This window comes from Methylobacterium platani (assembly GCF_001653715.1).
GTDB lineage: Bacteria > Pseudomonadota > Alphaproteobacteria > Rhizobiales > Beijerinckiaceae > Methylobacterium > Methylobacterium platani.
In genome coordinates this window covers 122,068-176,527 of the sequence record NZ_LWHQ01000034.1, presented here as the reverse complement: position 1 = coordinate 176,527, position 54,460 = coordinate 122,068, and the positions used below count along the sequence as shown (strand labels likewise).

Genomic DNA, 54,460 nt, shown 5'->3' with positions numbered 1-54,460 from the left:
GAGGAGCTGCGACGCCCCGCCGACCGACAGGACCGCCTTGCCGGTCATGCCCGCCGCCTCGACGAGCGCCATCAGGGCGGTGAGCGCCAGCAGCACGCCGAGCGCGGCGTAGATCGCGTGCTCGGTGTGCAGGAAGACGAAGGCGGAGAGCCGCGTCAGGCGCCCGCCCTCCGCCTCGGCCTTCTCCAGTTTCGCGTGCTCGACCATCATCGTCTCCGAGGGACTGGCCAGGTGATTGACGAACGGGGCGGCCGTCGCGGCTCGGTCGGCCCGCGCTCAGGGCAGGTCGCGCGGCATGCGGAACGGCAGCATCGCGCGCACCAGGGGGTTCCTGAATCGGTCGAGGTCGAGCGCCTCGTGCACCGGCTCCACCGCCTCGCCGCAGATCCGCGCCGCGAGGAGCGAGCGGGAATAGAACGGCGCGTCCTCGAACCGGCGCAGCACCCGGGCCTGCCCGTCGTCGCTGCGGGTCGCCCGCGGCAGGCGCCAGAGCGTGCGCGGCAGGGCGGCGGGCAGGGGCGGCGCGATGGGGCGCGGCGTGCCGTCGGGGTCGAAGCGCAGGGACAGGTCCTGCCGGCTGCCGTCGCGGCGCAGCACGTCGTAGAGGATCGCCGCGCCGTGCCTCAGGGTCGAGCGCGACCAGGTCCAGCTCCGGAACGAGTCCTCGAGGGCGACGTCGCCGTCGTTGGTGTCGAAATAGGCGTGGCCGTTCCAGCGCAGGGACGGCCGGTCGAGCGCCACCTCGATCCGCGAGGACGGCGCGAGCGGCCACCAGCGGTGGCGCCCCTCCGCGTCGAGGGTGAAGGGGCCGGGCGTGATCCCGGAGGGCCGTACCCGGATCGTGCCGGAGAGCCGCGAGGGCAGGGGGCTCGTCACCTCGTCGACCCGGATGGTCAGCACCGTGCCGTCCCAGTCCAGCGCGCTCGGGCCGATGGCGAGCGAGGTCGCGGTCCGGCTCACCCGGGCGCGGCGGCGCTCGGTCATCGCCCAGGCCTTCGGCCTGCCGTAGAGCACCACGTTGACCGCCGAATGGTCGATCGGGTCCTTGTCCCGGCTCCAGGCGTAGTAGGGCGAGAACACGCTGCCGAGGAACGCGATGACCGTGATCCCGTGCCGCCCGTCGTCGCTCACCCCGTCGACGTACCACCAGGCATAGCCGCCCGCCGGCACGCTCAGGTCGAACCGAGGTCCTGCAGCACGCTCGCCGCCGCGAGCCGGCCCGACTGCGCCGCCATCGGCACGCCCGGCCCCGGATGGACGCTCCCCCCCGCGAGGTAGAGGCCCGGCAGCCGCGTGCGCGCCCCCGGCCGGCGGAACGACGCCATCCAGCCGTGCGAGGCCCGGCCGTAGAGCGCGCCCCCCGTCGCCGGAAACAGCCGCTCGAACCCCGCCGGGTCCGTCACCGTCCGGGCCGTCGGCGCGATCGTCAGGCCGCAGGCGGAGAGCCGCCGGCTCATCGTGTCGTGGCATCGGGCGAACTCCTCGGGCGGCAGGGCGGCGCCCCGCGCGGGGGCGTTGACGAGGCAGAGCAGGGCCTCGGGCGTCTCGCCCGACAGGCCGTCGGGAAGGCCGTGGTCGTGGCGGTCCTGGGCGCAGACGTAGACGGTGGGGTCGCGCGGCAGGCGGCCGGCGCGCAGGTCGGCGAACTCGGCCGCGTAGTCGGGCGAGAAGAACACGTTGTGGCGCACCAGGGGAAAACCCTGCGGCCGGCCCGCCACCGCGACGGTGACGGCCGAGAGCGAGCGCTCGCCCGGCGGGACCCGCGCGACCGCCCGGGCGGGCTCCCGCCCGAACAGGCCCTCGGCGAGGGCGGCCGCATCGGCGTTCGCCACCACCCGGGTCGCGGCAATGTGCTCGCCGGTCGTCAGCGCGATGCCGGCCACGCGCCCGCCCTCGACGAGGATGCGCTCGACGCCGGTGCCGTAGCGCAGCTCCGCCCCGTGCGCGTCGGCGAGATCGGCCACCGCGGCGGCGAGCCGCGACAGCCCGCCCGCCACGGTCCAGACGCCCTCCAGCTCGACATGGGCGACGAGCATCAGGGTCGCGGGCGCGGCGAAGGGGGAGGCGCCGCAATAGGTGGCGTAGCGGCCGAAGAGCTGGCGCAGGCGGGGATCGCGAAAATGCTCGCCGAGCGCGCTCCAGAGCGTGGTGAAGGGCCGGATGCGCCACAGGTCGCCGAGACCCGCGGGGCCGACCCGCCGCGCGAGGCCGACCGGGCCCGGCCGCTGGCCGCGGATGAACGGCCCTTCCAGGGTGCGGTAGATCTCCGCCGCCCGGGCGCGGAAGCGCCGGAAGCCGTCCGCTTCGCCCGCGCCGGCGAAATCGGCGATGGCGGCCTCGGAGCGGGCGGGATCGGCGAAGAGGTCGAGACGCTCCCCCTCGCTCCAGGCGTGGCGGGCCAGCACGGCGGCGGGGGTCAGGGCGACGCGGGACGCGAGATCGGCGCCGCACTCCGAAAAGATCTCGTCGAACACCCACCGCATGGTGAAGACCGTCGGGCCGGCCTCGACCGCCCGCGGCCCCGCCGCGACCCGGCGCATCTTGCCGCCCGGGGCGGCCTCCTTCTCGACCAGCGTCACCGGCAGGCCGCGGGCGGCGAGCGTCAGCGCGGCGACGAGCCCGCCGATCCCCGCCCCGATCACCACGACCTGCTCCTGCGCCACGCCGTTGATCTCCCGCCCCAACAATGTCAATCTAAGTTGACAGTCTGAGATGTTCAAACGAAATGACATCCGGGAGAGACGTCATGGTGGCGGGACTCACGAACGACGGCCGGCCGTGCGACGGGCAGGCCGACGACGGGCGGCGCATCGAGCGGGCCCTGGACGTGGCCGTGTCCTTCGCGGAGGCGCCGGGCGCGCCGCCGCGCCTGGCGGAGGCGATCCGCTACGCGGTCTTCCCCGGCGGGCACCGGATCCGGCCGCGGCTCTGCCTCGCCGTCGCCCGCGCCTGCGGCGACGACGACCCGGCGACCTCGGACGCCGCCGCCGCGGCGATCGAGCTTCTGCACTGCGCGTCGCTGGTCCACGACGACCTGCCCTGCTTCGACGACGCCGCGCTGCGGCGCCAGAAGCCGACCGTCCACGTCGCCTACGGCGAGCCGGTCGCCCTGCTCACCGGCGACGCCTTGATCGTGCTCGCCTTCGAGACGCTCGCCCGCGGCGCGGCGCGCTCGCCGACGCGGCTCGCGGCGCTCGTCGGGCTGGTGGCGCGGGCGGTGGGCTCGCCCGCCGGCATCGTGGCGGGGCAGGCCTGGGAATCCGAGCCGCATGTCGGGCTGTCGGTCTACCAGCAGGCCAAGACCGGCGCGCTCTTCGCCGCCGCCACCGTGACGGGCGCCGCCGCCGCCGGCACCGAGCCGATGGCCTGGCGGCTGCTCGGCGAATATCTCGGCGAGGCCTATCAGGTCGCCGACGACCTTCGCGACGTCGCCTGCCGCCAGGAGGAGATCGGCAAGCCGGTCGGGCGCGACGTGACCCTCGGGCGGCCCAACGCGGCGGCGCTGCTCGGCATGGACGGGGCCCTGCGCCGCCTCTCCGACCTCGCCCACGAGGCGATGGCGGTGATCCCCGACTGCCCCGGCATCGCGGCGTTGCGCGCCGAGATCCTGGCCCAGACGCGGCTGTTCCTGCCGGCGCGGCTGGCCCAGAGCCTGGTGGCGTGAAATGGCCGGGGTGGCTCGCCGCCAAACCCTCCCCCTTCGGCACAGGACTGTCCGGGGACAGGAAAAGGCGCGGGTTTCCCCTCGCCCCGCGGGCGGGGAGAGGGTTGCTGGGGATCGGAACGATCCCGCCCCCTTGTCGGGTTCGCAGCGAGCCCGCAGGGCGAGGGTGAGGGGGTGTTTCCGGATGAGACTCTTCCGGCACCCCCTCACCCTCGCCCTCGCTCCGGCTGCGCCTGCGCTTGCCGACTACACGACAAGGCGTAGTCGGCCCTCTCCCCGCCCGCGGGGAGAGGAGATTGCCCGCGACAGACCTTTCCACGGACAGCCCTGCGCCGAGGGGGGAGGGTCATGAAACCCGCCCCGCACGCCCTTCCGGCAGCCGCCGTCGCCTCCTCCTGGCGCGACCGCCTCCTCGCCTGGCGCCATCGCCTGATCGCGGACCCGCGCTTCCAGCTTTTCGCTGCCGCCTTCCCGCCCACCCGGCCGATCGCGCGGCGCAACGCCCGGGCGCTGTTCGATCTCTGCGCCGGCTTCGTCTACGCGCAGGTGCTCGCCGCCTCGTTGCGCCTCGACCTGTTCCGGATCCTCGCCGACGGCCCGATGACCGCGGCGGACCTGGCCCGCCGCCTCGACCTGCCGCCCGACCGGGCCCTGTGCCTGCTGCGCGCCGCGGCCTCGCTCGGCCTCCTGACGGTACTCAAGGACGGCCGCTTCGCCCTCGGCGACCTCGGAGCGGCGCTCATCGGCAACCCCTCCGTCGCCGCGATGGTCGCCCATCACGCCATGCTGTACGACGACCTGCGCGATCCGGTGGCGCTCCTGCGCGGCGGGTCCGGACCGACCCGGCTCTCCGGCTACTGGGCCTACGCGGCGGCCGACGACCCCGCGGGCGTCGACGAGGCGGCTGTGGCGCCCTACGGCGCGCTGATGGGGGCCTCGCAGGCACTCGTCGCCCGCGACATCCTCGACGCCTATCCGCTCGCCCGCCACGCCCACCTCCTCGAGATCGGCGGCGGCGAGGGCGCCTTCGCGGTCGAGGCGGCGCGGAGCAACCCGGCCCTGCGCGTCACCCTGTTCGACCTGCCGCCGGTGGCGGCCCGCGCCGCGCGCCGTTTCGCGCAGGCGGGCCTCGCCGACCGCACGGCCACGATCGGCGGCAGCTTTCACGACGGGCTGCCGCGGGGCGCCGACCTCGCCTCCCTGGTGCGCGTGGTGCACGACCACGACGACGACCCCGCCCTCGCGCTCCTGACGCGCGTCCGCGCGGCGCTGTCACCCGGCGGCACGCTGCTCCTCGCCGAGCCGATGGCCGGCACGCCGGGGGCCGAGCCGATCGGCGACGCCTATTTCGGATTCTACCTTCTCGCCATGGGCAGCGGTCGGCCCCGCACCGCCGACGAGCTCGCCGGCATGCTCCGGAAGGCCGGCTTCACGGGGGTGCGCGAGCGCCGGACCCGGCGCCCGATGCTGGTGCGCCTGCTCACTGCCACGGCCTCGTGACCGGCTCGGCAACGGCAAAAGTGTAAAGCAAACTTGACGCACAACAATGTCCATCTAAGATGACGTATGCCGCCTCCAACGGCATTCATCGGCACCAAGCGGGGGGCCGTACCGCATGCACGCGCAGGCCGTGATCCTCGACCGTCCCGAACGGCTCGGCCTCGCCGACCTCGCTCTCGACGCACCCGGGCCCGCCGACGCGACCGTCGAGGTCGCCTGGAGCGGCATCAGCACCGGCACCGAGCGCCTGCTGTGGTCGGGCCGCATGCCCGACTTCCCCGGCATGGGCTACCCGCTGGTACCGGGCTACGAATCCGTCGGGCTCGTGGTCGAGGCCGGACCCGAATCCGGCCGCCGCGTCGGCGAGACGGTGTTCGTGCCGGGCGCCCGCTGCTTCGGGCCCGTCCGCGGGCTGTTCGGCGGCGCGGCCTCGCACCTCGTCGCCGCGGGAAGTCGGTTGCGGCCGATCCCCGAATCCCTGAGCGAGCGCGGCATCCTGCTGGCGCTCGCCGCCACCGCGCACCACGCCCTGGCGGGGAGCGCGGCGCGGGGGCGCCAGCTCGTCGTCGGCCACGGCGTCCTCGGGCGGCTCATCGCGCGCATCGCGCGGGTCGACGGGCTCGACCCCGTGGTCTGGGAGCGCGACCCCGCCCGCCGCGGCGGGGCCGCGGGCTATCCGGTGATCGACCCGGGCGAGGACGAGACTACTTACGCCCGCATCATCGACGCAAGCGGCGATGCCGGCCTCCTCGACGGCCTGATCGCCCGGCTCGCACCCGGCGGCGAGGTGGTGCTCGCCGGCTTCTACGAGGCGCCGCTCTCCTTCGCCTTCCCGCCTGCCTTCCTGCGCGAGGCGCGCATTCGCGTCGCGGCGCAGTGGCAGCCCGGCGACCTCGACGCCGTCGCGGCGCTCGCCGGCAGCGGCGCCCTGTCCCTCGACGGCCTCGTCACCCATCGCCGCCCGGCGGCGGAGGCGGCCGAGGCGTACCGCACCGCCTTCGGCGATCCCGACTGCCTCAAGATGGTCCTCGACTGGAGAGCCCAGCCATGAACGCTTCGCTGAACGGCGCCGCCCTCCGGCAGGCCACGCTCCTGCGCGCCGAGGCCGCGATTCCCCAGGACCCGGTCCCGACCGCGGCGACCCGCGAGACGCAGATCATCGCGATCTACGGCAAGGGCGGCATCGGCAAGAGCTTCACGCTGGCCAACCTGTCCTACATGCTGGCGCAGCAGGGCAAGCGGGTGCTGCTGATCGGCTGCGACCCGAAGAGCGACACCACCTCGCTGCTGTTCGGCGGCCGGGCCTGCCCGACGATCATCGAGACCTCGACCAAGCGCAAGCTCGCCGGCGAGGCGGTGGCGATCGGCGACGTCTGCTTCAAGCGCGACGGGGTGTTCGCGATGGAGCTCGGCGGGCCGGAGGTCGGCCGCGGCTGCGGCGGGCGCGGCATCATCCACGGCTTCGAGCTGCTCGAGAAGCTCGGCTTCCACGAATGGGGCTTCGACTACGTCCTGCTCGACTTCCTCGGCGACGTGGTCTGCGGCGGCTTCGGCCTGCCGATCGCCCGCGACATGTGCCAGAAGGTCATCGTCGTCGGCTCGAACGACCTGCAATCGCTCTACGTCGCCAACAACGTCTGCTCGGCGGTGGAGTATTTCCGCAAGCTCGGCGGCAATGTCGGCGTCGGCGGCCTCGTCATCAACAAGGACGACGGCACCGGCGAGGCGCAGGCCTTCGCCGAGGCCGCCGGCATCCCGGTCCTCGCCTCGATCCCCGCCGACGACGACATCCGCAGGAAGAGCGCCAATTACGAGATCATCGGCCGGCCGGACGGCCGCTGGGGGCCGCTCTTCGCCGAGCTCGCCGCGAACGTCGCCGGGGCCAAGCCCCACCAGCCGGCGCCGCTCTCCCAGGACGCGCTGCTCGGCCTGTTCAAGGGCGAGGCGGTCGGGCGCGGCGTGGTGCTCGATCCGGCAAGCGACGCCGACATGCGCGGCCGCGCGATCGAGGTCCGGCCCTCCCTCGAAGTCGTCTACGAGGCGGTCTGACCATGGGCGCCTCCCTCGACCTCGCCGCCCTGCGGGCCCGGACACCGGTCGACGCCCCGGTCAACCTCGCGGCGACGCGCCAGGACGGGCTCGGCTGCCATTCCGGCAAGGAGACGATGCAGCAGGCGGCGCAGGCCGCCGGCATGGGCGAGACCCTGGACGCGCTGAAGCGCGACTACCCGGTCGGCCCGCACGACCAGCCGCAAAGCATGTGCCCGGCCTTCGGCTCGCTGCGGGTGGGCCTGCGCATGCGCCGCACCGCCACGATCCTGTCGGGCTCGGCCTGCTGCGTCTACGGCCTCACCTTCACGTCGCATTTCTACGGCGCGCGCCGGACCGTCGGCTACGTTCCGTTCAACTCCGAGACGCTGGTCACCGGCAAGCTGTTCGAGGACATCCGCGACGCCGTCCACGCCACCGCCGATCCGGCTTTGCACGACGCGGTCGTGGTCATCAACCTGTGCGTTCCCACCGCCTCCGGCGTGCCGCTGCGGCTCCTCCCGCGCGAGATCGACGGGGTGCGGATCATCGGCATCGACGTGCCGGGCTTCGGCGTGCCGACGCACGCCGAGGCCAAGGACGTGCTCGCCGGTGCGATGCTGAAGGTCGCGCGCGCGGAAGCCGAGCACGGCCCCGTCGCGGCGCCGCGCCAGCCTCGCGACGGGCGCCCGACCGTGGCCTTGCTCGGCGAGATGTTCCCGGCCGATCCGATGCAGGTCGGCGCGCTCCTCGAACCGCTCGGCTTGAGCGCCGGGCCGGTCGTGCCGACGCGGGAATGGCGCGAACTCTACGCGGCGCTCGACTGCACGGCGGTGGCGGCGATCCACCCGTTCTACACCGCGTCCATGCGCGAGTTCGAGGCGGCGGGCCGGCCGGCGGTCGCCTCGGGCCCGGTCGGTCACGACGGCACCGCCGCCTGGCTCGACGCGATCGGCGAGGCCTGCGGCGTCGCCCCCTCCGCCGTGGCGGCGGCCAAGAACCGGTTCCTGCCGGCGATCCGGGGCGCGCTCGCCGCCAACCCGATCCGCGGCCGGATCACGGTGACCGGCTACGAGGGCTCGGAGCTGCTGGTCGCCCGCCTCCTCGTCGAGAGCGGCGCCGAGGTGCCTTACGTCGGCACCGCCTGCCCGCGCACGGCGATGTCGGAGGTCGACCGCGACTGGCTCGAGGCCAAGGGCTGCCGGGTGCAGTTCCGCGCCTCCCTCGAACAGGATCTCGCGGCGGTCGAGGAGTTCGGGCCCGACCTCGCCATCGGCACCACGCCGGTGGTGCAGAAGGCCAAGGAGCGGGCGATTCCCGCCCTCTACTTCACCAACCTGATCTCGGCCCGCCCGCTGATGGGCGCCGCCGGGGCCGGCTCGCTCGCGCAGGTGATCAACGGCGCCATGGCGCAACGCGATCGCTTCGACGCCATGCGGTCGTTCTTCGCCGGCGTCGGCGAGGGCCACGCCGCCGGCATCTGGGAGGACGTGCCGAGGAAGCGCGCCGCCGTGAAGCGGGCAGGTCCTGAGAAACCGGTCGGGGAGATGGCCTGATGCTCGTCCTCGATCACGACCGCGCCGGCGGCTACTGGGGCGCCGTCTACGTCTTCACCGCGGTGAAGGGCCTGCAGGTGGTCATCGACGGTCCCGTCGGCTGCGAGAACCTGCCGGTGACCTCGGTCCTGCACTACACCGACGCGCTGCCGCCGCACGAATTGCCGATCGTCGTCACCGGCCTCGCAGAGGAGGAGCTCGGCCGCCACGGCACCGAGGGCGCGATGCGCCGCGCCCACGCGACCCTCGACCCGGCGCAGCCGAGCGTCGTCGTCACCGGCTCGATCGCCGAGATGATCGGCGGCGGGGTCACGCCGGAGGGGACCAACCTCCAGCGCTTCCTGCCCCGCACCATCGACGAGGACCAGTGGCAGGCCGCCGACCGCGCCCTGTCCTGGCTCTGGGCCGAGTACGGCGCCAAGAAAGCGGCGAAGAAAGGGGTGATCCCGCCCCGGCCGGAGCGGGCACCGGGAACGAAGCCGCGGGTCAACCTGATCGGCCCGGCCTACGGCACCTTCAACATGCCCTCCGACCTCGCCGAGATCCGGCGCCTCGTCGAGGGCATCGGGGCCGAGGTGAACCTGGTCTTCCCGCTCGGCACCCACCTCTCCGACATCCCGCGCCTCGTCGAGGCCGACGCCAACATCTGCCTCTACCGCGAGTTCGGGCGCATCCTCTGCGAGGCCCTCGACCGGCCCTACCTCCAGGCGCCGATCGGCGTCCACAGCACGACGAAGTTCCTGCGCGCGCTCGGCGAGATTCTGGGGCTCGATCCCGAGCCGTTCATCGAGCGCGAGAAGCACACGACGCTGAAGCCCCTGTGGGACCTGTGGCGCTCGGTGACGCAGGACTTCTTCGCCTCGGCGAGCTTCGGCGTCGTCGCGACCGACACCTATGCCAGGGGGATGCGCCACTTCCTCGAGGACGAGATGGGCCTGCCCTGCCGGTTCGCGGTCTCGCGCAAGGCCGGCGCCAAGCCCGACAATGCGGCGGTCCGGAAAGCCATCCGCGAGACGCCGCCGCTCGTCCTGTTCGGCTCCTACAACGAGCGCCTCTACCTCGCCGAGTGCGGGGGGAGGGCGGTGTTCATCCCGGCCTCCTTCCCGGGCGCCGTGGTGCGCCGCCACACCGGCACGCCGTTCATGGGCTACTCGGGCGCGACCTACCTGGTGCAGGAGGTCTGCAACGCGCTGTTCGACGCGCTCTTCCACATCCTTCCGCTGTCGCGCGACATGGACGCCGTCGAGGCGACGCCGGCCCGCATGCAGCGCGCCCTGCCCTGGGACGACGAGGCCCGCCGGCGCCTCGACGCCTCGGTCGAGGAGAGCCCCGTCCTGGTGCGGATCTCCTTCGCCAAGCGCCTGCGCGACGCCGCCGAGCGCGAGGCGACCCGGGCCGGATCGGAATCCGTGACCGCCCCTTGCGTCGAGCGCGCCCGCGCCGCGCTCGCCGCGGCGGCCTGAGGGCCGGACGCCTTCCGGCGCGGCACCCGCCGCGCCGGTCTCGTGGAAAACGCTCGCGCGCATCCGCGCGCGAGAAGGGAGGAGAGCCGAGACCATGTCCCGTTCGTTCGTCACGGTTTCGCGGTCCCGTTCGGAAGCGGTCCAGTTCCGGGCCATCCTGGCGGCGACCTACCCGGTCTTCCTGGTCGCCGCGGCGCTGCAGCGCCTGCGCCCGGGCGCCGCCGCCGGCCCCCGCCGCTCGGTGTTCGGCGAGGCGCGGGCGATGGCCCTCTCGGCGATCCCCTTCGCCTTCATGGGGTGAGGCCTCCTCGGGGTGAGGCCTCCTCGGGGCGAGGCCTCCTCGGGGCGAGGCCCCGATCGGGGGCCTCCCGGGCTCGATCCCCCCTTGGGCCGAGTTTCCGCCGCCGTCCCCGGCGGTGGAGAGACCGCCCGTCCGTCGCGGCCGGGCAACCCCGCGCGGGAGCCCCCGCGCGGATCCGCATCCGGAGGTTCGGCAATGGCCAACGGCATGGACAAACCCAGCGTACTGTCAGGACTCACCGAAGAGGAGGCGAAGGAGTTCCACGGCATCTTCGTCACCAGCTTCATCATCTTCACGGCGATCGCGGTCGTCGCGCACTTCCTCGTCTGGCTGTGGCGGCCCTGGCTGCCGGGGCCGAACGGCTATTCGGCGCTGGAGAGCGGCGTGAAGGTCGCTGCCAACAGCATCCTGCCCTTCATCTCGTAGGCAAGGACCCCACGCCATGCACAAGGTCTGGCTTCTCTTCGATCCGCGCCGCACGCTGGTGGCCCTGGCCACCTTCCTGTTCGTGCTCGCGATCCTGATCCACTTCATCCTGCTCAGCACCAACCGGTTCAACTGGCTGGAAGGTCCGGCGGTGAAGAAGGCGGAGATCCCCCACAGCCTCGTCCTGCCGACCTAAGCAGATTTCGCCGAAGTGGTTACCGGTTCGGCGCCAAAAATCTGCGACAGAACAAGGACCTAAGCGGGCGAAGCGTTGGCCTGCCAACGCAAGTCCTGCCAACGCAAGTCTGCTTAGGCCGGCGGACCGGACGCTCACTCGCCGGGCATCGTTGCCCCGGGCGTCCTCGCACCGCGGACGGGCGTCGCGCCCCGCCCGCGGCCACCACGCTTCCACCGCGGACGGGGAGGGCCGCGCCATGGCCATGCTGAACTTCGAGCGCAAATACCGGGTCCGCGGCGGCACGCTGCTCGGCGGCGACCTGTTCGATTTCTGGGTCGGGCCGTTCTACGTCGGGTTCTTCGGGGTCACCGGCCTGTTCTTCACCCTGCTCGGCACCGGCCTGATCGTCTGGGGCGCCGCCCTCGGCCCGACCTGGAACGTCTGGCAGATCAACATCGCGCCGCCCGACCTCAAGTACGGGCTGGCGCTGGCACCCCTGCGCGAGGGCGGCCTGTGGCAGATCATCACCTTCTGCGCCGTCGGCTCGTTCGGCTCCTGGGCGCTGCGCGAGGTCGAGATCTGCCGCAAGCTCGGCATCGGCTACCACGTGCCGTTCGCCTTCTCGGTGGCGATCTTCGCCTACGTCACCCTGGTGGTGATCAGGCCCATGCTGATGGGGGCCTGGGGCCACGGCTTTCCCTACGGGATCCTGAGCCACCTCGATTGGGTGTCGAACGTCGGCTACCAGTATCTCCACTTCCATTACAACCCGGCGCACATGCTCGGCGTGACGTTCTTCTTCACGACGACCTTCGCCCTGTCGCTGCACGGCTCGCTGATCCTGTCCTCGACGAACCCGCCGAAGGGTGAGGTGGTCAAGACCCCCGAGCACGAGGACAGTTTCTTCCGCGACACGATCGGCTACTCGATCGGCACGATCGGCATCCACCGTCTCGGCCTGTTCCTCGCCCTGTCGGCCGGGTTCTGGAGCGCGGTCTGCATCGTCATCAGCGGCCCGTTCTGGACCCGCGGCTGGCCCGAATGGTGGGGCTGGTGGTTGAGCCTGCCGATCTGGCGCTGAGCCGCGCTCCGGTTTCCCGCCGCGTTCGCCCGACACCCTTCAGAAGGCATCCGCCGCCATGGGGTACTACCAGAACATCTACACCCAGGTGCAGGTCCACCCGCTCCACCCGGAGGCCGGCGTCGAGATCCCCGAGATCGAGAACCGCGTCGGCAAGGGCGGCTTCAACTACCTCGCCGGCCTCGTCGGCAACGCCCAGATCGGGCCGTTCTACCTCGGCACCCTCGGGACCCTGTCGCTGGCGAGCGGGTTCATCGCCTTCGAGATCATCGGCCTCAACATGTGGGCCTCGGTGAACTGGGACCCGGTCCAGTTCCTGCGCCAGCTGCCCTGGCTCGCCCTCGAGCCGCCGCGACCCGAATACGGGCTCACGATCCTGCCGCCCCTCGCCGAGGGCGGCTGGTGGCTGCTCGCCGGCTTCTTCCTCACCGCCTCGATCCTCTTGTGGTGGGTGCGGCTGTTCCGGCGCGCCCGGGCGCTCGGCCTCGGCTACCACGTGCCCTGGGCCTTCGCCTCGGCGATCTGGCTCTACCTGGTGCTCGGCTTCATCCGGCCGATCCTGATGGGGAGCTGGAGCGAGGCGGTGCCGTTCGGCATCTTCCCGCACCTCGACTGGACCGCCGCGTTCTCGCTGCGCTACGGCAACCTGTTCTACAATCCGTTCCACATGCTCTCGATCGTCTTCCTGTACGGGTCGACGATGCTGTTCGCCATGCACGGCGCCACCATCCTGGCGGTGAGCCGCTACGGCGGCGAGCGCGAGATCGAGCAGATCGTCGACCGCGGCACCGCGACCGAGCGCGCCGCCCTGTTCTGGCGCTGGACCATGGGCTTCAACGCCACGATGGAATCGGTCCATCGCTGGCTGTGGTGGTTCGCGTTCCTGACGACGCTGACCGGCGGCATCGGCATCCTGCTCACCGGCACCGTCGTCGACAACTGGTACCTCTGGGCGGTCAAGCACGGCGTCGCGCCGCATTACCCGCAGATCTACGGCCCGGTGGTGGATCCGCTCGCCAACCCGGGAGGCACGCCATGAAGCTCGCCCTGCAGATCCTCGGCGTCGTGGTGGCGGTGCTGCTCACCGGCGCGATGTTCGGCACCGCGGGCTGGACCCGGCCCCCGGTCCGCTCCGAGCAGACGGGGTTCCGCGGCACCGGCATGGTGCAGGTGCAGAACCCCCGCACCCTCGCCGTCAAGCTCGAGGAGAACGCCGCGCCGGCGCCCCAGGATCCCGTCCCGCCCGGCGGCGAACCCGCGACGCAGACCTACCAGAACGTCAAGGTGCTGACCGACCTCTCGACCGACCAGTTCAACCGCGTGATGGCCTCGATCACCGAGTGGGTGGCGCCCGAGCAGGGCTGCGCCTATTGCCACAACGTCGAGAACATGGCCGACGACACGGTCTACGCCAAGACGGTGGCGCGCTCGATGCTCCGCATGGTCCGCCACATCAACGCGGACTGGCAGAACCACGTCGGGCAGACCGGCGTGACCTGCTACACCTGCCACCGCGGCAACCCGGTGCCGAAGGCGGTCTGGCACGACAATCCCGGCCCGCCCCACGCCCTCGGCTTCGCCGCCCGCGACAACGGCCAGAACCATCCGGCGCCGGAGGCCGGCCTCAGCTCGCTCAACTACGACCCCTTCCAGGGACTCCTCGACGACAAGGACGTCGACCAGAACGCCATCCGGGTCGCGTCCCGGACGGCCCTGCCGACGAGCCCGTCGAAGCCGATCCAGACCGCGGAGAAGACCTACGCCCTGATGATCCACATGGCGGAGGGCCTGGGGGTCAACTGCACCTACTGCCACAACAGCCGCGCCTTCTCCTCGTGGGAGGAGAGCACCCCGAAGCGCGTCACCGCCTGGCACGGCATCCGGATGGTGCGCGACATCAACGGCAACTTCATCGCGCCGCTGACCCCGGTCCTGCCCGAGGCGCGCCTCGGCCCGGAAGGCGACCCGCCGAAGGCCAACTGCACCACCTGCCACCAGGGATTGGCCAAGCCCCTCAACGGCGCCCAGATGCTCAAGGACTATCCCGAGCTCGCCGGAGGGCCGATGCCGAAGGCGCCGTAACCCCGCCACCCACGATCCACCACCGCAACTGGACCCCGGTTCCGAGAGGAGCCGGGGCCTTTTCGCTTCCTGGGAGCGATGACGCACAATCGATTGCCTGCGACCGAACCGGTTTTCAGCCTGATGTCGGCGCCGAAGATCGGTGTATCATCTCACGACGATTTGCCGCATCGGCACGATGGCAGGTTCGAGGAGTTGGATTGACACGTGCGACGGCGGTCCGCTGCCCGTGCGCCCGTCAACCCACGCCCCATGCGGCTCCACGCCATTGCGGGCGTTCTTCACGGAGGCAACGGCCATGGGCGATTCCGGCCTGATCTACATGCTCGCCTTCACGACCTTCGCGCTGGTCATCCTGTTCCTGATCTGGCAGCGCATGCGCGTCCAGCGCGCCAAGGAGACGGGTGAGCGCTCGAGCTTCACCGACCACCACGGCGGCGCGCCGCGGCCGCACCAGGGGGTGGATCCGCGCTGAAGCGGGCAGCCGGCGCGACGCACCGAATCGAATGGCGCGGCGCGCGTCGTCCGCGTGAGCCCGCTCCCCGATGCGGGCAGGGCCACCGCAATCCGCCGCCGCTCCGGCAAGCCGCATGCGGTGCGGGAAGCCTTCCGCGTCCGCGGTGGGGACGGCTCTCGCGCCGCCGTTCGGGGACGATCCTGCAAACGAAAGGACCGCGCGGCTCGCGCCGCACCCCCGTTCACGGCTCGCCCCGGAGCTCGGAACCGGTCGGTGAAGCTGCGCTTCATCGCGTGATCCTCAAGCCCACCCGGCCGGCCGACGACACGCCGGTCGTCGTCGCCGACAGCCGCAGGCCGACACCCGTCGAGGCGATCGGCGCGTCGCTGGTGACCGAGATCCCCGCCGTCACAGCGCTCCGGGCTCGCCCCGAAGGCCGGGAGCACCATCGGGCCACGTCCCCGACGCCGCCGCTACGCCGCAAGGCGCCGCCAGGATGCTCTGCATCCGGCTCGACGCCTGGGCCTACAGGCTCGGTAGGTCGATCGCGGTGCCGCTGGCGGCCGGGTCGTCGATCGAGAGCGGGTTGGTGAAGGCTCTCGTCAGGCCGTCGTTCGCCGGCGCCCGGCCGCCGACGCAAGGGTGCCGGCGGCCGAGCCGCGCAGGGTCTCGTCGCCGATGGCGATCTGCCGGCGCAGGGCCGCGGTGCCGCCCCGCGCGGCGGCGCGGGAGCGGCTCACCCGAGCCCCGCGCATTTTTCCCCGCCGCCCCCTCCTTGAAACCGCCGCGCCGACCCCGCATGTAAATGTCGTTCACATTCACATCCTGCGGGAGATCGTGACGTGTCGTATTCCTCTGCCCCCTGGTCGAGCGGCCGCGCCTGCCGCAGCGGCCCGTTCCCGCGCCGCTCCATCGAGATCGGCGCGATCGTCATCGGTTTCATCTATGCGTGGCCGTTGGCCGCGGCCTACGTGGTGTGGAAGCTCATGGGATACCCGGCCTTGAACGAGATGAAGTCCTTCGCCGAGCGGTCCTTCCGCAACGGGTTCTCGGGCTTCTCCGGCTTCGGCGCCGCGCGCCACGACAGCGGCAACTGGGCCTTCGAGGAGTACCGCCGCAAGGAGATCGAGCGCCTCGAAGAGGAGCGCCGCCGCCTCGAGGAGGAGAGCCGCGCCTTCACCGAGTTCGTGGACGAGCTGAAGCGCGCCCGCGACCGCGAGCAGTTCGACGCCTTCATGGCCCGCCGCCGCGCCGGCTCGAACTTCTGATCCGACGGGGAGGGCCCTGCCGCCCGGATAGGCGTCCGGCGCCTCAGGCTTGAGCTTGACGGGCCGAATCGCCCAGGGCTACCCTCGTCCAGGTCAAGCACTCGACAGGCTCCTCGCGGCCCCCGCGGGGAGCCTTCTCCGTTGAAGGACGGCGCGTCCGCATGACCAGTTCCAACCGCTCGTCGCATATCCGGCTCACCTCGCATCCGGAGCCGGGCGCCGCCCGCTGGCCGATCCGCTGGGGCGCCGCCGACCCGCGCGAGCGGGGGCCGATCATCGGCACCGTCACCAACCCGGCCGACCGCAACGTCATCGGGGCCAATGGCGGTGCCTACTCGCTCTACCGGGCGCTCGCCATCGCCGGCCGGGCGATGAACCCGCTCGCGCGGCCGGACCTCACCAACACCCATCCGGTGGTCGAGATCGGCCCGCACCCGCAATGGGCCGATCCCGAAAAGATCGTCTCCCTCGATCCCTGGGGGCATAAGCCCGGCGAGGTGTTTCGCGAGGCGATCACCTCCGGCACCGACATCCGGCCGACCATCGCGGTCACCAAGGCGCGGCTCAGCCTGCCCGAGATCCTGGCGGCGATGGGCGCCCACCGCCTCGCCGCCGACGGGACCGTGCTGCACGCCACCGGCGACATCTCGGTCACCAAGATCGCGGTCGATCCGGTCTGGTACCTGCCCGGCGTCGCCGCCCGCTTCGGCACCAGCGAGACCGCTCTGCGCCGCACCCTGTTCGAGCAGACCGGCGGCATGTTCCCGGAACTCGTCACCCGGCCCGATCTCCAGGTGTTCCTGCCGCCGATCGGCGGCTGCACCGTCTACGTGATGGGCGAGGTGGCGGGCCTGACCGATCCGCGCCGGCGCATCGCCTGCCGCGTCCACGACGAGTGCAACGGCTCGGACGTGTTCGGCTCCGACATCTGCACCTGCCGGCCCTACCTCACCCACGGCATCGAGGAATGCGTGCGCGAGGCGCAAGCGGGCGGCACCGGCGTCATCGTCTACAACCGCAAGGAGGGGCGGGCGCTCGGCGAGGTGACCAAGTTCCTCGTCTACAACGCCCGCAAGCGCCAGGAGGGGGGCGATTCCGCCGCCACCTACTTCGAGCGCACCGAGTGCGTCGCCGGCGTCCAGGATGCCCGCTTCCAGCAGCTGATGCCCGACGTGCTGCACTGGCTCGGCATCCGCCGCATCGACCGGCTGATGTCGATGTCGAACATGAAGTACGACGCCATCACGGGCTCGGGGATCGAGGTCGGCGAGCGGGTGCCGATCCCGCCGGAGCTGATCCCGCCGGACGCCTCGGTCGAGATGGAAGCCAAGAAGGCGGCGGGCTACTACGCGCCCGACGGCACCGCCGAACACCTCGACGCCGTGAAGGGCCGCGACCTCGAGCGGTTCTGAGCCGAGGCTCGGCCGCCCCCGCGACCACGACCCTGGAGATGCCCGTGCCTGAGTTTTCGACCGCCCGCAGCCTGCTCTCGGCCCGGGCGGTGCGCGCCCGCGCCGAGACCCTGCTCCAGGCCGGGCTCGACGGGCGGCTCGATCATTTCGTGGTCGATCTCGGCCGCTTGGGCGCTTGCGCCGACGCGGTGGTCGAGACCATCCGCGAGGCCTATCCGGACCTCGCCATCCCGTATCACGCCCGCTGGCGTCACTTCTCGGTCGGCGGGTTCGAGCGCTGGGGCTCCCTCGTCCACGCCGCGCCCTTCGACGACCCGGCCGAGCAGGCCCGCGCCGCCTTCGACCTCGTGGTGGTAAGCGTGCTGCTGGATGCCGGCGCCGGCCCGACCTGGCGCTACGAGGAGGGCCGCACCGGCGAGACCTATGCCCGCTCCGAGGGGCTGGCGGTGGCGAGCTTCGACATGTTCGTGTCGGGCCTGTTCTCCTCCGCGCCCGAGGACCCGTTCCGCGCCGATGCCCGGGCGCTGGCGACCCTGACGGAGGCCGAGCTCGCCGACGGCTTCCAGGCCTCGCCGACCAACCCGCTCGTCGGCCTGTCGGGCCGCACCGCGCTCCTCAACCGCCTCGGCCAGGTCGCAGCGGCCGACCCCGAGGGTTTCGGGCCGGATGCCCGGCCCGGCTTCCTGTTCGACCGCATCAAGGCCAGGTCCCGCGACGGCGAGGTCGCGGCGGAGACGGTGCTGGAGGTGCTGCTGACCCATCTCGGGCCGATCTGGCCCGGCCGCATCGTCCTCGATCGCGTCGATCTCGGCGATACCTGGCGCCATCCGCTCGCCGGCGGCACCGGGCCGACGGAGGGGCTGGTGCCGTTCCACAAGCTGTCGCAGTGGCTGGCCTACTCGCTGCTGGAACCGCTGGAGGAGGCGGGCCTCACCGTGACCGGCCTCGACGCCCTGACCGGCCTGCCCGAGTACCGCAACGGCGGCCTGTTCCTCGATACCGGGGTGCTGGCGCTGCGCCGGCCCGAGGAGGCCAAGCAGGCGCACCCGGTCGACTCGCGCCTCGTCGTCGAGTGGCGGGCGCTCACCGTGGCGCTCCTCGACCGGCTGGCGCCGCTGGTGCGCGAGCGGCTGGAGATCGCCGATCCGGCCGAATTGCCGCTCGCCAAGGTGCTGGAGGGCGGCACCTGGGCCACCGGCCGGCGCCTGGCGAAATCCTTGCGGCCGGAAGGGGCGCCGCCGCTGGCCATCGCGAGCGACGGCACCGTATTCTGATGGAGTGATACCCCAGCACCTTCGAACGGATGCGTTCGAAGGTGCTGGGCAAGCCCGAACGGGCGTCGGCGCCGATGCGCCGGACGTCTTGCCATCGACGTGTCGATGGCAAGACGTGATGGTATGAGCGTGATCGTGACGGGAGAGACGGCGATGCAGGGTGCGGGTGCGCGCGGGGAGACGGGGGTGGCGCCGGTCACGGTGGTCGACCACCCGCTGGTGCAGCACAAGCTGACCCTGATGCGGGACAAGGCCCGCTCCACCAAGGGTTTCCGCCAGCTCCTGAACGAGGTCGGGATGCTGCTGGCCTACGAGGTCACCCGCGACCTGCCGCTGGAGCCGGTCGAGATCGAGACGCCCATGGTCACGATGCAGGGCGCGCAGATCGCCGGCAAGAAGCTCGTCCTGGCGCCGATCCTGCGCGCCGGCGTCGGCTTCCTCGACGGCATGCTGTCGCTGCTGCCCTCGGCCCGCGTCGCCCATATCGGGCTCTACCGCGACCCGGATTCGCTGGAGGCGGTCGAGTACTACTTCAAGGCCCCGTCGGACCTCGCCGACCGCACCGTGCTGGTCCTCGACCCGATGCTGGCGACGGCGAACTCGGCCGTCGCCGCGGTCGACCGGCTCAAGGAGCGCGGCGCCCGCGACCTGCGCTTCGTCTGCCTGCTCGCGGCGCCTGAGGGACTCGCCAAGTTCCAGGGCTCCCACCCGGACGTGCCGGTCTGGACCGCCTCGATCGACAGCCACCTCAACGAGCACGGCTACATCCTGCCGGGTCTCGGCGATGCGGGCGACCGGATGTACGGGACGCGGTAGGCTGCATCCGACGGAGGTAATTCGTCGGATGCGTCGCAAGGCGTTGCGAAATTCCCCGGGGCAGCGGCCACGGGGGATGCGTCGAAGCGTTGGGCGTCCTATGTTTGTACCAGCATGGAGCACGCAATGTTCGGTTCGCGCAAAGGCAACGTCTACGCTGGCAAGACCACCGGGCGCTCTGCCGCGACGGGCGTGTTCAGCGAGGTGAAAGGCCCCGGCTTGGGTCGGGCCAGCACCATGGATCGGCGTGTCTTCGACAAAGCCGTGAAGTCGGCCAACGATGTGTTGCGTGGAGACTCGTCGAGCGCGCGTGGCACCGATGGCCGCCGGCGTTGACGAAAAGCAGCCCCGCTACAATCCGATCTTCGAACGCTTCGTCCCGCCCGACAGGGCGGACGAGAACGTACGAGGCTTGATCGCCTACGGGCTCTACAAGATCGCCAAGCGGGAATGGGCGCAAGGCCTCCAGGAGCGCCTGGGGCGTCAGCCGACCCCGGAGGAGCAGGACGCTTATATCGCAACCTGGACGGACTCGCGTCTGCGCGGCCTGGAGCAGCAGGCCGACGCAACCTTGGCGGCCTTCGCCGAAACCGTGGTCACGGAAGCGACGCCGGCCATTCGCGAGGATGCACTACGCGGCACTTCCGGAAAGTCGATCGGATTGTCCATCGCTGCCAATGCGATCTACACGCTGATCTTGATTGCACTCGCTCTGGTGCTCGCCTGGGGCGGGATCGACCTCATTGGTCTGCTTCAGAAGGCTCGGCCTTCGGGCTGAATGCGACTGACTGAACGCGACGCGGGCCGCTGACGGAGTCTCATCGCGCCCTCTTGCCGCTGGCGCACCCGCGCGGCAGGTAAGGGCGCACATCCCGTCAACGTGGAGCGTCCCATGCCGTCGATCCCCGCCACCATGCGCCAGGTCCGCTTCAACGGGGCCGGCGGTCCGGAGGTGATCGGGATCGAGACCGTGCCGGTGCCGCGCCCGGGGCCGAACCAGGTCCTGGTCGAGGTCGTGGCGGCCGGCGTCAACCGGCCCGATTGCCAGCAGCGTGCCGGCAAGTACCCGCCGCCGCCCGGCGCCACCGAGGTCCCGGGCCTCGAGATCGCCGGCCGCATCGTCGCGGTGGGGGAGGGCGTCACCGGTCTCGCCGAGGGCCAGGAGGTCTGCGCCCTGACGATCAGCGGCGGCTACGCCGAGTACTGCGTCGCCGACGCATCGCTCTGCCTGCCGAAGCCCGGCCCGCTCTCGCTCGTCGAGGCTGCCGGCCTGCCGGAGAATTACTGGACGGTCTGGACCAACGTGTTCGAGCGCGGGCGCCTGCAACGGGGCGAGCGCTTCCTGGTCCATGGCGGGTCGAGCGGCATCGGCTCGACGGCGATCCAGCTCGCCAAGCGGTTCGGCGCCACGGTCTACGCCACCGCCGGCTCGGCCGAGAAATGCGCCTTCTGCGAGTCGCTGGGCGCCGACCACGCCATCAACTACCGCGAGGCCGATTTCGCCGCCGAGGTGAAGCGCCTGACCGACGGCAAGGGCGTCGACGTGATCCTCGACATGGTGGGCGCGGCCTATCTCGAGCGCAACCTGAAGTCCCTCGCCCTCGAGGGCCGGCTCGTCATCATCGCCTTCCTGCAGGGCTTCCTGGCGGAGAACGTCAACCTGACCCCGGTGATGATCCGGCGCCTCACCGTGACGGGCTCGACCTTGCGCCCGCGCACCGTCGCCCAGAAGGCTGCCATCGCCGAGGGCCTGCGCCGGGAGGTCTGGCCGCTGCTGGAGGCCGGCACGGTCAAGCCGGTGATCCACGCGACCTTCCCGCTCGCGGAAGCGCGGGCGGCGCACGAGCTGATGGAATCGAGCGCCCATCTCGGCAAGATCATGCTGCTGACGGGCAAGTAGAGAAGGCTGCATCCGGGCGCGTCCCGGGCTGCGTCCAGGAATTTCGGCAGGAACCTCGGCCGATCGGTAACGTTGGCTGCACGAGACCGATCATCGCCCGGCGCGCCACGCCGCCGGGCCGCAAGCCGAGGTTCCCATGGATCCCAACCGCACCGTCGAGACCCCGACCGATGCCCGCCAGGGCGCCAAGGGCCGTCCCGTCCTCTACGTCCTCATCGGCAGCCTCGCCCTCCTGGCGATCGCCATGGTCGGCCTGCTGAGCTGGAACGGCGCCAACGCGCCGAAGGACTACGCCAGCCAGAGCCAGGACGCCTCGCGCCGGGAGATCACCGGCTCGGCCAACGGCAGCGGCGGTACCTCGTCGGCGAACAGCGCCGGCGTTCCGGCCGGCAACCCGGCCTACCCGGCGCCGGCCGAGCCGAAGTCGACCGGCTCGACCAACAGCAAGTAAGCCTCCCGACGCACGATGCTCGAAGGACCGTTTCCCGGGAGGGCAGCGGTCCTTCGTCGTTCCGGAGCGTCGGCACGGGAATGTGATCCCCGCCGGCGCCGCCCCGTCCGTAGGGTATCGGCGGTTGGCGAGGTGGGGCCGTCGCGATGCGGCGCTTGATGAAGTTCCTGCACACGATGGGGGCGATCGGCCTGATGGGCGCGATGGCGTCCCTCGTCGTGATGCTGGGCGTGGTGCCGCCGCCCTCCTCGGCGCTCGCCGGCTACGCCCTGATGCGCGGCGCGATGGCGGCGGTGGCGACGTGGGTGTTCCTGCCGTCGCTGGCGCTTATGCTGGTCGCCGGCCTGCTGGCGATCGCGCTCAACCGGGCGTTCCAGAACGCCGGCTGGGCCTGGGTGAAGCTCGCGACCGGCGTGCTGATGTTCGAGTACGGCTTCGTCGGCGTCCAGGGGCCGATGCAGATTGAGGCCGACCGCGCCGCGCAGGCCCTGCTGGGCCGCGTCGATCCGGCGACCCTGGCCCTCTCGCTCGGCGCCGAGCGCGGAACCCTGTGGGTGCTGCTGGCGATCGCGACGCTGAACGTGGTCCTCGGCGTCTGGCGGCCGCGCATCATGCGCCGGCCCCAGACGCGGGAATCGCCTCAGCGGGTCGGCACCGGCTCCGCGCCGCGGTAATCGTAGAAGCCGCGCTTGGTCTTGCGGCCGAGCCAGCCCGCCTCGACGTACTTCACCAGGAGCGGGCAGGGGCGGTACTTCGAATCGGCCAGTCCCTCGTACAGCACCTGCATGATCGACAGGCAGGTATCGAGGCCGATGAAGTCGGCGAGCTGGAGCGGGCCCATCGGGTGGTTGGCGCCAAGCCGCATCGCGGTGTCGATCGAATCGACCGAGCCGACGCCCTCGTAGAGGGTGTAGATCGCCTCGTTGATCATCGGCAGCAGAATGCGGTTGACGATGAAGGCCGGAAAATCCTCCGACACCGTCACGATCTTGCCGAGGCGCTTCACGAACGCCTTGGCCGATTCGTAGGTCGGGTCCTCGGTGGCGATGCCGCGGATCAGCTCGACGAGCTGCATCACCGGCACCGGGTTCATGAAGTGGATGCCGATGAAGCGCTCGGGCCGGTCGGTCGAGGCGGCGAGCCGCGTGATCGAGATCGACGAGGTGTTGGTCGCCACCATCGTCTCGGGCCGCAGGGACGGACACAGCGCGCTGAAGATGCTGCGCTTGATCGCCTCGTCCTCGGTGGCCGCCTCGATCACCAGGTCGCAGGGGCCGAAATCGTCGAACGAATCGACCGCGATGATGTGCTCGATCGCGTCGCGGCGCTGCGCCTCCGTGATCGCGCCCTTCGAGACCTGGCGCTGCAGGTTGCCGTTGACGGTCGCCAGCCCGTTCTTCAGGCGCTCGGGATCGCGGTCGTTCATCCGCACGTCGAGCCCGGCCAGGGAGCAGACATGGGCGATGCCGCTGCCCATCTGACCGGCCCCGATGATGCCGACCGTCTTGATCTCGATGCCCATCACACCCTGCCTTCCCGCCGCGCCGATCCCCGAGCGTTCTATCATCGCGGCTTCGCAGATGCGAAGGGCTCCCGCGAAGCCCGGCCGTCCGTGCCCCCTCGCGCCGGACTGGCGCGAGGGGGCTGTTCCTCAGCCCTTGGCCTTGGCGATTTCCTGCTGCAGGTCCGGCACGACGCTGAACAGGTCGCCGACCAGGCCGTAATCGGCGACCTGGAAGATCGGGGCTTCCTCGTCCTTGTTGATGGCGACGATGACCTTCGAGTCCTTCATGCCGGCGAGGTGCTGGATCGCCCCCGAGATGCCGACCGCGACGTAGAGGTCCGGCGCCACGACCTTGCCGGTCTGGCCGACCTGCCAGTCGTTCGGCGCGTAGCCGGCATCCACCGCCGCGCGCGAGGCGCCGACCGCGGCGCCGAGAGAATCGGCCAGCGGCTCGATCAGCTCCTTGAACTTGTCGGCCGAGCCGAGCGAGCGGCCGCCCGACACGATGATGCGGGCGCCGGCGAGCTCCGGGCGGTCGGACTTGGCGATCTCCTCGCCCTTGAACGACGACTTCGCTTCGGGGGACGCGCCCGCCGACGCGGCCTCGACCGGGGCGGCCGCGCCGCCCTCGGGCGTCGCCTGGAAGGCGGCGGTGCGCACCGTGATCACCCGCTTGGCGTCGGTCGCCTGCACGGTCTGGATCGCGTTGCCGGCGTAGATAGGCCGCTCGAAGGTGTCGGGGCCCACCACCTTGATGATGTCCGAGACCTGGGCGACGTCGAGGAGGGCGGCGACGCGCGGCAGCACGTTCTTGCCCTCGGTCGAGGCGGCGGCGATCACGGTGTCGTAGGAGGCGGCGAGGCCGGCCACCAGGGCGGCGGTCGGCTCGGCCAGCAGGTGGTCGTAGGCGGCGTCCGCCGCCAGCAACACCTTCTCGACGCCGTCGAGCTTGGCGGCGGCGTCCGCTGCGCCTTGCGCATCGGCGCCGACCACGAGGGCGTGGACCGGGGCGCCGAGCTGCTTGGCCGCCGTCAGGGCCTTGGTGCTGGCGTCCTTCACGGCGCCGCCGGCATGCTCGACCAGCAGGAGGGTGGTCATGGCGTGTCGTTCCTTCCTCTCTTGAGGGATGCCTGGTGTCCTCGTCAGAGGACGCCGGCCTCGACCTTCAGCTTGTTGACGAGCTCGGCGGCGCTGGCGACCTTGACGCCGGCCTTGCGGCCGCCCGGCTCGACGGTCTTGAGCACCTTCAGGCGCGGGGCGACGTCGACGCCGAGCGCCTCGGGCTCGACCGTGTCGAGGGGCTTCTTCTTCGCCTTCATGATGTTGGGGAGCGATGCGTAGCGCGGCTCGTTGAGGCGCAGGTCGGTAGTGACGATCGCCGGCAGCGTCAGGTTCAGGGTCTGCAGGCCGCCGTCGATCTCGCGCACCACGTCGAGGCTGCCCTCGGCCACCTCGAGCTTGAACGCGAAGGTGCCCTGCGGCCAGCCGAGGAGGGCGGCGAGCATCTGGCCGGTCTGGTTCGAATCGTCGTCGATCGCCTGCTTGCCGAGGATGACGAGGTCCGGGCTCTCCTTCTCGACCAGCGCCTTGAGGAGCTTGGCCACCGCGAGCGGCTCGACGGCGGCGTCGGTCTTGATCAGGATGCCGCGGTCGGCGCCCATCGCGAGGGCGGTGCGGATCGTCTCCTGCGCGGCCTGCGGGCCAATCGAGACGGCGACGATCTCGGTGACCTTGCCCTTCTCCTTGAGGCGGATCGCCTCCTCGACGGCGATCTCGTCGAAGGGGTTCATCGACATCTTGACGTTGGCGAGCTCGACGCCGGAGCCGTCCGGCTTGACCCGGATCTTGACGTTGTAGTCGACCACCCGCTTGACGGGCACCAGGACCTTCATGATCGTCGCATCCTTCAGGACGAAGGGACGATCGTGGTCGGGCCCTCCCTCGGCCGGCCCGCGATCATCCCCGATGGAGCAAGGTGGCGCGGACCGTAACGGTCGATTTTCCGAATTGTCAACGCGGCCCGCCGGCCGCTCCCCCGGCGTCCGACGCGGGTCTCGGATTCGCCGCCCGGGCGGGATCCTCAGCCGCGATTCTTGCCCGGCACCCAGAGCACGTCGGCGGCGCCGCCGTCATTGGCGACCCGGGCGGCGACGAAGAGGAAATCCGACAGGCGGTTCAGGTACTGGATCGCCACCGGCGAGACGGTCTCGCCCGGGAGGGCCGCCAGCGCCACCGCCAGCCGCTCGGCCCGGCGGCAGACCGTGCGGGCGAGGTGGAGCGCCGCCGCCGCGGCCGAGCCGCCGGGCAGCACGAAGGAGCGCAGCGGGGAGAGGCCGGCATTGAGCGCGTCGATCTCGCGCTCGACGCGCTCGACCTGCGCGGCGACGATCCGCAGCGGCTCGTAGGCGAGGGGTTCGCCGGTCTCCGGCGTCGCAAGGTCGGCGCCGAGATCGAACAGGTCGTTCTGCATCCGCCCCAGCATCGCGTCGAGGTCGCCCGCGGTGTGCAGGCGGGCGAGCCCGAGGCAGGCATTGGTCTCGTCGACGGTGCCGTAGGTCTCGACGCGGAGGTCCGCCTTGGAGCGGCGCTCGCCGCTGGCGAGCGCGGTGGTGCCGGAATCGCCGGTACGGGTGTAGATGCGGTTGAGGATGACCACGGGCCAAGCTCCCTTCGGCGGGCGTGCCCGCTCCCGCGGCGAGTTCTAGCGCGCCCCCGTCGCGGCGCCAGCCCCGCCCCCGGGAAGGGCCGTCGTCAGAAGGTATAGGCGATCTTGCCGCCGAAATTGGTCAGGCCGCGGTTGTTGACGCAGAGGCCGGCGTTCGACATGTGCTCGATCGTCGCCATGACGCTCCAGTGCTCGGTGAGCCGGAAGCCGACGGCCGCCGCCTCGCGGAACAGCGGGTTGCAGCCGAGCGAGTTGAAGGTCTTGGGCACGTAGACCTTCGGGCCCGTCCAGCCGTCGTGGAAGCCCGCGCCGAAGAAGCCCTCGACGAAGATCCGGTCGGTGATGTCGAAGGTCCAGGTCGCGCCGAGATAGGCGTAGCTGGTGCGGCCGTCGACGTTGTAGCTGCCGCCGACCGTCGGGCGCGGGATCAGGGCGTTCCACAGCCGGTCCTCGAGGGTGACCGGCTTGGCGAACAGGAACTCGCCGTTGACGTTGCTGGTGTTCTTCTCGTTGCTGCCCGGGTCCTGGGCGGCGCCGCCGATGCGGAACTCCGAGACGATGCTCAGGGGCTGGACCGGGGGCCGGTAGGCCGGAACCAGGGCCGAGGGATCGGCGGCCTGCACCGACGGCGCGGCCAGGATGATCGCCGCGGCGAGGCTCGGAAGGGTTACGCGCATCTGTCGAACGGTCCATCGCCCCTGTACTGGGGGCGTGAGTCACCCTAGCGCCGAGCCCCGCGCCGCGTCTCGCCGCGCAATCCGTCCGTTAACGGTTTTCCACGCCCTGCGACCGGCTCGCCACAGTGTCGCCGGGTCAGCCGCCGCGCCACCACAGCACCCCCATGATGACCAGGATCGCCACGAACTGGAGCACCACCCGCAGCCGCATCAGGCGCTGGGAGACGTTGGCGCTGCCGCCGCGCAGCATGTTGGCGAGGCCGAACAGCAGCACCACGGCGACCGCGAGGCAGGCGATGAGAACGATGGTATTGCCGGACATCCGTGGAAGGCTCGCGAGGTGGAACGGCCTGATAGGGCGGATCGGCCCCGCGAGGGGAGGCGGCCCCGCGACGCAGGAGCGGTCGGGGCGTCACGGCCCGGGTTGCCGGCCCTCTCGGCGGCGCGGCAGCGTTAAACGGTATTTACGATGATCTGCCGAGATTAGTGTTTCATTTATATTTAACAGCCGTGAGCGGTGTTGCTCAAATGCACTCGACTCGACTGTCCGGTCGTGGCCTTTGGGGGGCTCACACGCATCGCCGCGACACCGTACGGTCCGATCGGACGCAGCACGGCTGCCGTGCCCGTGGTCTCCCTTCCGCGCGGTGGACGCGCGACGATGCGGCCAGATCCAAGGAAACTTCCGTGAAGTCCATCTCGCTCGCGGCTGCCGGTCTGTTCGCGCTGGCGTGCGGTGTCCCGTCTGGTGCCCGTGCCGCCGACCTGCCGCGCCGCTTCGCTCCGCAGCCGGTCCTGGCCGCGCCGCCGGCCTTCACCTGGACCGGCTTCTACGCCGGCGTGAATGCCGGCGGCGCCGTCGGCGGCGATTTCCGCGCCGAGACGACCGCCCCGCGCCCGGCCGCCCTGCCGGCGTCCCGGGCCGAGGTCTCGGCCGGCGGCTTCGTGGCCGGCGGCACCGCCGGCTACAATTACCAGTTCACGCCGGGACGCGGCATCGTCGTCGGCGTCGAGGCCGATGCGGGCTACGCCGACCTCCACAACCAGTTCCGCGTCGGCGCCGGGGCCGCCGGCACGGCGAGCGGCGGCCTGACGACCGACACCTACTTCGTCACCGCCCGCGGCCGCGTCGGCTACGCCTGGGGTCCGCTCCTCGCCTACGCCACCGGCGGCTGGGGCTTCACCGAGATCGGCGTCCGCGGCAGCGCCGCGCTGCCGGGCCGCGTCGCCCCGGCGTCGTTCAACGCCAGGGTGCCGGTCGACGGCTACACCGTCGGTGCCGGCCTCGAATACATGATCGTGCCGAACCTCTCGGTGAAGGGCGAGTACCTGTATTCCGATCTCGGCCGCGACGTCCGCTTCCCCGCGGCGGGCACCGGGTTCGGCGTGCGCACGGGCCTCGACACCCACCAGCTGAAGCTCGGCCTCAACTACCATTTCAACCTGTTCAACTGAGCGGGTCGGGGACGCCGGCGTCCCGCGGCCGGGCCCGCGCGCCGGAGTATCGGATCTGGGCTTGGCCGCCCTCGACGAACAATTCGAGGCCGGCGACGAAGCTCGCATCGTCCGAGGCCAGGAACACGGCCGCCTCGGCGATCTCGTCCGGCTCGCCGACGCGGCCCATCGGGATCTTCGCGGCGAGGCGGTCGAGCAGCCCCTGCGGGTGCGCCGCGTCCGGCCCGGCGAGCGCGACGAGGCCCGGCGTGCGGGTAGCGCCCGGGCCGAGGGCGTGTTCACCCGGACGCCGCGGCCCTTCAGGTCGAGGATCCAGTTGCGGGCGAAGGCCCGCACCGCCGCCTTCGAGGCCGCGTAGACGCTTGAAGGCCCCGGTGCCCTCGGTTGCCGCCGTCGAGCCGGCCAGGATCACCGAGGCGCCGGGGGCCGGCAGCGGCAGCGCCTTCCGCACGGTGAACGGCACGCCCTTCACGTTGCGGCCGACCGTGTCCGCGTGCTGCGCCTCCGTGATCTCGCCGAGCGGCAGCATCGAGCCGCCGCCGGCATCGACGAACAGCATGTCGATGCGACCGGCCTTCGCCCCCACCCGCGCGTCGAGGTCGACGAGGCGCGCGGCGCCGGCGCGCTTCGTGTCAGTTCCGCCGCAGCAGGCGCTCGAAGTAGTCCAGCTCCTCCGCCGGGCGGCTCGGGTCGCCGAGCTTGCGCCGCAGCTCCTCCAGGATGCGCCGGGCCCGCTCGACGCCGGATTCCTCGGCGGTCGGCACGCGCACGCGGCCGTCGGAGAAGTCGCGGCTGCGGGTCGGGCGGCCGAGCGGATCGCTGTCGCGGGCGCCCTGGCGGCCGGGCTGGTTCGGGTTGCCCTGGCCCTGCTGGCCGTCGGCCTGCTGGCCTTCGCCGTCCTGGCCCATCTGCTGCATCTGCTGGGCCATGCCTTGCGCCCCGCGCTGCATCCCCTCGAGGGCGCGGCCCTGCGCGTCGACGGCGGAGCCGTCCTGGCCCTGGCCGAGGGCGTTCTCGGCGTCGCGCATCGCCTGCTCGGCATCGGCGAGGCCCTGCTCGCCCTGCATCCCGAGCTCCTTCATCCGCCGCTGCAGATCCTCCAGGCGCTGGCGCAGGGCCTGCTGGCGCTCGCCGATGCCGCCCTGCTGCTGCCCGCCCTGCTGGCCGCGCTGGCCGGGCTGCTGGCCCTCCGCCCCCTGCTGCGGCTCGCTCCCGCGCTGGCCCTGCTGCCCGCGCTGGCCGGGCTGGCGCTGGCCCTGCTGGCCGGGCTGCTGCGGCTGGCCGCGATTGCCGAAGCGGCGCTCCTGGCCCTGGCGGAAGGTCTCGTCGCGCAGGCCCTGCTGCTCGCGCGCCATTGCCTCGAGGTCCTGCATCTGCCGGTTCATCTCGCGGGCGGTCGGGTCCGACATGCGCGAGTTGGGCTGGGCGGTCTGGAGGTTCTCCAGGATGCCGCGCAGCTGGTCGAGCAGGCGCTGGGCCTCCGCGACGTCGCCGCGTTTCATCGCCTCCTGCATCTGGTCGAGCATCTTCGACAGGTCGTCCGGCGTCACCGTGCGGTCGGCCTGCTGGCTCTGTTGTCCAGGATTCTGCGGGCTCTGCTGCTGGCGCTGGGCGAATTCCTTCAGGAAGCGGTCCATCGCCTGGCGCAGCTCGTCGGTGAGCTTGGCGATCTCCTGGTCCGAGGCGCCGCGCTCCATCGCGTCCTTGAGCCGGTCCTGGGCGGCGCGCAGGGCCTTCTCGGCATCCGAGAGGTCGCCCTCCTCGATCTGCAGCGCCATGGTCCAGAGGAGGTCGGCGACCCCGGTCAGGTCCTCGTCGCTCCGGGCCGCCCGCAGGCGCCGCGCCGCCTCCTGCAGGCCGAGGAAGACGCCCCATTGCGGGGTGAAGCGCTCGGGCGCGATCAGCAGCGCGTCGAGGGAGGTCTCGACCCGGGCTCGGCTGCCGTCGGGATCGAGGACGAGGCGGCGGCGCTCCTCGGCGAGCGAGCGCGCCAGGGGCTTGGTGAAGAACCGGCCCGGCAGGGTGAAGGCGAGGGGGGCGGAGCGCCCCTCCTGGCCCGCCTCGTCCTTCGCCACCAGGGTCAGCAGCACCTTGGCGCCGGCCCAGGGATTGTCGGTGAGGTCGACCAGGGTGCGGGTGTCGCTGGTGCCCTGCGCGTCCGCCGGCAGGCTCAAGGTCAGGCGCGGCGGCGGCACCAGGCTGCGCCCCTTCGTCTGCGGCTCGACCACGCCTTCGGCGGAGGCGAGGCCGTAATCGTCCTTGGCCCGGTAGGCGAGGGTGAAGGTGCCGCGCCCGTTGGTTTCCGGACTGCCCGCGAAGGCGATCTCCGGCGGCTTGTCGGGGATGGTCTCGACGGTGAGGCGGTGGCTCGTGGCGAAGCCCGTCTGCACCGAGACCTCGGCGGTGCCGCCGGTCAGGGTGAAGCGCTCCTCGCGCAGGTCGGGCCGGGCCGGCGCGGTCGCCGGCAGGGCCTTGAGCCCGGCGCCCGGCGTCACCGTGGCGTCGCCGGCACCGGCGATGCGCACGACCAGGGTCGAGTTCACCGGCGCCCGCAGGCGCTGGCCCGCCTCGCCCAAGGTGACGATGAGGGGCGGCATCCGGGTGTAGAGCGGCGGGTCGATCCAGCCGTCGACCCGGAAGGCGGGCGCCGCCGCCGCCGGGCCGCGCCAGTCGAAGGCGGCGCGCAGGCGGTCGCCGGCCTCGGGGCCGGCCACGAAGGCGCCGGCCACCGCGGCGAGGATCGCGCCGGCGCGCAGCGCGAAGGGATCGCGCCGGGCCATCCCGGGCCGCGGGCCCGAGACCCTCAGGCGCGCGACCGTCGCCGCCGCGCGCCTGCGGTGCAGCGCCCACAGGGCGCGGGTGCCCGGATCGTCGGTCCCGAGCGCCAGCGTGTCCTCGAGCGCCCGGGCCGGACGGTGGCCGAGGCCCGCGTCGCGGTCGATGCGCGCCAGCGCCTGCGTCCGGGCGATGCGGCGTAGCCGCACGAGCGGCAGCAGGGCCACGACGAGGGCGAGCCCGAACAGCGCGACGCCGATCATGCGCAGGGTCGGCCCGGCATCGAGCCACAACCCGAGCCACGAGGCGGCGAGGAAGGCCAGCACGACCGCGAGGCCGCGCCACAGGATCGGCCAAGCCTGCTCCCACAGCGTGACCCGCCGGGCGCGCAGGACCAGCCGGTCGAGCCCGGCGCGCACCGGGTCGGTCCGCCCCTCGGCGGCGCCGCCCGGGGCGGGTCCGCCCCGCGCGGTCTCCGGCTCGGCCTTCGTCATGCCCTGCTCCCGCTCGGTCCCGTCCGGGGACGGTCGAAGACGGCAGGCTAGCACGCCGGCCCGACCGGGCCAGCGGGTCAAATCGGCTCAGGCCGGTCGATCGTCCCGCGGCCGGCCCGCCGGGCCGGCATATCGTTCCGCGACAGGCCGGCCCGCCGGGCCGGCATATCCTTCCGCGACGGGCCGGCCCGCCGGGCCGGCATGGCGCACGCCCGCGTCCTGCCGCGCCGCCGCCTCGCGCAGGGGCTGCACGGCGCTGCGGGCACGGGCGAGCGTCGCCTCGTTCTCGGCGGCGATGCGGAACGCGCGCTCGACCACGGCCTCGGCGCGGGCGAGCAGGGTACCTTGGGGCGCCATCGCGTAGGATCCTCCCGGTGACATGCCGGGACCCTAGGCCGCGAGGACTGGCCGCCCCGTTCGGAAAACCCGTCGCATTTTAGCGATCGGCGCGCTCGTTCAGGCCGACAGCCACTCCGGCACCCGGTCGAGCCCGATCAGCTCGTCGTAGGAGAGCCGCGGCCGGATCACCGCGTGGTCGGCGCCCCGCACCAGCACCTCGGGCACCAGCGGCCGGGTGTTGTAGGTGCAGGCCTGCACGGCGCCGTAGGCGCCGGCCGACATCACGGCAATCAGGTCGCCGGCCTTCACCTCGGGCATCTCGCGGGCGAGCGCCAGGTAGTCGCCGCTCTCGCAGACCGGGCCGACCACGTCGGCGGTGAGGCGGGCCGCGTCGGGCTTCGGCTCGGCCACGGTGCGCAGGGCGTGGTAGGCCTCGTAGAGGGTCGGACGGATCAGGTCGTTCATCGCCGCGTCGACGATGACGAAGGTGCGACCCTCGCCGTGCTTCACATAGAGCACCCGCGTCACCAGCACGCCGGCATTGCCGGCGATCATCCGGCCGATCTCGAAGACCGGCTTCAAGCCGAGCGGCTTGAAATGCGGCCGCAGCACCGCCGCGAAGGCGGCCGGGTCCGGCGGGGGCGCGTTGTCGTCGCGGTACGGAATGCCGAGGCCGCCGCCGAAATCGAGGTGGTGGAGCCGGTGCCCGGCCGCCATCAGGTCGCGGGCGAGGTCGCAGAGCAGGGCGGCGGCGTTGTCGTAGGGCGCGAGATCGGTGATCTGGCTGCCGATATGCATGTCGACGCCGACGAGGGACAGGCCCGGCAGGGCGGCGGCCCGGGCATAGACCTCGCGGGCGCGCGAGATCGGGATGCCGAACTTGTTCTCGGACTTGCCGGTCGAGATCTTGGCGTGGGTGCGCGCGTCGACGTCGGGGTTGACCCGGATCGAGACCGGCGCGGTGGCGCCCTTGGCGGCCGCCACCCGCGAGAGCTGCTCCAGTTCCGGCTCGCTCTCGACGTTGAAGCACAGGATGCCGGCATCGAGCGCCGCGGCCATCTCGCCCTCGGTCTTGCCGACGCCCGAGAACACGATCCGCTCGCCCGGCACCCCGGCGGCGAGCGCCCGGCGCAACTCGCCCTCCGAGACGATGTCCATGCCGGCGCCCAGCCGCGCCAGGGTCGCGAGGACCGCCTGGTTCGAATTCGCCTTCATGGCGTAGCAGACCAGCGCGTCGTCGCCGGCGAACGCCTCGGCGAAGACCCGGTAGTGCCGCTCCAGCGTGGCGGAGGCGTAGCAGTAGAACGGGGTGCCGACCGCGCCCGCGAGCCGTGCCAGGTCGACGTCCTCGGCGTGGAGCACGCCGTCGCGATAGGTGAAGTGATGCATGGGGGGTGACCGACGTCCGGGCGCTGTCCGCGCCCGAGAGGAGCGCGCGAGGCGCCCTCTACACGAAACCGGGCGGCCTTGGCACCCTCGCGGGGGCGCCCCGCGCGAGGCCGTCAGAGCAGCGGATCGAGGGGGAAGGGCTCCTTGGGGATCACGTAGCCCTTGCGCCGCCGGGAGGAGACGGTCGGGGCCGGGATCCCGGTCGGCGCCGCGACGGCCGAGGCGGGCAGCTCGTCGGCATCGTCGGGGATGCTCCCGCCCGCCTCGAGCCCGACGCCGCCCGGCAGCGTGTTGACCGCGGCCGCCCCGGTCGGCGCCCGGGCGGCGCCTTGCGCGCCCGCCTGCGGCTTGCTCCCCTGAACCGGGCCGGCGGGGGCCGCGACGGGCGGCGGCTCCAGCGGGCCGCGCCGGCCGCAGGCGGCGGCCGAGAGGGCGATCAGGCCGAGGAGGACGAGGGTACGGGTGGGAAACACGGGCGAGATCCGGGCGCGAAGCGTGGCGGCGGCACCATAGCGCAGCGCGAAGCGCGAAGCGTGGCGGCGGCACCATAGCGGCGCGCGCGGCGCGAGGCGAGCCCGGCCCGGATGCCGGTTGCGCGGCATTCGAGCGTGGCCGTTAAGGGGGCGTTGGAGGACGGGCCGGAAGAGTGGGCCGGAGGCCGTCGTCCGGGCACCCGGCCGATGCCCGGGCGACACACCGCCCGTACGATCGCACCGTCGCGGGTTCCGGAGGAGGGGTGCGGCGATCGTTTCGCTCGCCAATCCGTTAACGAACGGTTAAGCTTATGGCCGATCGCCGCGTCGGCTTCCGTCGCGTTTGTGAGTGTCCCGTGAGCCTTTCGACGGTGCGGCTGCACCAGCTCCTCGTCGCGGCGGCTTTCCTGGTGCCGTGCGTCGTCCTGCTGGGCGCGGCGTGGTGGAACCGGGCCGAGGTCCTGCGGGAAGAGGACAGCGCCGTGGTCCGCACCGCGGCGGTGATGCACGAGCACGCCTCGAAGGTGTTCGACACCGCCGAGCTCGCCATGGACCGGGTCGACGACTACGTCTTCGACCGCAGCTGGAGCCAGATCGCCGCCAGCGCCACCGGCGGCTTCCTGGCCAGCCTGAAGGCGCCGCTCGCCCAGGCCCGGGCGGTCTGGGTGGTCGATCCGCAGGGCAAGATCGAGGCTTCGAGCCGCGAGGGCGACCTCGGCCGCGACATCGCGGACCGGGACGTGTTCTCGGTCCACCGCCAGCGCGACATCGGCATCTACGTCAGCCCGGCGGTGCGGGAGGCCGACGGCGCGACCGCCTTCATGGTCAGCCGCCGCCGCTCGACCGACGACGGGCGCTTCGACGGCGTGATCGTGATCGCGCTCGGCACCGAGTACTTCGCCCGCTTCTACGCCGAGATCGCCGCCCCCACCGACCACCGGGCGATGCTCCTGCGCGCCGACGGGGCGATCCTGGTGCGCGAGCCGCCCGGCCCGGAGGTCGACGAGCGGCTGGCCCCGGCCGATCCCCTGCTGCGCGCGATCCGCGCCCGCCCGCAAGGGGGGGCGGCGACCGGCACCCCGCCCGGCGAGGCCGAGCGGCTCTATGCCTGGCGCCGCATCGGCGACTATCCGGTCGAGGTCGCCTTCTCGGTCGAGACCGCGGTCGCCCTCGACCGCTGGTACGACAACCTGCGGGTCTACGGCCTCGTCGCCACCGTCTCGGCCCTGACCCTGGTGCTGATGGCCTGGCTGGCGCTGGCCCGCGCCCGGGCCGAGCAGCAGGCGCTCTCCGACCTCAAGCGCGAGCACGCCCAGCGGCTCTCCGCCGAGAACCAGCTGCGCCAGGCGCAGAAGATGGAGGCGGTGGGCCAGCTCACCGGGGGCATCGCCCACGACTTCAACAACCTGCTGGCGGTCATCACCGGCTCGCTCGAGCTGGTGCAGCGGCGCATCGCCCGGGGCGACACCGATGTCGGCCGCTTCATCGCCGGCGCCCTCGACGGCACCGACCGGGCGGCCAAGCTCACCCACCGGCTCCTCGCCTTCGCCCGCCAGCAGCCGCTGGAGCCGCGCCCGACCGATCCGAACCGCCTCGTCGCCGGGATGGTCGACCTCCTGCGGCGCACCCTGGGCGAGACCGTGCGGGTCGACACCCGGCTGATGGCCGATCCCCCGGCGGTGTTCGTCGACCAGAACCAGCTCGAGAACGCGATCCTCAACCTCGCGGTCAATGCCCGCGACGCGATGCCGGGCGGCGGCCGGCTCGCCCTCGAGACCGCCCACGGCACGCTTGGGGACGGCACGCCCGCGGTCTCCGTCACGGTGCGCGATACCGGCACCGGCATGCCGCCGGAGGTGGTGGCACGCGCCTTCGAGCCGTTCTTCACCACCAAGCCCCAGGGGCGGGGGACGGGCCTCGGCCTGAGCCAGGTCTACGGCTTCGTCACCCAGTCGGGCGGGCGGGTGCGCATCGACAGCCAGCCCGGGAAGGGCACCGCCATCGAGCTGACGCTGCCGGTGAGCCGGGACGGCATCCCGGCCGAGGCCGTCCGGCGCGGCGGCCCGGCGGCGGCGGCGCCGGGCCGGACCCTGCGGACGGTGCTGGTGGTGGAGGACGATGCGGCGGTGCGGCTGGCCAGCGCCGAGACGATCGGCGAGCTCGGCTATCGCGCCCTGACGGCGTCGGACGGGGCGGCGGCGCTCGCGGCGCTCGACAGCGAGCGCGAGGTGGCGGTGCTGTTCACCGACGTGGTGATGCCGGGCATCGACGGGCCGACCCTGGCGGCCGAGGCCCGGCGCCGGCGGCCGGACCTGCGGGTGATCTTCGCCACCGGCCACCCGCGGGACGACGAGCAGGACGGGCCCCGGCCGGCGCCGGGGGAGACGGTCCTGCGCAAGCCTTTCACGATCGAGGCCCTGGCCGAGGCCCTGGAGGCCGCGAGCCGGGCCGAGGCCTCGGCGTGAGGACGATTCCGGTCCCCGCCCGGCGGGGACCGTGAAGCCTACTTCTTGTGGGTCTGCTCGTAGTAATCGATCGCCTTCTTGCAGTTGATCGAGATCTTCTTCATGTTCTTCTCGAAGCAGCGATCGACCTCGGGGCTCTCCGGCGGCAGGTTGCCGCAATAGGTCATGTAGTCGCCGGTGCAGTACTTCTTCAGGTTGGGGTCGTCGCGCTGGGCGAGCGCCGGTGCGGCGAGCAGCGTCAGGCTGCCGGCAGTCAGGAGGGCGAGCGACATCGGCCGGAGCATCATGTCTGTCGAAGCCTTGCAGTGCGTGGGAAGTCGCAGCGAAATGGCCCGAAACAGGCGACCTGACAAGGGGATACCGGGCGCGGCAGCGGGCCCCGCCGGGCAGGCGGATGGGCCGACGGCCCTCGCCGGAAACCCGAAAAGCCTAGCCTCAGCAAGGACTTGTGACGTGTTTCCGGTGCTTTTCCAGGCCGGGTCGTCCGGGCGCAGATGTTGCGAGAACAGCCGCGATGTGCCGCAGAGCACACCGCGTCGGGCGCTCAGCCGGCGGCGGCGGGGGCCGGATGCGGCAGGGGCGTCGCCGGCGGCATCCGCGGCTCGGGCCGGGCCTGCCCCTGCATCAGGGCGTCGGCGACCTCGGCGATCCGGCGCTCGAGGGCGGCGTTCTGGGCTGCGATCTCGGCCGCGATCTCGGCCGGCGGTGCGCCGGCGTTCCGGACGGCCTCGCGCAGGCGCGTGATCTCGGCCTGCGCCGCCTCGGCCTCGGCGGCGTGGCGGGCATTGAGATCGGTGAGCGCGTCCTCGAGGGCCTGGATCTGCTCGCGGGCGGCGCTGGCGACGCTCTCGCCGGCCGCCGCCACCCGGCCGCGGGCGGCCCGCGCCTGCTCCTCGGCGACGCCGCGGGCGGCCTCGGCCTCGGCCTGGCCGCTGCGCATCGCCTCGGCCTCGCCGCGCAGCGACGCGAGCTCGGCCAGCGCGCGCTGGTAGGGCCCTTCCAGGGCGCGCATCGCCTCCTCGGCCGCCGCCCGGGCGGTGCGGGCCTCGGCGAGCTCGCCCTGGATCCGGGCGAGGCCGCCGCGGGCCTCGACGAGGTCGCGCTCGATCTCGGCGAGGCGCGCGTCCCGGCGCTCGATCTCGGTCGAGAGCGTGCCGATGCGGACGGTGCGCCGTCCCATCTCCTCCATCTCGGCCTGGCGGGCGGCCTGCGCCTCCTCGACCCGGCGCTCGAGCTGGCGCTCGCGCACCGCGAACTCGGCCCGCAGGTGGTCCTTCTCGGCGGTCAGCTCGACGATCGACATCGGGTAGAGCGCCTCGAGCCGGCGGCGCGTCAGGCGCTCTGCCCGGGCGTTGAGGGCCGGCAGGATCAGCAGGGCGCACAGGCTGGCGCCGAGGAATCCCAGCGCCGCGAACATCAGGGACTCGATCACCCGGGCGATACTCTCTCGGCCTCCGCGCCGGGCGGTCCCGGCACGGATGGTTGCAACGATGGACGCGACGCACCGCGCTCGAGGCCCCGGCGCCGCGGCCGGACCCTGCCACGGGACGGGCGCCAGGGCCAGCGCAGCGACGACCGGCGCGGCGAGGACGGGCGGGCCCGCGGCGCGGCTCAGAACGGGTTCCAGGTCGGGGAATCGGTGAATTTGAGGTAGCCGACATTGATCCCGAAGCGTGCCCCGACCCCGGCGCGGATCGGCACCACCACGATGTTGTCGGCCGTGACCGCCGACATGCCGAAGCCGCCGACGACGTAGGCCGAGCCGTCCATGCCGACGAAGCGGCGGTAGAGCGCGTCGACCCGCGGCAGGTTGTAGACCAGCATCATCGCGCGGGCGCCGTCGCCGCCGACGTCGAAGCCCAGCGACGGGCCCTGCCAGAACACCTTGCGCTGGCCGGCATTGCGGGTGAACAGCGTGCCCTCGCCGAAGCGCACGCCGCCGATGATCGCGCCCGACGCTTCCTGGCCGAGGATGTAGCCGTTGGGCTCGCCCCAGCGCCGGGTCGCCTCCTGCACCGTCAGGGCGAGGCCGCGCGACACCGAGCCGAAGAACTGGTGCCCCGAATCGACGATCTCCCGCGGCTGGAAGGTGCCGGGGTCGCCGGGGCCGCGGCCTTGCGCCGCGGCGGGATCGGCCAGGGCCGCGAGCACCAGCGGCGCGGCCGCCAGAAGGGCCGCGAGGGCGCGCCGGCGCGACGGGCCGGCGCCCGGTTCCGCGGAGGCGGCCGCGACCGGCTTCGGACGGGCCCTGGCGGCGCGGACCTTGGAGAAGGAGGCTGAGAGCATTCGTTAGGCATCCCGGCTTTAGAAGGTCCTGGCCGACCCCGCGCGGCCCGGACGGGGCGGGCGGGACCCGGCGCGGACGGGCGGCGGGATGCCACAGATGCTGCGGATATGGGCAAGATCTGGTTAACGCGGCGCGGCGCGCTGTCGCTTCTGCCGGCGCTCGCGGTCCCGCCGACCCTCGGGGGCCGGCCGGCCCGGGCCGAAACGCCGCTCGGCGTGCCGGACCTCTACGGCGCCGATCCCCTCACCGGGCTGGCGCTACGCGGCTTCGATCCGGTCTCGTACCGGCTCGGGGCCGAGCCGGTGGCCGGGTCGGACGAGCACGAGATCACCTGGTCGGGCCTCGTCTGGCGCTTCGCCGCGGCCGCCAACCGGGCCGCCTTCGCGCGCGCGCCCGAGGTCTACGCCCCGCGCCTCGGCGGCTGCGATCCGGAGGGCGTGGCCGCCGGCCGCCTCGTCGAGGCCGATCCGCTGGTGGCGGCGCTACGCGACGACCGGCTCTACCTCTTCCGCGATCCGGAGCGCCGGGCGCGGGCCCATGCCGCGCTGATCGACGCCGCCGAGGCGCGCTGGCCGCAATTGAAGGGCATCGCGGCGTTCGGCGGATGAGCTACGACCGGCCCGGGCTCGCCGCCGGCAGCACGGCGCGTCCGGCCTGGGCCGGGTCGCCGAAGGCCGCGAAGGGGCCGTTGCGGTACTGGCCGGGCCGGCGGCCGTAGCCGAAGGCGCGCCCGTCGGGCCCGACCAGGCACCCGCCCGCCCGGGTGAGGATGTGGTCGCCGGCCGCCGTGTCCCACTCCATCGTCGGGCCGCAACGGACGTAGACGTCGCCCTCGCCGCAGGCGAGGAGCCCGAACTTGAGCGCCGAGGAGACCCCGCGCCGCCGCCCGATCGGCAGTTCCGCGAGGCAGGCCTCGTCCGCCGCCTCGCCGTGGCTGCGGCTGACGAGTGCCGTCATGCCCTCCGGCGGCACCGGCCGCGCCGCGACCGGCCGGAACGCGCCCGGACGCCCGTCCGCGATCGGCGCCTCGCCGGCACGGTCGCCGGCGGCCCAGAGCCGGCCGAGGGCGGGGGCGGCGAGGGCCGCCGCGACCGGCCGCTCGCCGGCGACGAGGGCGATGTTGACCGTGTACTCGCCGGTCCCCTTGAGGAAGTCCTTGGTGCCGTCGAGGGGGTCGACCAGGAAGAACAGGGCCGCCGGGGCGGCGTCGGCCGCGGTCTCCTCGGCGATCACCGGGATGCCGGGAAAGTGCCGGGCCAACTCGGCGACGATCTGCTCCTCGGCGGCGAGGTCGGCCTGGCTCGTCGGCGATCCGTCCGCCTTGAGGTGGTGGCGGCAGCCGCCGAGCTCGAAGCGGCGCAGGATCACCCCGGCGGCGGCGGCGATCTCGGCGAGCCGGGTCGCGATGGCGTCGCGCTCGGCGGAGTTGGGCACGGCGTCGGGTGCCAGGGTCGTCGTCATGCCCCCGTCATGCCCGGCGGCGCCGGGTTTGTCGATCCGTCCCGGGCAGCCGGCCGGCGCGATCGCCTTTTCAAAAAGCCGCGCGGCGGCTATCCGTGCCGGCAAACCGTGGCGGGAGCCGCCGCGACCCCACCGATTCGGCCCCGCGGAGCGCACCCCCATGACCACCGTCACCCTCGACGCCCTCGACCTCTCGGCGCTGCTCTGCTCGCGGGTCTGCCACGACGTCATCAGCCCGGTCGGCGCCATCGTGAACGGCCTCGAGGTGCTGGAGGACGAGGACAGCGCCGAGATGCGCGACTTCGCCCTCGACCTGATCCGCAAGAGCGCCCGCCAGGCCTCGGCCCGGCTGCAATTCGCCCGCATCGCCTTCGGGGCGGCGGGCTCGGCCGGGGCCAGCATCGACCTCGCCGACGCCGAGAACGTCGCCCGCGGCATGTTCGGCGACGAGAAGACCCAGCTGACCTGGAGCGCGCCGCGGGCGCTGTTCCCGAAGAACAAGGTCAAGCTCGTGCTGAACCTCGTGGTCATCGCCGTCACGGCGATCCCGCGTGGCGGCGTGATCGACGTCGCGATCACCGGGGAGGGCGAGGCGCCGCTCTTCGTGCTCACCGCCAAGGGCGCCTATGCCCGCATCCCGCCCCATGCGCAGGCGCTGATCGCCGGGGAGCCGGAGAGCGGCACCGTCGACGCCCACGCGATCCAGCCGTTCTACGCCGGCCTCGTCGCCCGCGCCGCCGAGATGGACGTGCGGTTCTCGATCGAGGGCGACACGGTCACGATCCGGGCCGAGCCCGCCGCCGCGGCGCAGCCCGAGGCGCCGGCGGAGGCGTGAGCCTCCTGTAACGTCACCTAACCTTGCGGCCCGCGCCCGCGCGGGCCGCGAAAATCCCACTTTTCCCCTGTCGCCAAAGGGAATTGCAGCCGATCCGTCGCTTGTTGCACCATCGCGGCAACGGATCATAAAGGCTCGCGTGGCAGCCTGACTCTGCGCAGAGATCCTGCGTGGATCGATGAGTGGCCGCGATGGACGATTTGTTGCGTGAGTTTCTGACAGAGACCGGCGAGCATCTGGACACTGTCGACCTCGAACTCGTCCGGTTCGAGCAGGATCCGAACAACCAGACGATCCTGCGCAACATCTTCCGGCTGGTTCACACCATCAAGGGCACCTGCGGGTTCCTCGGCCTGCCGCGCCTCGAGGCGCTGGCCCACGCCGCCGAGACCCTGATGGGCAAGTTCCGTGACGGCATGCCGGTGACGAGCCCGGCCGTCAGCCTGATCCTGCAGACCCTTGACCGGATCAAGCTGATCCTGGCCGAACTCGAGCGCACCGGCGGCGAGCCGGCCGGGATCGACGAGGACCTGATCGGCGCCCTCGAGCGCATGTCGGAGGAGCCGATGCCGGCGCCGGCGCCCGAGCCGGTGCCCGTCGCCGCCCCGTCGGCCTCCGGCACCCTGGTGCTCCAGGTGCTGGAGCGCGCCCTGAAGCCCGGCGAGGTCTCCCTCGACGACCTCGAGCGCGCGTTCCGCGACACTGCCGTCGAGGTCGAGGCGCCCGCTCCCGCGGCCCTCGCCCCGGTTCCCGCGCCCGAGCCGGTCCGTCCGGCGGCGCGTCCCGAGCCTGTCCGGCAGGAGGTCGCGCCCGCGCCGGTCGAGGCCCGCCGTGCCGATCCGGCGCGGGCCGAGCACCAGCCCGCCGCCGAGAGCGAGAACGGCCCGGTCAGCAAGGTGCAGACGATCCGGGTGAACGTCGACACCCTCGAGCACCTGATGACCATGGTGTCCGAGCTGGTGCTGACCCGCAACCAGCTCCTCGAGATCGCCCGCCGGCACGAGGACGGCAACTACAAGGTGCCGCTGCAGCGGCTCTCCCACGTCACCGCCGAGCTGCAGGAAGGGGTGATGAAGACCCGCATGCAGCCGATCGGCTCGGCCTGGCAGAAGCTGCCGCGGGTGGTGCGCGACCTCTCGTCGGAACTCGGCAAGAAGATCGACCTGGTGATGCAGGGCGCCGAGACCGAGCTCGACCGCCAGGTGCTCGAGGTCATCAAGGACCCGCTCACCCACATGGTGCGCAACTCGGCCGATCACGGCATCGAGTCGGGCGCGGAGCGCAAGTCCGCCGGCAAGCCCGAGAAGGGCACGATCCGCCTCAACGCCTTCCACGAGGGCGGCACGATCACGATCGAGATCGCCGACGACGGCAAGGGCCTCGACCTGTCGGCGATCCGCCGCAAGGCGGTCGAGCGCGGCGTCGCGACCGAGGCCGAGGTCGAGCGGATGACCGACGCCCAGGTGGCGAAGTTCATCTTCCATGCCGGCTTCTCCACCGCCAAGGCGATCACCTCGGTCTCCGGCCGCGGCGTCGGCATGGACGTGGTGAAGACCAACATCGAGCTGATCGGCGGCACGATCGACATCCAGACCCAGCTCGGCCGCGGCACCACCTTCACGATCAAGATCCCGCTGACGCTCGCGATCGTCGCGGCGCTGATCGTCTCGGCCCGCGAGCAGCGCTTCGCGATCCCGCAGGTCTCGGTGCTGGAGCTGGTGCGGGTGCAGCCCGGCACCGACCACGCGGTCGAGCGCATCAACGGCTCGCCGGTGCTGCGCCTGCGCGACCGCCTGCTGCCGATCGTCCCGGTCGCCGGCATGCTCGGCCTCGACGCGGCGGACGCCCCGGCCTCGAGCGACGAGGGCTTCGTGGTGGTGAGCCAGGTCGGGCGCCAGCGCTTCGGCATCCTGGTCGACGGCGTCTTCCACACGGAGGAGATCGTCGTGAAGCCGATGTCCTCCAAGCTGCGCCACATCCCGCTCTTCTCGGGCAACACCATCCTGGGCGACGGGGCGGTGGTGCTGATCATCGACCCCAACGGCGTCGCCAAGATGGTCGGCTCCGGCACGGCGAGCGGCCAGCAGGGCGAGATCGAGGCCGAGGCCGAGGGCGAGGAGAACGGCGCCGACCAGGCGGTGACGCTCCTGGTGTTCAAGGGCGGCGGCGATTCGCTCAAGGCGGTGCCGCTCTCCCTCGTCACCCGCCTCGAGGAGATCGACGCGGCCAAGATCGAGTGGGTCGGCGGGCGTCCGCTGATCCAGTATCGCGGCCGCCTGATGCCGCTCGTCCCGGCCGATCCGGCGCAGGCGATGAAGCGCGAGGGCGCCCAGGCGCTGGTGGTGTTCTCCGACGGCGAGCGCTCGATGGGCCTCGTGGTCGACGAGATCGTCGACATCGTCGACGAGGTGCTGGACGTCGAGCTGGTCAACGAGCGCTCCGACCTGATCGGGTCGGCGGTGGTGCGCAACCGGGCGACCGAGATCGTCAACATCGCCCATTACCTGCCGCTCGCCCACGACGATTGGGGCCAGCCCTCGCACCGCGCGGTGCCGAAGGCCCCGAGTGTGCTGCTCGTCGACGACTCGGCCTTCTTCCGCGAGATGCTGACCCCGGTGCTCAAGGCGGCGGGCTTCCGCGTGACGCAGGCGGGCGATGCCGAGGAGGCCCTGCGCCACCTCGGCGGCGAGGCCCGGCTCGACCTCGTGGTCTGCGACCTCGAGATGCCCGGCCGCTCGGGCTTCGACCTGATCGAGGCGATGCGCAAGGGCGGCGGACGCCTGGCGACGATGCCGGTGGTGGCGCTCGCCGGCACGATGGCGCCCGAGTCCCTCGCCCGCGCCCGGGCCCTCGGCGTCGCCGACTGCGTGGCGAAGTTCGACCGCTCCGGCCTGGTGGCGGCGGTCAACGAGATCGCCGGCGCCCCCCTCGACGCCGCGGCGTGACCCGCTGACGCGACCGTCCGGGCGCGCCCGCGCCCGGACGCCCGACGACCTTCCCACGCCCTGCCTCACACGCCCGAGCCCCGCCCATGATGGCCGCCAACACCAACACCGCCGGCAACCCGGCGCCGCCCACCGGCGAGACCACCGACTACGTCACCGTCCTGCTCGGCGACGAGCTGTTCGGGCTGCCGATCGACCGGGTGCACGACGTCTTCATCGCCACCAACCTCACCGACGTCCCGCTGGCGCCGCCGGAGATCAAGGGGCTGCTCAACCTGCGCGGCCGCGTCGTCACGGCTTTGTGCCTGCGCCGGCGCCTCGGCCTGCCCGACCGCACCGGCGACGGCCGCAACATGGCGGTCGGCCTGGAGCATGGCGGCGAGGCCTACGGCCTGCTCGTCGACCAGGTCGGCGAGGTGATGAAGCTCGCCACCGACACCTACGAGCCGAACCCGGTCCATCTCGACACCCGCTGGCGCGCGGTGTCGCGCGGGGTGCACCGCCTCGACGGCCGCCTGCTCATCATCCTCGACGTCGAGGCGGTGCTCGCCTTCGGCGACGAGCGGCCGACCGCCAGCGCCGCCTGATGCGGGGGCCGAGGGGATGAGAACCTTCCTGATCGTCGACGACTCGGCGGTGATCCGCAAGGTGGCGCGCCGGATCATCGAGGGCCTGGGCTTCCGGGTGGCGGAGGCCGAGGACGGGCGCGAGGCGGTCGAGCAGTGCCGCACCGGCATGCCGGACGCCATCCTGCTCGACTGGAACATGCCCCACATGGACGGCTACGACTTCCTGCGCACCCTGCGGCGGCTGCCGTCGGGCGATCACCCGAAGGTGCTGTTCTGCACCATCGAGAACGACGTCGCGTCGATCGCCCGGGCACTCCATGCCGGTGCCGACGAGTACATCATGAAGCCCTTCGACAAGGACATCATGACCGCCAAGCTCCAGGCGGTCGGCCTCGCCTGAGGCCGACCGCGCCGTCGGCCTCGCCCGAGAGGCCGGCGGCTCCCGAAGACCCGACGCCCCGAAACGCCCCGAGACGCCCCGGCCTCGAACCGGAGCCCGATCCTCCCCGCCCGCCCCGCGGCGCGCCGACCGAGACACGCCATGGCCGCTTCCGCCGCGCCCTCCACCCCGTCCCCGAGCGCCGGTCCGCGCATCCGCGTCCTCGTCGCCGACGATTCCGTCGTGGTCCGCGGCCTGGTCTCGCGCTGGCTCGAGGAGGCCGGCTGCGAGATCGTCGGCACCGCCTCGAATGGCCGCATCGCGCTCGACGCCCTCGACCGGGTCCAGCCCGACATCGTGCTCCTCGACATCGAGATGCCGGAGCTCGACGGCACCCAGGCGCTGCCCAAGATGCTGGCCAAGCGCCCCGGGCTCCAGGTCGTCATGATGTCGACCCTGACCCAGCGCAACGCCGAGATCTCGCTGCGCTGCCTGGCGCTCGGCGCCATCGACTACCTGCCCAAGCCCGAGGGCAACCGCGGCGTCACCACCCAGGCGAGCTTTCGCGAGGACCTGGTCCAGAAGATCCGGATGCTCGGGGCCGACCTGCGCAACCGGCCGCGGGCGAAGGCCCCCGCTCTCCCCGAGCGGCCCGGCCTGCCCGAGCGCGCGGCCGTCGCGGCCCCGGCGCCGCTGCCGCGCCCGGCCGCCGCCCCGGTGAGCGTGCGCCCGCGGCCGCTGCGCGCCAGCCCGCCGCGCTGCCTGCTCGTCGGCGCCTCGACCGGCGGTCCCCGGGCGGTGGGGGAGGTGCTCGAGGGCATCGGCGCCGCCACCCTGAAGCGCCTGCCGATCCTGATCGTCCAGCACATGCCGCCGGTCTTCACCGCGGTCTTCGCCGAGCATCTCGGCGCCCGGATCGGGCTGCCGGCGGCGGAGGCCAAGCACGGCGAGCCGGTGCGCCCGGGCATCGTCTACGTCGCCCCCGGCGGGCGCCACATGGGCCTGTCCGGCACCGCGGCGGAGGCGGTGATCCAGCTCAACGACGGCCCCCCGGTCAATTTCTGCCGCCCGGCGGTCGACGTGATGTTCCGCGACGCGGCGGAGGTCTACGGCGCCGCCACCCTGTCGGTGGTGCTCACCGGCATGGGCTCGGACGGCACCAAGGGCGCCAAGGCCCTGGTCGAGGCCGGCGGCACGATGCTGGCCCAGGACGAGGCGACCTCGACCGTCTGGGGCATGCCCGGCAGCCTGGTGCGGGCCGGCTACGCCCACGAGATCCTGCCGCTCCCCGCCATCGGGCCCGCCCTCCGGGCGGCGATCGCCGGACCCGGCGGACACTGATGCGCATCCTGCCACGGCCCCCGGGGAGGATGCCGCGTCGATGACCGAGTTCGAGTTCGATTTCCTCCGCCTCTACCTCAAGCAGCGCTCCGGCCTCGCCCTGACGGCGGAGAAGCGCTACCTGATCGAGAGCCGCCTCGGGCCGGTCTGCCGGCGGTTCAGCCTCGCCGGCCTGCCCGAGCTCGTCGGCTGCCTGCGGCTCGCCCGCGACGGCGCCATCGAGCGCGCGGTGGTCGAGGCGATGACCACCAACGAGACGTTCTTCTTCCGCGACCGCACGCCGTTCGACCTGTTCCGCGACGTGCTGCTGCCCGGCGCCCTCGCGACGCGGGCCAGCCAGCGGCGCCTGCGGATCTGGTGCGCCGCCGCCTCGACCGGCCAGGAGCCGTACTCGCTGGCGATGCTGCTCGCGGAGGCCGCGCCGCGGCTCGCCGGCTGGCGGGTCGAGATCGTCGCCACCGACCTCTCGACCGAGGTGCTGGAGAAGGCCAGGCTCGGCCTCTACAACCAGTTCGAGGTCCAGCGCGGTCTGCCGGTGCAGCTGATGCTCAAGCACTTCACGCAGGTGGGCGAGCAGTGGCGCATCGCGGAATCGCTGCGCCAGATGGTCGATTTCCGCCCCCTCAACCTGCTGCAGCCGTTCGAGCATCTCGGCACCTTCGACATCGTCTATTGCCGCAACGTGCTGATCTACTTCGACACGGTGACGAAGGCCGACGTGCTGCGCCGCATCGCCGACCAGCTCGCTCCCGACGGCGCGGTGCTGCTCGGGGCCGCCGAGACGGTGATCGGCATCACCGAGGCGCTGGTGCCGGATGCCGAGCATCGCGGCCTCTACCGCCTCGGGCGCGCGGCGGCGGCCCCGAGCCTCGCAGCGCCGAGCCTGGCGTCCTCGAACCTCGCGGCACCCGGCCACCTGACGGTCGCTCCGGCCTTGTCCGGCCTGCGGTGGGCGGCGCGCTGAAGCGCCGCCCCGGCTGAGTCGTTCCGGACGCGACTCCGTCTTGCGCCGGACCGGCCGTCGCGCTCCGGCCTCGCCCCGGCACAGCCCGGCACAAGGCGGGCAGGGGAGGATGCACCCCGTGATCCCGGGTCCCCGGGGCGGCCGCGAGCGACGCCCCACGGCATCCGTGCGCCGTGCGCCCCCGCCGGCTCCCCGTCCTCGATCCTCGCGGCCGCCCCGGCCGCAGATGCGTCGCGCCGGCCGTGACCCGACGCCGGATCACGAGGCGCGGGCCGAACCGGCGGCCGGTCGTGACGGCTCCCCCATCCGTGTCGCCTCAACAAGGCCGGCCACGAAAAAACCCCGCCGGAGCGGGGTTCTTTCGTCGTCCAGTCGTGGGATCGGCGAGTCAGACCGCGATGCGGGACTCCTCCTCGGTCGGCTCGCGCAGCACGTAGCCGCGGCCCCACACCGTCTCGATGTAGTTCTTGCCCTGGCTGGCATTCGCGAGCTTCTTGCGAAGCTTGCAGATGAACACGTCGATGATCTTCAGCTCGGGCTCGTCCATGCCGCCGTAGAGATGGTTCAGGAACATCTCCTTCGTCAGGGTGGTGCCCTTGCGCAGGCTGAGGAGCTCCAGCATCTGGTACTCCTTGCCGGTGAGATGCACGCGCGAGCCCGACACCTCGACGGTCTTCTGGTCGAGGTTCACGATCAGGTCGCCGGTGGTGATCACCGACTGCGCGTGGCCCTTCGACCGGCGCACGATCGCGTGGATTCTCGCGACCAGTTCATCTTTGTGGAAAGGTTTGGTGAGGTAATCATCGGCGCCGAAGCCGAGGCCCTTCACCTTGTCCTCGATCCCGGCCATGCCGGAGAGGATCAGGATCGGGGTCTTGACCTTCGCCACCCGCAGGGAGCGCAGAACCTCGTAGCCCGACATGTCGGGGAGATTCAGGTCGAGCAGGATGATGTCGTAGTCGTAGAGCTTCCCGAGATCGACACCTTCCTCGCCGAGATCGGTCGTGTAGGTGTTGAAGTTCTCGGACTTGAGCATCAGCTCGATGCTCTGCGCCGTGGCGCTGTCGTCCTCGATCAGAAGTACCCGCATCTCAGGTCCCCAAGCCCTGGCCCTCAAGGGTTAAGGCAAGCCCCCGCCGCCCGTTTCCCACCGGCCCGTGGGAAACGCCCGTTATCTTCCGAACCGCGACGCTATGGCCGAACGGTTAACAAACCCTGTTCCGGTCCCGCAAGCGGTAAGAAAACCGCGAGACGGGCCGGACCCTTGCGGGTTGTCGTTCCGTTCCGGCCGAATCGCGATACCATACCGTGATCCCGCTCCTGGGGTGCATGCCTAAATGGCTCGCGCCAATGAGGCCCGCCCGCGATGTTGCGCCCGTGCCACGCGCCCGGAGAACCTCCGGGAACCCGGCCCGGATCCCATGCGCCTCAGTGTTAAGGAGAGGGGTAAATGGATCGTTGATGGAATCCGGCAATGGCGACGGCAGGAAACGGGAAAGCGCCTCGTATCAACAGGATGCTGCCGTGACCGGGGCGGGGCGGTTCGAGGCGGCCCGCGCCGCGCTCGCCGGGATCGAGGAGGTCGAGACCTTCGGCCGGGTGACGGCGGTGCGCGGCCTGCTGATCGAGGTCGCCGGCCCGGTCGCGGCGATGCGCCTCGGCGGCCGCCTCGACGTCGTGGTGAACGAGGCCGCCGGCACGGCGGTGCCGTGCGAGATCATCGGCTTCTCCGGCCCCCACGCGCTCGCGATGCCGTTCGGCTCGCTCCAGGGCGTGCGGCGGGGCTGCCCCGCCCGGGTGCGGGCGGAGGGGGCGGGCGCCATCCGGCCGAGCCGGGCCTGGCTCGGCCGCGTCGTCGACGCGCTCGGCCGCCCGATCGACGGCAAGGGGCCGCTGCCGCCCGGGCCCGTCCCTTACGGCCTCCAGGCCGATCCGCCCTCCGCCCACGCCAGGCGCCGCGTCGGCCCGCCGCTGGATCTCGGCGTGCGCTGCATCAACACCTTCCTGACGATGTGCGCCGGCCAGCGCATGGGCATCTTCGCCGGCTCCGGCGTCGGCAAGTCGGTGCTGTTGTCGATGCTGGCGCGCTACACCGCCGCCGACGTCGCGGTGATCGGCCTCGTCGGCGAGCGCGGCCGCGAGGTCCAGGAATTCCTCCAGGACGATCTCGGGGAGGAGGGCCTCGCCCGCTCGGTGGTGGTGGTGGCGACCTCCGACGAGCCGGCACTGATGCGCCGCAACGCGGCCTACGTCACCTTCGCGCTCGCCGAGCATTTTCGCGATGCCGGCGCGCAGGTCCTGTGCATGGTCGATTCGATCACCCGCTTCGCCATGGCCCAGCGCGACATCGGCCTCGCCGCGGGCGAGCCGCCGACCGCCAAGGGCTACACCCCGACGGTGTTCTCCGAATTGCCGCGCCTCCTCGAGCGGGCCGGGCCGGGGACGGGGGAGGGGGCGATCACCGGCCTGTTCACCGTGCTCGTCGAGGGCGACGACCACAACGAGCCGGTGGCCGACGCGGTGCGGGGCATCCTCGACGGCCACATCGTGATGGAGCGCGCCATCGCCGAGCGCGGGCGCTACCCGGCGATCAACGTGCTGCGCTCGGTCTCGCGCACCATGCCGCGCTCCTGCGACCCGGACTTCCTGGCCACCGTGCGCCGTGCCCGCCGGGTGCTGTCGACCTATGCCGACATGGAGGAGCTGATCCGGCTCGGCGCCTACCGCCCCGGCAGCTCGCCGGAGGTCGACGAGGCGATCGGCCTGATGCCGGATCTGGAGGCTTTTCTGGGGCAGGGTAAGGAAGAAGCAACCTCCATCCGCGAGGGTTACGAACGCCTCGCCGCGATCGTCGGCGGGCCGTGAGGGCCGGCCGCGCGGTCCGCTCCGCGGCCGCGCGACGGCGCGTGGCGGGCTTTGAGCTCGGCCGCATGCCGCTGGCGGGAGTGGAGTAACAATGAAGTCGCGGGACACGCTCATCCGGCTGCGCCGCTTCCAGGCCGACGAGAAGCGCCGCAAAGTCGCGCAAATCGAGGCGATGATCGCCGATTTCGCCCGTATGGCCGCCGATCTCGACCGCGAGATCGGCCAGGAGGAGCAGCGGGCCGGGATCTCCGATCCGGCCCACTTCGCCTACCCGACCTATGCCCGCGCCGCCGCCCAGCGTCGCGACAACATCCGCCGCTCGGCCGAGGACCTCGACGTCCAGCTCGCCGCGGCGAAGGCCGCCCTCGCCGAGGCGTTCGAGGAATTGAAGAAGGTCGAGATCCTCGACGACCGCGAGCGCTCGGGCGAGCGCGCCGCCGAGAACGCCCGCGACCAGGCCAGCATGGACGCGATCGGCCTGAGCCGCGTCCGGGCCTGACGTCCTACTCCGCCAGCAGCGGGACCTGCCCGGCCGCGTCGCGGGGCAGGTCGCCGGTCAGCCGCGGATCCGGCGTCACCTCGATCGCCCGCGCGTAGGCGCGAAAGCCCGACCGCCGGTAGAACGCCACCGCGCCCGGATGGTCGAGGGTGCAGGTATGCACCCAGAGCCGCCCGATCGGGCGCGCGAAGGCGTGGTGCAGGGCCTCCTCCATCAGCCGCTGCCCGCGACCCTGCCCGACCGCCTCGGGCACGAGACCGAAATAGACGAGCTCCGCCTCTCCCGGCCGGCGCCAGTCGAGCTCGAGGAGGCCGACGTCGCGCCCGGCCTCGGTGAGGGCCAGGGCCTCGACGTCGGGGTCGCCCAGGATCCCGGCGAGCGCGTCGTCGCTCACCCGGGCGCGGCCGAACCACAGCCAGGATTCCCCGACGGCGCGGTAGAGCGCCCGGTAGCGCGCGACGTCCGCCCCGATGGCGGCGAGCGGCAACGGATCGCGCGAGCGCGGGGGAGGGGGCTCGCGCCGCTCCAGGTAGGTCACCACGGTGGCGAGGTGGGTCGGCGGCACCGCGGTGTAGCCGTCGAGGCACAGGCGGGGTCCGTCGGTCGGGTGGTCGCTCACGGTGCAGGCCGCTCCTCCGGCTGGTGCGAGGGGCCGATGGGGCCGCCGCCGTTTCCGTCGTGTCAAGCTTTCCCGTGCCATAGGGTCCGAGGGTCCCGTGCCCGTCACGTCCCGCGGCCGGGAGACTGGGCAGACGGGGGGCGACCGTTAGATTCGTCGAGGATCCGGCCGGCTGCCGGCCGGATCGTGGAGAGGCACCACCATGCACGAGGCATCCGCGCGGGACCGGAGCCGCTTCACCGTCGTCACCGAGCCGCGCGCCCAGGTGTCGCGCCGCATGATCGCGCGCCCCGACGGGCCGGCCCTCGAATGGATCGAGGCGGAGCCGGCGGGCGAGCCGCACGGCGCCCCGCTGCTGTTCGTCCACGGCGCCTTCGGGGGGGCCTGGATGTTCGAGGAGATCTTCCTGCCCAACCTCGCCCGGCGCGGCCGCCGCGCCGCGGCGGTGAGCCTGCGCGGCCACGGCCGCAGCGAGGGCGGACGCGACCTGCGCACCGCCACCCTCGCCGACTATCTCGCAGACGTGGCCCTGGCCGCCTCGCAGTGGCGCGAGCCGCCGGTGCTGGTCGCCCATTCCCTCGGCGGGCTCCTCGCCCAGCGCCTCCTCGGCCGGCTGCCGCTGCGCGGCCTCGTGCTGATGGCCTCCCTGCCGCCCGAGGGGCTCGGCGTCGTCGGGCCGCGCATCGCCATGACCGATGCGGGGTTCTGGGTCGAGGCGCTGGCGGGCTCGCTGCTCCCCGGCCGCGAGCCGGCGGTCGCGCTGGCCCGCCACTGGCTGTTCTCGGAAGGCCTGCCGCTGGAACGGGCGCAGGGCTACGCCGCCCGGATGTCGGCCGAGAGCCCGGTGGCGCTCGCCGAGGCGCACTGGCCGGCCCTGCCGCTCTCGGCCGCCTTCGCGGGCGTGCCGACCCTGGTGCTCGGCGGGGCCGACGACCGCATGATCTGGCCGGCAACGACGTGGCGCACCGCCCTCTACCACGGCGCCGAGCACCGCACCGTGCCGGGCATCGCCCATTTCCTCCAGCTCGACCTCGGCTCGGAGGGCGTCGCCCGCCTCATCCTCGACTGGCTCGAGAGCCGGGGCGCCTGAGCCCGGCCGCCGCGGAGCCGGCACGAAACCGTCACGATCCCATGACAGGAGGAGCCGCCGCCGCGGCGCCGTCCTTGCGGTCCTCCGCAGGGTCGGGCAGAAGCGCGCGCGAGACATGGGCCAGGCACGGACACACCACGGGACCGCGATGAAGAAGATCAAAGATTTCATCTGGCCGGTCGTCGGCCTGGGCGCCGTCGTGGTGTCGGTCTACCTGCTGTGGCACCTGCTCAAGGGCCTGTCCTTCGCCGACGTGAAGGCCAGCCTCGCGGCGATCCCGCCGCACCGCTACGCGCTGGCCGTCCTCTCGACCCTCGTCGCCTACGGTGCGCTTGCCTGGTACGACCGGATCGCGCTCTTGCATCTCGGCGTGAAGGGCATCTCCTGGCTCTTCGTCTCGGTCTGCTCCTTCACCACCTACGCGCTGTCGCACAATATCGGCGCCTCGGTGTTCTCCGGCGCCGTGGTGCGCTACCGCGCCTACACCTCGAAGGGCCTCTCCACCGCCCAGGTCGCGGTGCTGGTGGCGCTGTGCTCCTTCACCTTCGGCCTCGGCACCGCGTTCCTCGGCGGCCTCGTCCTGGTGCTCGAGCCGCAATTGCTGGAGCGCGTCAGCTCCCTGCTGCCGACCGTTCTGGCGAGCCCGACCACCGCCCGCCTCGTCGGCTTCGGCCTGCTCGGCTTCGTCGCCCTCTACGTCATCGGCTCGATCCTGCACTTCCGGCCGCTGCATATCCGCTCGTTCAAGATCGAGTATCCGCGCCCCAACATCATGGCCCGCCAGCTGATCGCGGCGCCGCTCGAGCTGCTGGGTGCCGCCGGCATCATCTACTTCGCCCTGCCGGAGGCCGGGAACCCGGGCTTCCTCGTCGTGCTGGCCGTCTTCCTCGCCTCGTTCTCGGTGGCGCTGGTCTCCAACGCGCCGGGCGGCATCGGGGTGTTCGAGCTCGTCTTCATCACGGCGATGCCCGATTTGCCGAAGACCGACGTCCTCGCCGCCGTGCTGATCTTCCGCCTGTTCTACCTGCTGGTGCCCTTCGCGCTGGCGATCGGCGTGGTGCTGCTGTTCGAGCGCGGCCGCCTCGCCGACGCGCTGCGCAACAAGGCGACGCCGCCCGCAACCGTGCCGCCGGCGCCGGTCGACGGCCCCGGCGTCACCCCGGACCTGCGCGACGTGAAGGTGCGCAAGGCGGTATGAGCCGGGCCCGCCTGCGCCGCGCCGGGCTCGGTCTCAGCACCCTGCTCGGAATCCGGCCCGGCGGCTTCCTGATCCCGTACCGGCATGCCGGCGCGGCGCGGGCGGAGGGCTACCCGGCCCTCCGCCCGATCTTCGTCGAGGCCGAGCCGGCCTTCCGCGCCGTGCTGGCGGCGATCGAGGCGCATGCCGCCGATCTGGACCGCATCCGGGCGGGCGGCCCGGGCCTCGTCGGCGAGCGGCCGGCGCGCTTCACCCAGGACTGGTTCCCGCGCCTCGACGCGGCCGCCGCCTACGCCCTGGTGCGGCGGGAGCGGCCCGCCCGCATCGTCGAGATCGGCTCCGGGCATTCGACCCGCTTCCTCGCGCAGGCCGTGCGCGACGGCGGCCTTCCGACGGCGATCACCTGCATCGACCCGGCGCCGCGCGCACCGCTCGCCGGCCTCGGCCTGCGCCACGAGGCGCGCCTGTTCGGGCCCGCGGACGCGGAAGCGGCGGCCTCCCTCGCGCCCGGCGACGTCCTGTTCATCGATTCGAGCCACGTCGCCATGCCGGGGACCGACGTCGACCGGCTCCTCCTCGACGTGCTGCCGCGCCTCGCATCCGGCGTGATCGTGCACCTGCACGACGTCTTCCTGCCCGACGCCTACCCGGAATCCTGGGCCTGGCGCGGCTACAACGAGCAGTTGATGGTCGGCGCGCTGCTGCAGGGCGGCGGCTATGCCCCGCTCTTCTCCAGCCGCGTCGTCTCGCGCTGGCCCCTCGGCGGGGTGCTGGCGCGCCTGCCCCTGCCGCCCGGCGCGTTCGAGACCAGCCTCTGGCTGCGCAAGCGCCGAGGCGCGCCCGCAGGATCGATCGAATCCGAGCGATCGCGTGAGGCGGCCTCTTAACGCCCGTCGGCCATCATGCCGCGCATCCGGTGGAGAGGGACGAGGGCGATGCGTGCAGGTCTGGTGCTCGGGCTGGTCGGCCTCGGGATCGTCGCGGCCGCCGGCTCCGCCGAGGCGCGCGGCCGGCGCGGCGGCTTCGCCTTCATCGCCCCGAGCCATGCCGCCGCGGCGGCACCGCCTGCGGCCCGGTCTCCGGAGCAGCCGCGGATCCGCACGGCGGCGGCCGGAGACCCGGAGCCGATGACGACCGGGACCACCGCGCCGATCCCCGCCGCACCGATCGCCGCCGCGCCGCCCGAGGCGGCCCCGGCGCCCGCGCGGCCGTGGTGCACCGGTCGCGTCTTCGGCTCGGGCGCGGGATTCTGCGCGATCAACTAGAGCATTTTCCGACGAAACGGATACCGGTCCGTCTCGGAAAATGCGGCAAA

General features: G+C 72.5%; 57 protein-coding genes and 1 pseudogene (1 of these 58 cut by a window edge). 37 read left to right on the top strand and 21 right to left on the bottom strand.

The window, feature by feature from the left end; translation table 11 throughout:
• From A5481_RS17340 to crtD, 3 genes are all read right to left on the bottom strand, one after another.
• Positions 1-210 carry the beginning of a phosphate-starvation-inducible PsiE family protein gene (locus A5481_RS17340; RefSeq protein WP_425339740.1) on the bottom strand. The gene continues 321 nt to the left of window position 1, outside the view, so only the first 210 of its 531 coding nucleotides appear in the window; it begins with the start codon at positions 208-210; its stop codon lies beyond the left edge, outside the window.
• 66 nt (positions 211-276) lie between these two features.
• Complete coding sequence (locus A5481_RS17335; protein ID WP_048434413.1) at positions 277-1,170, bottom strand: carotenoid 1,2-hydratase; 894 nt, start codon at positions 1,168-1,170, stop codon at positions 277-279.
• A 2-nt stretch (positions 1,171-1,172) separates the two neighbouring features.
• Complete coding sequence (gene crtD, locus A5481_RS17330; RefSeq protein WP_048434412.1) at positions 1,173-2,663, bottom strand: 1-hydroxycarotenoid 3,4-desaturase CrtD; 1,491 nt, start codon at positions 2,661-2,663, stop codon at positions 1,173-1,175.
• An 83-nt stretch (positions 2,664-2,746) separates the two neighbouring features.
• On the opposite strand from crtD, the gene A5481_RS17325 reads away from it, so the two are divergent.
• The 13 genes from A5481_RS17325 to A5481_RS34670 all read left to right on the top strand — a co-directional run bounded on the left by A5481_RS17325 (position 2,747) and on the right by A5481_RS34670 (position 14,754).
• The gene (locus A5481_RS17325) at positions 2,747-3,664 is read left to right on the top strand and encodes a polyprenyl synthetase family protein (RefSeq protein WP_048434411.1); all 918 of its coding nucleotides are present in this window, start codon (positions 2,747-2,749) and stop codon (positions 3,662-3,664) included.
• A 348-nt stretch (positions 3,665-4,012) separates the two neighbouring features.
• On the top strand, positions 4,013-5,164 hold the full coding sequence (locus tag A5481_RS17320; protein ID WP_048434410.1) for a methyltransferase: 1,152 nt from the start codon (positions 4,013-4,015) through the stop codon (positions 5,162-5,164).
• 115 nt (positions 5,165-5,279) lie between these two features.
• Positions 5,280-6,215, top strand: a complete 936-nt coding sequence (bchC, locus tag A5481_RS17315; RefSeq protein WP_048434409.1) for a chlorophyll synthesis pathway protein BchC — start codon at positions 5,280-5,282, stop codon at positions 6,213-6,215.
• On the top strand, positions 6,212-7,213 hold the full coding sequence (locus A5481_RS17310) for a chlorophyllide a reductase iron protein subunit X (protein WP_048434408.1): 1,002 nt from the start codon (positions 6,212-6,214) through the stop codon (positions 7,211-7,213). Before bchC ends, A5481_RS17310 begins: the two co-directional genes overlap by 4 nt.
• A gap of 2 nt (positions 7,214-7,215) precedes the next feature.
• Positions 7,216-8,748 carry a chlorophyllide a reductase subunit Y gene (bchY, locus tag A5481_RS17305; protein WP_048434407.1) on the top strand — a complete coding sequence of 511 codons (1,533 nt, stop codon included), beginning with the start codon at positions 7,216-7,218 and terminating at the stop codon, positions 8,746-8,748.
• The gene (gene bchZ / locus A5481_RS17300; protein ID WP_048434406.1) at positions 8,748-10,211 is read left to right on the top strand and encodes a chlorophyllide a reductase subunit Z; all 1,464 of its coding nucleotides are present in this window, start codon (positions 8,748-8,750) and stop codon (positions 10,209-10,211) included. The genes bchY and bchZ overlap by 1 nt, the downstream gene beginning before the upstream one ends.
• A gap of 94 nt (positions 10,212-10,305) precedes the next feature.
• Positions 10,306-10,512 carry a hypothetical protein gene (locus tag A5481_RS17295; RefSeq protein ID WP_048434405.1) on the top strand — a complete coding sequence of 69 codons (207 nt, stop codon included), beginning with the start codon at positions 10,306-10,308 and terminating at the stop codon, positions 10,510-10,512.
• 195 nt (positions 10,513-10,707) lie between these two features.
• On the top strand, positions 10,708-10,938 hold the full coding sequence (gene pufB / locus A5481_RS17290) for a light-harvesting antenna LH1, beta subunit (RefSeq protein WP_048434404.1): 231 nt from the start codon (positions 10,708-10,710) through the stop codon (positions 10,936-10,938).
• 16 nt (positions 10,939-10,954) lie between these two features.
• A complete protein-coding gene (gene pufA, locus A5481_RS17285; protein WP_048434403.1) occupies positions 10,955-11,134 on the top strand; it encodes a light-harvesting antenna LH1, alpha subunit in 180 nt (59 codons plus the stop codon).
• Between the two features lie 238 nt (positions 11,135-11,372).
• The gene (pufL, locus tag A5481_RS17280; RefSeq protein WP_048434402.1) at positions 11,373-12,197 is read left to right on the top strand and encodes a photosynthetic reaction center subunit L; all 825 of its coding nucleotides are present in this window, start codon (positions 11,373-11,375) and stop codon (positions 12,195-12,197) included.
• A gap of 58 nt (positions 12,198-12,255) precedes the next feature.
• On the top strand, positions 12,256-13,236 hold the full coding sequence (pufM, locus tag A5481_RS17275) for a photosynthetic reaction center subunit M (protein WP_048434401.1): 981 nt from the start codon (positions 12,256-12,258) through the stop codon (positions 13,234-13,236).
• Positions 13,233-14,279 (top strand): photosynthetic reaction center cytochrome PufC, encoded by a 1,047-nt coding sequence (gene pufC / locus A5481_RS17270; RefSeq protein WP_064504075.1) that lies wholly within the window; start codon positions 13,233-13,235, stop codon positions 14,277-14,279. Before pufM ends, pufC begins: the two co-directional genes overlap by 4 nt.
• A 298-nt stretch (positions 14,280-14,577) precedes the next feature.
• The gene (locus tag A5481_RS34670) at positions 14,578-14,754 is read left to right on the top strand and encodes a hypothetical protein (protein ID WP_177303150.1); all 177 of its coding nucleotides are present in this window, start codon (positions 14,578-14,580) and stop codon (positions 14,752-14,754) included.
• 584 nt (positions 14,755-15,338) lie between these two features.
• On the opposite strand, the gene A5481_RS33650 is transcribed toward A5481_RS34670, so the two are convergent.
• Positions 15,339-15,476: a hypothetical protein gene (locus A5481_RS33650; protein WP_156655632.1), complete on the bottom strand. Its 138-nt coding sequence runs from the start codon at positions 15,474-15,476 to the stop codon at positions 15,339-15,341.
• A 102-nt stretch (positions 15,477-15,578) separates the two neighbouring features.
• Between A5481_RS33650 and A5481_RS17265 the strand changes: the two genes are divergently transcribed.
• From A5481_RS17265 to A5481_RS17230, 9 genes are all read left to right on the top strand, one after another.
• Entirely contained in the window at positions 15,579-16,004 is a 426-nt protein-coding gene (locus tag A5481_RS17265) for a DUF2852 domain-containing protein (protein ID WP_048433414.1), read from the top strand.
• Positions 16,005-16,165: 161 nt separating this feature from the next.
• On the top strand, positions 16,166-17,416 hold the full coding sequence (locus tag A5481_RS17260) for a GTP cyclohydrolase II (RefSeq protein ID WP_048433413.1): 1,251 nt from the start codon (positions 16,166-16,168) through the stop codon (positions 17,414-17,416).
• Between the two features lie 38 nt (positions 17,417-17,454).
• The gene (locus tag A5481_RS17255; protein ID WP_048433412.1) at positions 17,455-18,690 is read left to right on the top strand and encodes a URC4/urg3 family protein; all 1,236 of its coding nucleotides are present in this window, start codon (positions 17,455-17,457) and stop codon (positions 18,688-18,690) included.
• Between the two features lie 153 nt (positions 18,691-18,843).
• Positions 18,844-19,506: a uracil phosphoribosyltransferase gene (upp, locus tag A5481_RS17250; RefSeq protein WP_048433418.1), complete on the top strand. Its 663-nt coding sequence runs from the start codon at positions 18,844-18,846 to the stop codon at positions 19,504-19,506.
• A 126-nt stretch (positions 19,507-19,632) separates the two neighbouring features.
• Complete coding sequence (locus A5481_RS33645) at positions 19,633-19,842, top strand: hypothetical protein (RefSeq protein ID WP_156311795.1); 210 nt, start codon at positions 19,633-19,635, stop codon at positions 19,840-19,842.
• The gene (locus tag A5481_RS17245; RefSeq protein WP_048433411.1) at positions 19,826-20,284 is read left to right on the top strand and encodes a hypothetical protein; all 459 of its coding nucleotides are present in this window, start codon (positions 19,826-19,828) and stop codon (positions 20,282-20,284) included. Before A5481_RS33645 ends, A5481_RS17245 begins: the two co-directional genes overlap by 17 nt.
• Before the next feature lie 114 nt (positions 20,285-20,398).
• Positions 20,399-21,406: an NAD(P)H-quinone oxidoreductase gene (locus tag A5481_RS17240; protein ID WP_048433410.1), complete on the top strand. Its 1,008-nt coding sequence runs from the start codon at positions 20,399-20,401 to the stop codon at positions 21,404-21,406.
• 136 nt (positions 21,407-21,542) lie between these two features.
• Positions 21,543-21,857, top strand: coding sequence for a hypothetical protein (locus tag A5481_RS17235; protein WP_048433409.1), 315 nt, complete (start codon positions 21,543-21,545; stop codon positions 21,855-21,857).
• 146 nt (positions 21,858-22,003) lie between these two features.
• Complete coding sequence (locus A5481_RS17230; RefSeq protein ID WP_048433408.1) at positions 22,004-22,531, top strand: hypothetical protein; 528 nt, start codon at positions 22,004-22,006, stop codon at positions 22,529-22,531.
• Here the strand turns inward: A5481_RS17230 and A5481_RS17225 are convergent.
• From A5481_RS17225 to A5481_RS17200, 6 genes are all read right to left on the bottom strand, one after another.
• Complete coding sequence (locus tag A5481_RS17225; RefSeq protein ID WP_048433407.1) at positions 22,498-23,379, bottom strand: 3-hydroxybutyryl-CoA dehydrogenase; 882 nt, start codon at positions 23,377-23,379, stop codon at positions 22,498-22,500. The two genes, A5481_RS17230 and A5481_RS17225, sit on opposite strands and share 34 nt — an antisense overlap.
• A 129-nt stretch (positions 23,380-23,508) precedes the next feature.
• Positions 23,509-24,459 (bottom strand): electron transfer flavoprotein subunit alpha/FixB family protein, encoded by a 951-nt coding sequence (locus A5481_RS17220; protein WP_048433406.1) that lies wholly within the window; start codon positions 24,457-24,459, stop codon positions 23,509-23,511.
• 44 nt (positions 24,460-24,503) lie between these two features.
• Positions 24,504-25,253 carry an electron transfer flavoprotein subunit beta/FixA family protein gene (locus A5481_RS17215; protein ID WP_048433405.1) on the bottom strand — a complete coding sequence of 250 codons (750 nt, stop codon included), beginning with the start codon at positions 25,251-25,253 and terminating at the stop codon, positions 24,504-24,506.
• Positions 25,254-25,441: 188 nt separating this feature from the next.
• Positions 25,442-26,017 carry a cob(I)yrinic acid a,c-diamide adenosyltransferase gene (locus tag A5481_RS17210; RefSeq protein ID WP_048433404.1) on the bottom strand — a complete coding sequence of 192 codons (576 nt, stop codon included), beginning with the start codon at positions 26,015-26,017 and terminating at the stop codon, positions 25,442-25,444.
• Between the two features lie 95 nt (positions 26,018-26,112).
• Positions 26,113-26,703 carry an acyloxyacyl hydrolase gene (locus tag A5481_RS17205; protein WP_048433403.1) on the bottom strand — a complete coding sequence of 197 codons (591 nt, stop codon included), beginning with the start codon at positions 26,701-26,703 and terminating at the stop codon, positions 26,113-26,115.
• 136 nt (positions 26,704-26,839) lie between these two features.
• Positions 26,840-27,025 carry a twin transmembrane helix small protein gene (locus A5481_RS17200; protein ID WP_048433402.1) on the bottom strand — a complete coding sequence of 62 codons (186 nt, stop codon included), beginning with the start codon at positions 27,023-27,025 and terminating at the stop codon, positions 26,840-26,842.
• Between the two features lie 365 nt (positions 27,026-27,390).
• Here A5481_RS17200 and A5481_RS17195 point away from each other — a divergent pair, with 365 nt between their 5' ends.
• Positions 27,391-28,158 (top strand): outer membrane protein, encoded by a 768-nt coding sequence (locus tag A5481_RS17195; RefSeq protein WP_053082324.1) that lies wholly within the window; start codon positions 27,391-27,393, stop codon positions 28,156-28,158.
• A gap of 52 nt (positions 28,159-28,210) precedes the next feature.
• Here A5481_RS17195 and A5481_RS33640 read toward each other — a convergent pair.
• From A5481_RS33640 to lptM, 5 genes and pseudogenes are all read right to left on the bottom strand, one after another.
• A pseudogene (locus A5481_RS33640) lies at positions 28,211-28,774 on the bottom strand (SDR family oxidoreductase); the annotation flags it as partial.
• A 16-nt stretch (positions 28,775-28,790) separates the two neighbouring features.
• Complete coding sequence (locus tag A5481_RS33635; RefSeq protein ID WP_048433401.1) at positions 28,791-31,427, bottom strand: TIGR02302 family protein; 2,637 nt, start codon at positions 31,425-31,427, stop codon at positions 28,791-28,793.
• 87 nt (positions 31,428-31,514) lie between these two features.
• The gene (locus A5481_RS17180; RefSeq protein WP_048433400.1) at positions 31,515-31,784 is read right to left on the bottom strand and encodes a hypothetical protein; all 270 of its coding nucleotides are present in this window, start codon (positions 31,782-31,784) and stop codon (positions 31,515-31,517) included.
• A 99-nt stretch (positions 31,785-31,883) separates the two neighbouring features.
• Positions 31,884-33,155, bottom strand: coding sequence for a diaminopimelate decarboxylase (lysA, locus tag A5481_RS17175; RefSeq protein ID WP_048433399.1), 1,272 nt, complete (start codon positions 33,153-33,155; stop codon positions 31,884-31,886).
• 113 nt (positions 33,156-33,268) lie between these two features.
• Positions 33,269-33,628 carry an LPS translocon maturation chaperone LptM gene (gene lptM / locus A5481_RS17170; protein WP_048433398.1) on the bottom strand — a complete coding sequence of 120 codons (360 nt, stop codon included), beginning with the start codon at positions 33,626-33,628 and terminating at the stop codon, positions 33,269-33,271.
• A gap of 356 nt (positions 33,629-33,984) precedes the next feature.
• On the opposite strand from lptM, the gene A5481_RS17165 reads away from it, so the two are divergent.
• Positions 33,985-36,093: a hybrid sensor histidine kinase/response regulator gene (locus A5481_RS17165; RefSeq protein ID WP_048433397.1), complete on the top strand. Its 2,109-nt coding sequence runs from the start codon at positions 33,985-33,987 to the stop codon at positions 36,091-36,093.
• A gap of 38 nt (positions 36,094-36,131) precedes the next feature.
• Here the strand turns inward: A5481_RS17165 and A5481_RS17160 are convergent, their stop codons facing one another.
• The 3 genes from A5481_RS17160 to A5481_RS17150 form a co-directional block, all read right to left on the bottom strand.
• Positions 36,132-36,380, bottom strand: coding sequence for a hypothetical protein (locus A5481_RS17160; RefSeq protein ID WP_048433396.1), 249 nt, complete (start codon positions 36,378-36,380; stop codon positions 36,132-36,134).
• 257 nt (positions 36,381-36,637) lie between these two features.
• Complete coding sequence (locus A5481_RS17155) at positions 36,638-37,525, bottom strand: coiled-coil domain-containing protein (protein ID WP_048433395.1); 888 nt, start codon at positions 37,523-37,525, stop codon at positions 36,638-36,640.
• A gap of 179 nt (positions 37,526-37,704) precedes the next feature.
• Entirely contained in the window at positions 37,705-38,379 is a 675-nt protein-coding gene (locus A5481_RS17150) for a DUF1134 domain-containing protein (RefSeq protein ID WP_082173058.1), read from the bottom strand.
• A 108-nt stretch (positions 38,380-38,487) separates the two neighbouring features.
• On the opposite strand from A5481_RS17150, the gene A5481_RS17145 reads away from it, so the two are divergent.
• The gene (locus A5481_RS17145; protein ID WP_048433394.1) at positions 38,488-38,988 is read left to right on the top strand and encodes a YHS domain-containing (seleno)protein; all 501 of its coding nucleotides are present in this window, start codon (positions 38,488-38,490) and stop codon (positions 38,986-38,988) included.
• A gap of 1 nt (position 38,989) precedes the next feature.
• Here the strand turns inward: A5481_RS17145 and A5481_RS17140 are convergent, their stop codons facing one another.
• Positions 38,990-39,841: a 3'(2'),5'-bisphosphate nucleotidase CysQ family protein gene (locus tag A5481_RS17140; protein WP_048433393.1), complete on the bottom strand. Its 852-nt coding sequence runs from the start codon at positions 39,839-39,841 to the stop codon at positions 38,990-38,992.
• A 160-nt stretch (positions 39,842-40,001) separates the two neighbouring features.
• Here A5481_RS17140 and chpT point away from each other — a divergent pair, with 160 nt between their 5' ends.
• From chpT to A5481_RS17110, 6 genes are all read left to right on the top strand, one after another.
• Positions 40,002-40,676 carry a histidine phosphotransferase ChpT gene (chpT, locus tag A5481_RS17135; protein WP_048433392.1) on the top strand — a complete coding sequence of 225 codons (675 nt, stop codon included), beginning with the start codon at positions 40,002-40,004 and terminating at the stop codon, positions 40,674-40,676.
• 191 nt (positions 40,677-40,867) lie between these two features.
• The gene (locus A5481_RS17130) at positions 40,868-43,621 is read left to right on the top strand and encodes a hybrid sensor histidine kinase/response regulator (RefSeq protein ID WP_048433415.1); all 2,754 of its coding nucleotides are present in this window, start codon (positions 40,868-40,870) and stop codon (positions 43,619-43,621) included.
• 86 nt (positions 43,622-43,707) lie between these two features.
• Positions 43,708-44,208, top strand: coding sequence for a chemotaxis protein CheW (locus tag A5481_RS17125; protein WP_048433391.1), 501 nt, complete (start codon positions 43,708-43,710; stop codon positions 44,206-44,208).
• A 16-nt stretch (positions 44,209-44,224) separates the two neighbouring features.
• Entirely contained in the window at positions 44,225-44,590 is a 366-nt protein-coding gene (locus A5481_RS17120) for a response regulator (protein ID WP_048433390.1), read from the top strand.
• Positions 44,591-44,731: 141 nt separating this feature from the next.
• Positions 44,732-45,910 (top strand): protein-glutamate methylesterase/protein-glutamine glutaminase, encoded by a 1,179-nt coding sequence (locus tag A5481_RS17115; protein ID WP_064504073.1) that lies wholly within the window; start codon positions 44,732-44,734, stop codon positions 45,908-45,910.
• Between the two features lie 40 nt (positions 45,911-45,950).
• Entirely contained in the window at positions 45,951-46,874 is a 924-nt protein-coding gene (locus A5481_RS17110; protein ID WP_082173560.1) for a CheR family methyltransferase, read from the top strand.
• Between the two features lie 388 nt (positions 46,875-47,262).
• Here the strand turns inward: A5481_RS17110 and ctrA are convergent, their stop codons facing one another.
• Positions 47,263-47,964 (bottom strand): response regulator transcription factor CtrA, encoded by a 702-nt coding sequence (gene ctrA / locus A5481_RS17105; protein WP_048437050.1) that lies wholly within the window; start codon positions 47,962-47,964, stop codon positions 47,263-47,265.
• 434 nt (positions 47,965-48,398) lie between these two features.
• On the opposite strand from ctrA, the gene fliI reads away from it, so the two are divergent.
• Together fliI and fliJ are read left to right on the top strand one after the other, a co-directional pair.
• The gene (gene fliI, locus A5481_RS17100) at positions 48,399-49,739 is read left to right on the top strand and encodes a flagellar protein export ATPase FliI (protein ID WP_048437049.1); all 1,341 of its coding nucleotides are present in this window, start codon (positions 48,399-48,401) and stop codon (positions 49,737-49,739) included.
• A gap of 91 nt (positions 49,740-49,830) precedes the next feature.
• Positions 49,831-50,238: a flagellar export protein FliJ gene (gene fliJ / locus A5481_RS17095; RefSeq protein ID WP_048437048.1), complete on the top strand. Its 408-nt coding sequence runs from the start codon at positions 49,831-49,833 to the stop codon at positions 50,236-50,238.
• Positions 50,239-50,242: 4 nt separating this feature from the next.
• Here the strand turns inward: fliJ and A5481_RS17090 are convergent, their stop codons facing one another.
• Positions 50,243-50,857, bottom strand: a complete 615-nt coding sequence (locus A5481_RS17090; protein WP_245239183.1) for a GNAT family N-acetyltransferase — start codon at positions 50,855-50,857, stop codon at positions 50,243-50,245.
• Positions 50,858-51,059: 202 nt separating this feature from the next.
• Between A5481_RS17090 and A5481_RS17085 the strand changes: the two genes are divergently transcribed.
• The 4 genes from A5481_RS17085 (at position 51,060) to A5481_RS17070 (ending at position 54,410) form a co-directional block, all read left to right on the top strand.
• On the top strand, positions 51,060-51,947 hold the full coding sequence (locus tag A5481_RS17085) for an alpha/beta hydrolase (RefSeq protein ID WP_048437047.1): 888 nt from the start codon (positions 51,060-51,062) through the stop codon (positions 51,945-51,947).
• 148 nt (positions 51,948-52,095) lie between these two features.
• Positions 52,096-53,145 (top strand): lysylphosphatidylglycerol synthase domain-containing protein, encoded by a 1,050-nt coding sequence (locus tag A5481_RS17080; RefSeq protein ID WP_048437046.1) that lies wholly within the window; start codon positions 52,096-52,098, stop codon positions 53,143-53,145.
• Entirely contained in the window at positions 53,142-54,032 is an 891-nt protein-coding gene (locus A5481_RS17075; protein ID WP_064504071.1) for a class I SAM-dependent methyltransferase, read from the top strand. The genes A5481_RS17080 and A5481_RS17075 overlap by 4 nt, the downstream gene beginning before the upstream one ends.
• A 48-nt stretch (positions 54,033-54,080) precedes the next feature.
• Positions 54,081-54,410: a hypothetical protein gene (locus A5481_RS17070; RefSeq protein WP_048437617.1), complete on the top strand. Its 330-nt coding sequence runs from the start codon at positions 54,081-54,083 to the stop codon at positions 54,408-54,410.
• Positions 54,411-54,460: the final 50 nt, after the last annotated feature.

Excerpts from the sequence above, each read along its gene's own strand:
- A5481_RS17220 (WP_048433406.1), bottom strand. The coding sequence starts at position 24,459 with ATGACCACCCTCCTGCTGGTCGAGCATGCCGGCGGCGCCGTGAAGGAC.
- bchZ (WP_048434406.1), top strand. The coding sequence starts at position 8,748 with ATGCTCGTCCTCGATCACGACCGCGCCGGCGGCTACTGGGGCGCCGTC.
- bchC (WP_048434409.1), top strand. The coding sequence starts at position 5,280 with ATGCACGCGCAGGCCGTGATCCTCGACCGTCCCGAACGGCTCGGCCTC.
- A5481_RS17070 (WP_048437617.1), top strand. The coding sequence starts at position 54,081 with ATGCGTGCAGGTCTGGTGCTCGGGCTGGTCGGCCTCGGGATCGTCGCG.
- A5481_RS17110 (WP_082173560.1), top strand. The coding sequence starts at position 45,951 with ATGACCGAGTTCGAGTTCGATTTCCTCCGCCTCTACCTCAAGCAGCGC.
- A5481_RS17085 (WP_048437047.1), top strand. The coding sequence starts at position 51,060 with ATGCACGAGGCATCCGCGCGGGACCGGAGCCGCTTCACCGTCGTCACC.
- A5481_RS17225 (WP_048433407.1), bottom strand. The coding sequence starts at position 23,379 with ATGGGCATCGAGATCAAGACGGTCGGCATCATCGGGGCCGGTCAGATG.
- A5481_RS17260 (WP_048433413.1), top strand. The coding sequence starts at position 16,166 with ATGACCAGTTCCAACCGCTCGTCGCATATCCGGCTCACCTCGCATCCG.
- lysA (WP_048433399.1), bottom strand. The coding sequence starts at position 33,155 with ATGCATCACTTCACCTATCGCGACGGCGTGCTCCACGCCGAGGACGTC.
- A5481_RS17125 (WP_048433391.1), top strand. The coding sequence starts at position 43,708 with ATGATGGCCGCCAACACCAACACCGCCGGCAACCCGGCGCCGCCCACC.
- A5481_RS17140 (WP_048433393.1), bottom strand. The coding sequence starts at position 39,841 with ATGACGACGACCCTGGCACCCGACGCCGTGCCCAACTCCGCCGAGCGC.
- A5481_RS17075 (WP_064504071.1), top strand. The coding sequence starts at position 53,142 with ATGAGCCGGGCCCGCCTGCGCCGCGCCGGGCTCGGTCTCAGCACCCTG.
- A5481_RS17200 (WP_048433402.1), bottom strand. The coding sequence starts at position 27,025 with ATGTCCGGCAATACCATCGTTCTCATCGCCTGCCTCGCGGTCGCCGTG.
- pufC (WP_064504075.1), top strand. The coding sequence starts at position 13,233 with ATGAAGCTCGCCCTGCAGATCCTCGGCGTCGTGGTGGCGGTGCTGCTC.
- A5481_RS17240 (WP_048433410.1), top strand. The coding sequence starts at position 20,399 with ATGCCGTCGATCCCCGCCACCATGCGCCAGGTCCGCTTCAACGGGGCC.
- A5481_RS17215 (WP_048433405.1), bottom strand. The coding sequence starts at position 25,253 with ATGAAGGTCCTGGTGCCCGTCAAGCGGGTGGTCGACTACAACGTCAAG.
- A5481_RS17310 (WP_048434408.1), top strand. The coding sequence starts at position 6,212 with ATGAACGCTTCGCTGAACGGCGCCGCCCTCCGGCAGGCCACGCTCCTG.
- A5481_RS17150 (WP_082173058.1), bottom strand. The coding sequence starts at position 38,379 with ATGCTCTCAGCCTCCTTCTCCAAGGTCCGCGCCGCCAGGGCCCGTCCG.
- A5481_RS33645 (WP_156311795.1), top strand. The coding sequence starts at position 19,633 with ATGTTCGGTTCGCGCAAAGGCAACGTCTACGCTGGCAAGACCACCGGG.
- A5481_RS17120 (WP_048433390.1), top strand. The coding sequence starts at position 44,225 with ATGAGAACCTTCCTGATCGTCGACGACTCGGCGGTGATCCGCAAGGTG.
- A5481_RS17230 (WP_048433408.1), top strand. The coding sequence starts at position 22,004 with ATGCGGCGCTTGATGAAGTTCCTGCACACGATGGGGGCGATCGGCCTG.
- upp (WP_048433418.1), top strand. The coding sequence starts at position 18,844 with ATGCAGGGTGCGGGTGCGCGCGGGGAGACGGGGGTGGCGCCGGTCACG.
- A5481_RS17295 (WP_048434405.1), top strand. The coding sequence starts at position 10,306 with ATGTCCCGTTCGTTCGTCACGGTTTCGCGGTCCCGTTCGGAAGCGGTC.
- A5481_RS17320 (WP_048434410.1), top strand. The coding sequence starts at position 4,013 with ATGAAACCCGCCCCGCACGCCCTTCCGGCAGCCGCCGTCGCCTCCTCC.
- pufA (WP_048434403.1), top strand. The coding sequence starts at position 10,955 with ATGCACAAGGTCTGGCTTCTCTTCGATCCGCGCCGCACGCTGGTGGCC.
- A5481_RS17245 (WP_048433411.1), top strand. The coding sequence starts at position 19,826 with ATGGCCGCCGGCGTTGACGAAAAGCAGCCCCGCTACAATCCGATCTTC.
- pufB (WP_048434404.1), top strand. The coding sequence starts at position 10,708 with ATGGCCAACGGCATGGACAAACCCAGCGTACTGTCAGGACTCACCGAA.
- ctrA (WP_048437050.1), bottom strand. The coding sequence starts at position 47,964 with ATGCGGGTACTTCTGATCGAGGACGACAGCGCCACGGCGCAGAGCATC.
- A5481_RS17235 (WP_048433409.1), top strand. The coding sequence starts at position 21,543 with ATGGATCCCAACCGCACCGTCGAGACCCCGACCGATGCCCGCCAGGGC.
- A5481_RS17130 (WP_048433415.1), top strand. The coding sequence starts at position 40,868 with ATGGACGATTTGTTGCGTGAGTTTCTGACAGAGACCGGCGAGCATCTG.
- fliJ (WP_048437048.1), top strand. The coding sequence starts at position 49,831 with ATGAAGTCGCGGGACACGCTCATCCGGCTGCGCCGCTTCCAGGCCGAC.
- A5481_RS34670 (WP_177303150.1), top strand. The coding sequence starts at position 14,578 with ATGGGCGATTCCGGCCTGATCTACATGCTCGCCTTCACGACCTTCGCG.
- chpT (WP_048433392.1), top strand. The coding sequence starts at position 40,002 with ATGACCACCGTCACCCTCGACGCCCTCGACCTCTCGGCGCTGCTCTGC.
- pufM (WP_048434401.1), top strand. The coding sequence starts at position 12,256 with ATGGGGTACTACCAGAACATCTACACCCAGGTGCAGGTCCACCCGCTC.
- A5481_RS17115 (WP_064504073.1), top strand. The coding sequence starts at position 44,732 with ATGGCCGCTTCCGCCGCGCCCTCCACCCCGTCCCCGAGCGCCGGTCCG.
- A5481_RS17255 (WP_048433412.1), top strand. The coding sequence starts at position 17,455 with ATGCCCGTGCCTGAGTTTTCGACCGCCCGCAGCCTGCTCTCGGCCCGG.
- pufL (WP_048434402.1), top strand. The coding sequence starts at position 11,373 with ATGGCCATGCTGAACTTCGAGCGCAAATACCGGGTCCGCGGCGGCACG.
- A5481_RS17145 (WP_048433394.1), top strand. The coding sequence starts at position 38,488 with ATGGGCAAGATCTGGTTAACGCGGCGCGGCGCGCTGTCGCTTCTGCCG.
- A5481_RS17325 (WP_048434411.1), top strand. The coding sequence starts at position 2,747 with ATGGTGGCGGGACTCACGAACGACGGCCGGCCGTGCGACGGGCAGGCC.
- A5481_RS33635 (WP_048433401.1), bottom strand. The coding sequence starts at position 31,427 with ATGACGAAGGCCGAGCCGGAGACCGCGCGGGGCGGACCCGCCCCGGGC.
- A5481_RS17160 (WP_048433396.1), bottom strand. The coding sequence starts at position 36,380 with ATGATGCTCCGGCCGATGTCGCTCGCCCTCCTGACTGCCGGCAGCCTG.
- A5481_RS17180 (WP_048433400.1), bottom strand. The coding sequence starts at position 31,784 with ATGGCGCCCCAAGGTACCCTGCTCGCCCGCGCCGAGGCCGTGGTCGAG.
- A5481_RS17080 (WP_048437046.1), top strand. The coding sequence starts at position 52,096 with ATGAAGAAGATCAAAGATTTCATCTGGCCGGTCGTCGGCCTGGGCGCC.
- bchY (WP_048434407.1), top strand. The coding sequence starts at position 7,216 with ATGGGCGCCTCCCTCGACCTCGCCGCCCTGCGGGCCCGGACACCGGTC.
- A5481_RS17205 (WP_048433403.1), bottom strand. The coding sequence starts at position 26,703 with ATGCGCGTAACCCTTCCGAGCCTCGCCGCGGCGATCATCCTGGCCGCG.